Origin of the sequence: Psychrobacter sp. MF31 (genome assembly GCF_012847335.1) — a bacterium.
Classification (GTDB): Bacteria; Pseudomonadota; Gammaproteobacteria; order Pseudomonadales; family Moraxellaceae; genus Psychrobacter.
Genome location: NZ_JABBDX010000004.1, coordinates 1 through 57,671, shown reverse-complemented (window position 1 = coordinate 57,671; position 57,671 = coordinate 1). Strand labels below are relative to the sequence as shown.

Genomic DNA, 57,671 nt, shown 5'->3' with positions numbered 1-57,671 from the left:
GGCAGGTTCGCGGACGCCAAGCAGTTTGGCAACTGATTTTGCGCCCAAGCCTTGAATCATGACCGTGCCGATAATCACCATAAATACCAACGGCACAAGCAGATCAACGCCTGCGATATCATACTCTTGCAAGCGAATGGCAAACAAGGATGAAATCGCAGCCGCCACAATCCCGCGCGGTCCAATCCAACTGATCATCAGTTTTTCGCTGGTTTTTAAGGTGGAGCCGATCGAGGACACCCAAACCGACAGTGGGCGGGCAACAAACATAATAATGGCAAGTAACACCAAGCCTTTAATCCCAACGCTTAATAAGCTGTTAAGCTCAACACGGGCGGCAAGGACGATAAACAACACGGAAACTAATAGTAAGGTGAGCGATTCGTTAAACTCTAAAATGGTATCGCGTGGGAACTTTGGCCAATTGGCAAGCGCAATCCCAAGAACCGTGACCGTCAACAGCCCTGATTCATGCTCTAAATGGTTGGAAATCGAAAACAATACAAGAACGTAAGCTAAAGTAAAAACGTTGCGCAAAAACTCCGGAACCATATTTCGGCGCATCAAAAACGCCAAAAAATAAGCGCCAAGCAGCCCAAGAATGCTGGCTAAGATAACAATTTTGGCAAATAACAATAGGCTATTGCCTTGACCGCCTGAAATGATATATTCATAAACTAACACCACCGCAATCGCGCCGATGGGATCGATGATGATGCCTTCCCACTTTAAAATGTTGGCAATGGTTTTGTTGGGGCGAACGCTTTTAAGCAGCGGCACAATGACCGTAGGACCCGTGACGCAAACCAGTGAGCCAAACAGCAGCGCAATGATGGGATCAACATCAAATAAAAAATACGTGGCAAGCGCCACCACAGCGATGGTAATGAGCACCCCAACGGAAACGAGCATCCGAACAACGGTGCCATGCTGCTTGATTTCGTCAATCTCAAGGGTCAATGAGCCTTCAAATAAAATGATGGCAACCCCTAAAGAGATGAGCGGAAATAACAGCTCGCCAAGCAGCAAATCGGGGTCAAGATAGCCCAAAACTGGACCAATAAGGATGCCAATGACCAATAAAAATAAAATCGAGGGCTGTTTTAAATACCAAGCCAACCACTGAGCGGCAATGCCAATGCCAACAATGGCGGACAACAATAACGCCGTATCCATCGCTATCCCCTCAACTTGCCAAAGCCGTTGGTAAGGATTGGAACTACGGTCGTAGATAAAAACATAAACATCATCATTCGATAAGTATTGAGCCAATTATCATATCACGATTTTAAGCCCGTGTTTTAAGCGCTTTGTTTAGGTGATCCTCAGCCAAAATCAAGATCGCAGCTTAGCAATTTAGCTGATTAATAGGTGCATTTTGGCTTAAGAAGCCAATAGCCATCTTAAGCGCTTTGTTGCATAATAAGTGCATTGCGCCGTCATCAAAAACGCTGGTGATAGGGTTGAGCTCATTGATAATTCTGGGCAAAAAGGTCAGAAAACTTTGCGCCAATAAATCAATTCAGGTCAGCTTAATTAAAAAATTTGACTGGTGGCGGTATTGATGTTTTTATTTGTGATAAATAAAAGATAAAAGGGAAGTCCGATGCTAAAACAACCCGATAGTCATCCTAATTGCTCATTTTTACTGCAAAAATTGTCAAAAAATCTGCTGACGCAAGCGCTCAGCGTTGCCATTGCGACCGCAAGTGTTGGCGGTATGGTGGCGATCAGTACAGCGACTCAAGCGGCGGTGACGACCGCTGATTTTTCAGGATTGGTTCAGCAGGTAACCCCAGGCGTTGCTCGGGTGAACGTCACCAAAACCGTCAGTGAAGCGGAGCTTGCCAACGCGCAAACGGCGGAGCTTTTGCGGCAGTTTTTTGGTGATCGCGTTCGTATTCCTGAGGCGCAAACCCCAGCGATTGAGCACGCTTATGGCACGGGGTTTTTTGTGACCAGTGATGGTTATATGCTCACCAATCATCACGTGGTGGAGGGCGCCGATAAAATCACAGTCACGTTAAATGACCGCACCGAGCTTGATGCCAAATTAATTGGCAGTGATGAGCGCTCAGATGTGGCGGTTTTAAAGGTGGCGGGAAACAAATTTCCGGCGCTACCGATTGGCGATTCCAACGCGCTTAAAGTCGGTGAGCCCGTATTGGCAATGGGGTCGCCATTTGGCTTTGATTATTCGGCGTCAGCGGGGATTGTAAGCGCCAAATCTCGAAGCTTTTCACGCGAAACGAGCGTGCCTTTTATCCAAACGGACGTTGCGCTCAATCCGGGCAACTCAGGGGGACCGTTATTTAATCAGCGCGGTCAAGTCGTTGGCATCAACTCGCGTATTTTTAGTGGCACTGGCGGCTATATGGGATTGTCGTTTTCCATCCCTATTGATGCGGCAATGGACATTTATGAGCAGCTAAAAACCACCGGTCAAGTGGCGCGGGCGTATCTTGGCATTTATCCGCAAGATATCGATCGCAACCTTGCCGAAGCTTACAAACTCTCCAAGCCCCAAGGCGCGCTACTCACCCGAGTTGCCCCTGATTCACCTGCGCAAAAAGCCGGTCTTAAAGCGGGCGACATTATCCTACAATACAATAACGTTAAAATCATCGAAGCTTCTGACTTATTAAACGCCATCAACCGCGCCCGAACCAATGACGCCTTTAAAATTCAGCTGCTTCGCGATGGTAAGACCATGATGGCAACAGGATCGCTCACCTCAGCGCCAAGTGATGTTCAAGCTGAAGGTCGCGACAACCTTAATAACGATGTCAGATTGGGGCTACGACTTCGCAATTTGACGCCCACTGAAAAAAGTGAAATCGCCAAAGATAACAAAACTGGCGTCTTAATCACCGCCGTTGATCCAACAGGGCTTGCGGCGCGATCAGGATTGATGACCGGCGACGTCATCACCAACATGCACCAAAAGAAAATCACCAACGTGACCGATTTTTCAAGCGCCATCTCCGCCTTACCTAAAAAAGGCGTGGTGACCATTGAAATTATCCGCCAAGGCATTCCGGCGATCATTGGCCTACGGATTGAATAAGGTTGGTATGGATCATAACGATAAGCAACAACAACGATGAATTACAAAATTTATTGGCAATAAAAATGTTCATCAATGAGCACTTATCGACAAATTAAAATATGCTACACTAGCAACGATTTTTTGTTTTTTTATGATGTTTAATTTATAAAACCGCTAACAATTTTAGTAAAGGCAAGGTTATGAGCACAGCATTTGACGATATCAAATCCCGACTTCAAGGCTCGATGGTGGCGCTGGTAACGCCGATGTTTCCTGACGGGAAGATTGATTTTGAGCGTCTGGCAAAGCTTATCGACTGGCAGATTGACCAAGGCACGCATTGCTTGGTTGCGGTTGGTACCACCGGCGAGTCGGCAACCTTGTCTATGCAAGAGCACAGCGAGGTGGTTCGCTATTTTGTCAAGCACGTCAACGGTCGCGTTCCGGTCATTGCTGGAACAGGCGCAAACAACACGGTTGAGGCGATCAAACTGACCCAAGACGCCCGCGATGCTGGTGCAGATTGTGCGCTCCTTGTTGCCCCTTACTACAACAAACCGCCACAAGAAGGCTTGTTTCAGCATTATAAAGCCATTGCTGAAGCCGTCGATTTGCCGCAAATGCTTTATAATGTTCCGGGTCGCACCATCGTGGACATCAGCCAAGAAACGGTTGAGCGCTTAGCTGATATTGACAATATCGTAGCAATTAAAGACGCGACGGGCTCATTGGCGCGCGGGGAACAACTCATTCAAGCGGTTGGCGACCGATTGGTCGTGCTATCGGGTGATGATGCCAGTGCGCTTGAGCTGATGAAATTTGGCGCTAAAGGCAACATTTCAGTGACCGCGAACGTCGCCCCAAATGCCATGAGTCAAACGTTTGCTGCAGCCCTAAATGGCGATTATGCCGCAGCGGCAAGCGCTCATGACGTGGTCAAGCATTTACATCAAGATTTGTTTATTGAATCAAGCCCCATTCCGGTCAAATATGCCCTTTATAAAATGGGATTGATTGATAAAGGCATCCGCTTACCGCTCGTTTGGCTTGCCGATGAGCACCAAGTGACCATTGACAATGCATTAGCTAAAGCCAACTTGCTGTAGTTAAAACTTTTGAGTGACTCCAAAGAGATACGATCATGAACAAACCATTTCTTGCCTTAACTGCTGTCATCATGAGCAGCACCATGCTATTGAGCGGCTGCCAGACGGTCAAAGGCTGGATTGCCAAGCGTGACAACGGTAGTCTTGATTATCAGTCAAGTAAAAAGCTTGCGCCGCTTGAGCTGCCTGCCAATCAAGAAACAGCGGCATTTGTGCCCTTATATCCGACGCCAAACGTTGGCGCAAATACGCTAAACTTGCAAAATGCTGCCAAAAAGCAATACCAATTGCCAAAACCTGAGCGCGCCGTTCGCTTAACTCAGACGCCATAGCGACTTTTGATGCGACATTCAAATCGCAATCTGACCGCGCGCCGTTTTGCTCGCGCGGCGCGTTGACCCAACTGCCAAACAGGACATGAATGATGCAAAGACAACAACTGCTGTATAAAGGAAAAGCAAAATCGGTTTATGACACCGAGGACAACGACTTTTTAATCCTGCATTTTCGTGATGACACCTCAGCGCTTGATGGCAAGCGCATTGAGCAATTGGCGCGAAAAGGCGTGGTCAATAACCGCTTTAACGCCTTTATCATGCAAAAGCTGGATGAAGCAGGGATTGAGACCCACTTTGAAAAGCAGTTATCAAGCGATGAAGTGTTGGTCAAGCGCTTAGAGATGATTCCGGTGGAGTGCGTCGTTCGCAACTTTGCTGCCGGAAGCCTTGTTCGCCGATTGGGACTTGAAGAAGGTCAGCCGCTTACTCCACCGACCTTTGAATTGTTTTATAAAGATGATGCTTTAGGTGATCCGATGGTCAATGAGTCGCTTGCCATCACTTTGGACTGGGCAACTGGGGAGCAGCTTGACACTATGAAAGCCATCAGCTTACAAGTCAATGACGTCCTAAAAGACTTGTTCGATAAAGGCGATCTGATCTTGGTTGACTTTAAGCTTGAGTTTGGCGTGTTTCATAACCGCATCGTATTAGGGGATGAGTTCTCGCCAGATGGCTGCCGAATTTGGGACAAAGCCACCAAGAAAAAGCTAGATAAAGACCGCTTCCGTCAGTCATTAGGTGACGTGATTGAAGGTTATGAAGAAGTTGCTGCCCGAATTGGCGTCCCGTTAGATTAAGCTTGATCGCTTTAATCTCAAAAACTGAGCTTAGTGCTCAGTTTTTTTTGGCTAAAATTTTAGGATCAAGCAAATTGTTAACATAGATTTACCAAGGTTGAGCCAATTTTGATCATTAAAAAAGCAGCGCTATGGTAAGTTAAAGGTTGAGATAAAAATAGACAACTATAAAATCGAGATCGTAAATAATGACCCATAAAAACTTAGTCTTACCGGCAACAGCACCAACTCAAGATAGTGTTTTGTTAAGTGAAAATGCTGCGCAATGCTTACCGCCCGATTGGTTTTTACGACCTACTTGCGTGGTGGCAAGCGACTTAATTGGCAAGATTATTTGCCGAAAAGTTAGTGATGATGCCGGCATCGAGCACGTTTTACGGATGCGAATCAGCGAAACCGAAGCTTATATTGGTGAAGGCGACGCGGCTTGCCATGCCCACGCTGGAACGCGAACGCCCCGAACCGAAATCATGTACCATGAAGGCGGCGTGATTTACGTTTATTTGACTTATGGCATCCACTTTATGCTCAATTTGGTCAGCGGCGCGGCAGAATCGCCAGAAGCGGTCTTAATCCGCGCCGGATTTTTTGTGGATGAGACAGGAAATAGGGATAATGACAATCCGGACTTTGATATCAAAAAGCTTTCAGGTCCCGGCAAATTAACCAAGCAGCTTGCCATTGATAAAAGCCTTTACGGCAAAGTGATCGCGCCTGAATCTGGGCTTTGGGTTGAAGATGACGGCAAAAAGCCGCCCATATCTTTGCGACCGCGAATTGGTATTGATTACGCAGGGGACGCCAAAGACTGGCTGCTGCGCTATATTTGGACGGATCATCCTTCGCTTTCAAAAAAATAACGGGGTTAATTTAAACTCATTTAAAAATTAAGACCACCAACTGATCAATAAGGAAATCACAATGATTAAGCTGACCGTGTTTATCCCTGAGGAAGCCTTAGAAAATGTAAAATCTGCTTTGTTTGCCGCAGGGGCAGGGAAAATTGGCAATTATGACCAGTGCTGCTGGCAAGTTAAAGGGACGGGGCAGTTTATGCCGTTAGCCGGAAGCTCGCCGCATATCGGCACAAAGCATCAGCTTGAAACGGTAACCGAGTGGCGGGTTGAGATGGTGGTTGCAAAAGATAACCTCAGCGCAGTGATTTTAGCATTAAAAGCGGCGCATCCTTATGAAACGCCGGCTTATGATGTGATCGAAATTGTTGATATTTAGTCTTTTTTGATATTGACGACATTATAGCTTGGATAGTCCAAATCGATTTTATAATTTTGACCGCCGCGATTGGCTTTCACGCGAATGGTGCGATCGCCTTTTTTATAGCGAACATCGCGGACTTGATAGCCCATGCTGCTGACGCGGTTGGCAGCGGTTTGTTCAATGGCAGGGCGGTAAATGTCTTTGTCAATTGAGTTGATGGTTTTTTTATGCTTTTTATAAAGCTTGCTGTCTTTATAAATGTCCTCATAAATATCACCGTAAGCATTGTAGCCGCCAGGCGTAGTCATACAGCCGGTGACGCCGCCTAAAGTGATTGCAATCAGTCCTGCAACTATGCTTGATTTTAACAGTGAGGGGTTCATTAATTATTTCTCCTAAAGCCATCAATAAAAAAAGGTCAAATAAACCAAGGACTGATTTATTCGACCAGCGGCGTCAAGTGAGCGACGCCAAAGGGTGAGGGCAACATTACACTGCCCGAAGGTGTTGCGCTAAGCGATCACAACTAGCCAAAAGTCAAGCGCTTAGCTTTGAATGCTACTTAAAACCATCGACTAATCTTTTTCGATTTTAATCACGTTTAAATTGGGATAGCCCAAGATAATATCATAATCCTGACCGCCTTTTTTGGCCTCAATCTCAAACACACCGCGATTGTTTTTTTCATCAATATCGATGTCTTTAACCTGATAGCCCATGGACGTCACCTTACGGATGGCGCTCTTTTTGATGGCAGGGTAACGTGCTTCTTTTTTGATATTGTCTTCAATATCATTGCCATAGTAATTTTGCTTATGATTAACGTTTTGATAATTCCCGCTATGATACTTTTTTTTGTCCTGCCAAACGGTTGACCACTGTTTTTGGCTGGAGCTGATCAGTTTAAGACCAGGGTAGGTGTATTTAAGCTCATACGGCAGATTGTTCTTTTTCGCAAAAACAACGACAGCCGGAGTGCCGCGCTGATTGATCGCTTGAATGTCCATCACTTGATAGCCGCTGCGGTTTAAATCTTTGCGTAGCTTTTGGGCAAGCGTATGAAAGTTGCCATCGCGATAAATGGCTTGGTTGCTGTTGTAATTGGTCGCCATCGCTGAGCTGCTAAGCGTTGCCCCAACTGCACTGACCATCATGATCGAGAGCGCGGCTGCTTTGCAATATTGCGATAAAATCGCCATTTTTTCCTCCTTTTTAGGTTGATCTTAGTTCGTATCAATAAATCATCTTGAAATAATTTCTTACAATCCTATGGTAATCACCAAAGCTTTAGGTTAAGTGTCGATTTGGTTAAAAAGATGTAACCAAAAAAGGCGCTTAGGTAATTTTGGAAATGATTTAAAAACTAAGTTTGGAGGAAAATTTGATATGAGAATTGAATTATATGTTTTTAGACAAGCTATAGATCAGATTTGAAAATTATAAGAAATAAACAATACTTCTTTATTTACGAAATTGCTTTATTTTTTAATCAAAGTTAAAAAAATGAATATTAGAACAATTGTAAATTATGGTTTATATCAAATTATCAAAATTATTATTCATAATTTTATTGATTAAATATTTGTTTATACTAAATTTTTATATAAAAATATAAATGAATAAATAACGATAAAAAATATTTCTATATAAACAACCTAATTTTATAGCAAACAATTATTTGCAAAAAATAATTTTGAAAGTTACAATATGTAATTATAGCTTTCTATTAGGATAATCGTATGAAACGATTGTTGATTCTAGGTGTGATGTCATGTTCAGTATTGATGCTCTCAGGCTGCGGCGATACCGGCGAGCGAATGGTAAAAGCTGCCGCAAAAGCTATTGTCGAAGAAGATAATAAAAAAGATGAAGCAGCCGCTAACAATTCTAATGCCGCGCCGCCTCAGCAAGAATTGGTTTACAACACAGCGCCAAGCGCTCAGCCGCAAGAAGAGTATGTGACTTACGAGCCGCCAAGCGCTCCAAGTCAGGATAATTCAGGTTACGCCAATCCTGAGGCGCTGCCACCAAAGCCGGCACCTGCACCCCAAGCAAGATCAGGGCTGACCGAAACGGTCGTTCGCTATCGCGCCAGCGTTTTGACGCAATATGGCGGCAAAGTGTTGGTGCGGCAATCGCCATCTAAGAACGCTAAAAAGCTTGGGTTTTTATATGATCAAGAAGAAGTTTGGGTCATTGGCGAGACCAATAAATGTGAAGTGATCAATAGAATCGATGGCTGCTGGGTCAAGGTGATGGACTCGCAAAGCTTGGTTGGTTATAGCTTCGGTGGTTATTTGCAGTATTGATAAAGCGAGACACCGATGAGAGGTTCTAATGATCGCCGCGGCAGGTTTGCCAGCTTTTTTGTGGGCATTGGCTTTTGCTTGATTGGCATTTTTATGCTGATTTATATCAGTAAAGATATGATTGTTGAGGCAATTAAAGAGTCGGCTGATAGTGACCACAATCAAACGTCTGAGCAGACGTTGCCCATTGAGTCTAATGATGGCGCTGTGGTGCAAAACTCAAATGAGCCTGCCTTACAAGACTTAGATCCGCCAACTAATGGCGCAATGCCGCCATCCACGGGTCAAGATCAAGACCGTAGCATTGCGCTACCGCCACGAGGTCAGCTTGCCGAAGTTCACGGTCAAGGCGGTCGTGCTCATTTAAGATCGATCCCAAATCAATATACCAATAAAGATGAGCTTGTCCATCAAAACGCTTATCCTGCCTTAATGACGCTGATCAGCGCCGCCAAACAAGACGGCATTGAGTTATCGATCGTTTCTGCCTACCGATCGTATGACCATCAGCGCCGAATTTGGGAAAATAAATGGGGCGATGTCTCCGATACCGATACGCAAAAAGCGCGCAATATATTACGTTATTCGTCCTTTCCAGGAACCAGTCGCCACCACTGGGGCTCTGATATCGACTTTAATAGTGTTGCGCTTGATTATTGGCGCAGCGCAACCGGTCGCAACATTCACCGCTGGCTGACAACCAACGCCCCTAAATTTGGGTTTTGCCAAGTTTATGCGTCAGGGCGTAATAAAGGCTATTCCGATGAACCGTGGCATTGGTCACATATGCCAACAGCAAGTTATTATTATAGCCAAATCTCATCGCCACAAGTCTTACAAACCGCGCTATCACAGCCGTTAAAAGGCGCCTCAGCCGTTCGGCAAATTCCTGATCATATGATGGGCTATATCACAGGCGTGAGCGGCTGCCGCGTCAGTGCTCAACCTGCGATCCCAAATCGAGTCGTCACCGCAGCAGCACCACAAAAACATAACCGCAAGCCGCAGCAACCGTTAAATAATGATGCTTTTAACGAGGTGCATTTAGAAGCTGTCAATAACGTTCAAGGTTCTCATAATAAGCAAAATAATATCCCAAAGCCTGATTTACCCCCTGATACAGTCGTCGAAAGTCCTCCCAGTGTGCCGCAATCATCACTAGGCGAAACAACGAATGGCAAAAGTATTCAAATACGTACAGATAAAGGTGGGGTTGCTATGATTACAAATGCGCCTACACCTAATCCTGAGTAAATAAATTAAATCGTGTAAGCAAAAGCTTACAAGTAATGTCGTTCACGCGACTTAACAAGGGGGCAACAATTTGCGATTATAGCTTCACGGCATGAGGGATTGTGACCCAAGGATTGGGATTTTCCGTATTAAGGATAAACATTTAAAAGCTGGCATCAGGATGATTAACGCTTTTAAAGTATGGACACAACCTTCAAGTGATAAGCAATAGAGCAAGTCACTTTATGCAAATCGGGCAGGATGCCTGATATCAACACAAAATAAGCTGCAAGGATGCCGCTAAATTGTGAAGATAATATCACGGATGATAGACGACAAAACCGCAAAGTCAGCAATGAGTTTGCGGTTTTGTCGTTTTTTAAGGCGCTAAATTTTTTCTTAATTACTGATTTGCCTTACTTGCCGATTGATTTTAATAAATCAGCCCATAATAAAAAACTGCACCAAAATGATGCAGTTTTTGACTTTTGATGAATAACAATAAAGTGTTATTTCTCAAAAATTGATGGATTAATAGTCGTTTTCGCGGCGCCAATCATCAACTTCACGCTCGGCTTCATCTTTTGCACGACCATAGCGTTCTTGAACACGACCGACCAATTTGTCGCGGCTGCCTTCGATATGGGTTAAATCATCATCAGTTAGGTCAGCCCATTTTTGTTTTACAGTACCTTTTAACTGGTTCCACTCACCTTTTAGGGTATGTTCGTTCATTATCATTATCCTTATTATAGTTATGGCGCGCCTTATTGGCTAAATCGCACATTTTTTAAGGCGGCTTTTGGTTATTTATTAAGTCATCATTGATTGATCACCACAGAAAGCGCGCTGCTTGCTGCTGATAACCACTATAGTCAGAATCGATTTTGTTGTCTGTATAACCAATGTTTAGAGTGTTATTCAATCATAATTTTTCTAATGACTTTGTTAAATAAGCCTTTGTTATGTGAACAAAACGCGCAGTTTGTAATAAGGTTAAGTAACTTTCTTTAAATTAAACTGCTATCATTTTTGGCGAGCAACGTCGGCTTGTAAATTTTCAGGCAAGTTTAAAACGCTCAACTCACTACTTTTTAACTGCTCAGGACGGGCAACAACCAAGGCTTTAAAGCCGCTATCTTCGGCAATCGCATTCACAATTTGCACATGATCGAGCTTATCACCGGCATTTGGCAGCTCACCATTACCTGAAACCAAATGCAAAAAGGCTTTGGGCGCTGATTTAAAATAAATTCGCGCGATGACCTCTTGCCCCAAATAGCAGCCTTTGTCGTAGTCCATGCCGCCGCGTTGATGCAGCCTGAGCTCTTGTGGTTGAAACTCGCCTTGGGTAGCTTTAACGATCCAATAGTTGCCGCTGTCAATGCTGGCGCTCATCCACGACTGGCGCTCGCTGTCGCTATTATGGTCAGGGTTTTGGCTAAAGGTCGGTGTGCCATCTAACACGCAAGGGTAAACGTCAATGGGAGATTGGGCGGTAAATTTAGAAAACGCGCCAAATTTTTTGAGATGCACTTGCAAACTTGCCGCGCAATCTTGGGAAATTACCATGTCAAACTCGCGCTCGCCGCGGCGCTTCACCCAAATGCCAAAGTCGATGCGACCTTTTAAGTTACAAATGGCGGCAGCTTGGTAGTCAAGCCCCAGTTTGGTAACGTCGCAGGTGAGCTGACCTTGCAAAAATTTTTCGGCATCAACGCCTTCAAGACTGATTTGCACAAATTGCGGCAGTGATTGGGGGTGATTTATGGTGTCGGTGGTCATTTCAGGGTCCTTTTGCGTCATTTTTATTCTGGTTTTGGGTTGAGGTTTTAAACGTTGACCTTATTTTAAAACAGTAGCATAAAAAACGCGACACTGCTTTTGTCGGCGTAAATTGGTGAAAAAGGCGCAGTTGGGCTACAATAGGGTATAAATATTTAACCAAACAACAAGCGCGATGCTGCTTAATGAGGATATGATGAGCCTACCGAATTGTCCAAGCTGTGATGCCGATTATACTTACGAAGATGGGGCGCTTCTTGTTTGCCCGATGTGCGCTCATGAATGGACGCAAGCGGAGTCGGAGGCGGCCGCCACAGATGGTGACGCGGTGATCCGTGATGCCGTGGGTAACGAATTGCAAGATGGTGATGCGGTGACCGTGATTAAAGATTTAAAGGTCAAAGGCTCATCAACATCCATTAAAGTTGGTACTAAAGTTAAAAGTATCCGCTTGCTTCCGGATGCGACCGACGGTCACGATATCGACTGCAAAATCGATGGCTTTGGCGCGATGAAGCTTAAATCATCAGTGGTAAAAAAAGCCTAAATTTATAGCCATAATATATTTAAAGCCACAATATAAGAGACAAGCGATGAGTACAAAAAACGAGCAGCTGTTTGCCCAAGCCCGAAAACATATCCCAGGTGGCGTGAACTCGCCGGTTCGCGCGTTTGCAGGCGTTGGCGGAACGCCAGTGTTTATCCATAAAGCGTCAGGCAGCAAGATGTTTGACACCGAGGACAATGCCTATATCGATTATGTGGGCTCTTGGGGACCAATGATTTTGGGACATTCGCACCCAAAAGTAATTGAGGCGGTCAAAAAAGCCGCGGAAGATGGGCTAAGCTTTGGCGCGCCAACGCCGTTTGAAACTACCGTTGCTGATAAGATTTGCGAGATTGTGCCAAGCGTTGAGATGGTTCGCATGACAAGCTCCGGCACTGAGTCGACCATGAGCGCAATTCGCTTGGCGCGCGGCTTCACTGGTCGTGATAAAATCGTTAAATTTGAAGGCTGCTATCACGGTCATTCAGACAGCTTGCTTGTCAAAGCAGGCTCAGGAATGCTTGATATTGGTGAGCCAACCTCAAAAGGCGTTCCGGCGGATTTTGCCAAACATACCATTACCTTACCTTATAATGACCCAAAAGCGCTCAAAGACTGCTTTGAAAAATGGGGTGATGAGCTTGCTTGCGTGATTGTTGAGCCGATCGCGGGCAATATGAACATGATTATGCCGACGCAAGAATTCCACGACATGCTGCGCAAGCTTTGCACGGATAACGGCGCGGTCTTGATTTTTGATGAAGTCATGACCGGATTTCGCGTCGGTCTTGGTGGCGCTCAGGCGCATTTTGGCATTGACCCTGATTTGACTTGCTTTGGTAAAATCATTGGCGCAGGGCTTCCGGTTGGCGCGTTTGGTGGCAAAAAAGACATCATGTCGTGCATCGCGCCTTTAGGCGGTGTTTACCAAGCAGGAACGTTATCGGGCAATCCTTTAGCCATGCGCGCAGGGATTGCGATGTTTGAAGATTTAACCGTCGATGGCTTTTATGATGAGTTAAGTCAAAAAACGAAAAAACTTATGGACGGCTTACAAGCAGCGGCTAAACATCATGGCATCCAATTGCGAACCAACCATTTGGGCGGGATGTTTGGGATGTTTTTTATGAAAGACGCCGACACGCCGACGCCTAAAAACTTTGATGACGTAACCCACTGCGATATCGAAGCGTTCACTACCTTTTTCCATGGCATGCTTGATCGCGGCATTTATCTTGCGCCGTCGGCTTATGAAGCAGGATTTATGTCGATTAAGCATTCCGATGACGATATTGACGCAACGATTCAAGCGGCGGATGCGGTCTTTGCAAAAATGGCAGCGGACAAAGCAAACGCTTAATAGTTAGTTGCTATTTAATAAAAACCAACGACTTAGCGTTGGTTTTTTTATGGCTGATTTGTTTTAAAAGAGCTATTTTTATGAGGGTGTTTTGGTTTTTTTATCCAGCTTTTTGTCTTTTAGGCTGATATTTCCGGTAAGAACGTCGTAAAACATGCGTAAATCGCTTTGAAAGCTTTGTAGCGGATATTTAAAAGTGGCAGGTTTGTTTTTTTCAAAGAAAAAATGCCCCGCCCAAGCGCAAGCGTAACCTGCGGTAATACCTTTAATTAACGGCTTAACCGAGCGCTTTTGCAAGGAGCGCGCTGCCCCCAAAACGCCAAAGCTGCTTCCTAAAAAATGCAGCCGCCGGCAAGCCATGTTTTGATGCTCGCCCAAATAAAACTCATAAAATTGAGATTGATTTGTTGGGGTGTTAACTGGTTTTGTAAATGTTTTTTCGTTTTGGTTTGCATTTTTTTTAAGTTCTACTTTATCGGTATTGTTTAAGGTCGTCATGGCACGCTCCTTGGCTTTGACGTCGGTTAAAAGCGGATCATCTTGGCGAGTTATTCACGCTAACAAATTGCTAGCACCGCTGCAATCCATCAAGGCTGACCCCAGCGTTTTTGATGCTAAAAGCGTTGATAAAAAAACTCGACAATTTCAGCACGGTTTTATATTGAATCGGGGTAATATTAATGCTTTAATGGCGACATTTTTGCGCTAGGCGACCGGTGACAGCTGGTGTATAGTGCTGATAACTCTTTTGTGTGGTCATCTTATGCTCAATCATTACCTTATGAATCCGCCGCTTGCTGAAGATGAGCTGATGGCGGCAATCGATTTAGGTTCAAACAGCTTTCATTTAGCAATCGCGCGCCTTGATCATGGCGAGGTTCGCAAAATTGTCTCCATGTCCGAAAAGGTGCAACTGGCGGCTGGTCTTGATGAAAATAATGTGCTCAGTGAAGTGGCGCAAAAGCGCGGTCTTGATTGCTTAAGTCGTTTTGTGGCAAGGCTTGATGCCATTCCGGCAAACCGAATACGCATCGTGGCAACCAACGCTTTGCGACAAGCCACCAACTCGAATGATTTTATTCAGCAAGCCAATGCCATTTTGCCAAAGCCGATTGAAATCATCGCAGGTCGTGAGGAAGCGCGGCTGATTTATTTGGGCGTCTCCCACACCAACGCCAGTAGCGATAAGCGTTTGGTCATTGATATTGGCGGCGGCTCAACCGAGTTTATTATCGGTCAAGGTTTTGAGCCGATGCTCACCGAAAGCTTGCAAATGGGCTGCGTGGCGTTTACTCAGCGCTTTTTTGCGGACGGGGTGATGACCAAGTCGATTTTTAACAGTGCCAAGGCGGCAGCTCGAAAAAAGATTTTGGCGATCAATCAGCGCTATAAAAAAGCCGGTTGGAGCAGTGTCGTTGGCTCAAGTGGCACGATCAAAGCGGTTCAGCAGGTGCTGGTCAGCGAAGGCTGGGCGGATGATCAAGAGCGAATCACCTATGACGGCATCAAAAAGCTTGAAAAGCGCCTCATTGAAATCGGTCATGTGGACAACATTGAGCTTGAAGGCGTCAAAGAGCACCGAAAAGCAGTCTTTGCCGGTGGTGTTGCCATTTTAATGGCGGCAATGAAAGCGTTTGGTGTTGACACGTTAAGCTTCTCAGACGGCGCGCTTCGTGAAGGTGTGATGTACGATATGCTGGGTCGCTTTGCCAGTGAAGATGTCCGCGATAGGAGCGTTCAGGCGCTTATCAAACGCTATTCAGTCGATAAAAAACAAGCCAAACAAGTGGTCAAAACCGCTCAGCAATTATTTGATCAAGTTAAAAATGCGTTAACCCTCACCGATGAAGACGGCGATTTATTAAGACGCGCTGCCTTTTTACATGAGATTGGGCTTGCGATCGCCCATAGCGGCTACCATCGCCACAGCGCTTATTTGCTTGAATTTTCCGACATTCCGGGATTTTCGCAAGTCGATCAAAAACGCATGGCGCAGTTGGTGCTCAATCACCGCCATAAGCTCAAAGCCGATTTGCGCGAGCAAGTGATGTTGGTTGGCGGAGAAGCGTTGGTTTATCTTTGCTTAATTTTGCGCTTAGCCGTTTTAATTCAGCATAGCCGCAGTGAGCATACGCCGCCTAAAATTCAGCTGAGCATTTTGAATAACCATCCAAATCAATGGCAAATCAAAGTGATGGCAGCAAGCGATCATTATTCTTCTTTACTTGGCGATCTAAACGCTCAAATTGAGCAAGTTGCCAAATGGGGAATAACCTTGAGCATTGTTACGGCTTAAATAGCTTGTCGAAAAAGGCTTAGCGATCAAGTCACTAGCCATTATTACGCTCAAGGGATGCAAGCGTAACGTTTCGTTGTGCGACGATAACGGTTAATGAGTTTACAACTGTACTGCGATAAGGCAAAATAAGAGCAATTTTAATTAACGCCTCTTATCAATTGATAGCGCGACAAAAAGGATAGGTCTATGAGCACCGTTTGGGACAGCGTTCAGCTGGCACGCCATGCTAAGCGTCCATTATTTATGGACTATGTGAATCAGCTTTTTACTGAGTTTGACGAGTTGCATGGTGATCGCGCGTTTGCCGATGACAAAGCCATTTTAGGCGGTCTTGCGCGCATTGATGGCAAACCTGTTATGGTCGTCGGTCAGCACCGTGGTCGCAGCACCCGTGAGCGCATTGAGCACAACTTTGGCATGGCAAACCCTGAAGGCTACCGCAAAATCATCCGTCTTGCCAAAATGGCGGAGCGCTTTAACATTCCGGTCATGACCTTTGTCGATACCCAAGGCGCGTACCCTGGCGTTGGTGCTGAAGAGCGCGGTCAAGCGCAAGCGATTGCTGAAAGCATTGCGGTATTTTCAAGCCTTCGCGTGCCAATTATCGTGACCATCATCGGTGAGGGTGGTTCAGGCGGCGCGCTTGCCATTGGCGTTGGTGACAAGGTCAACATGCTAGAGAACAGCATTTATTCGGTGATCTCTCCTGAAGGCTGCGCGTCAATCCTTTGGAAAACTGCCGAAAAAGCGCAAGATGCCAGTGAAGCGCTCAAACTAAATGCCATTAATTTATACCAAATGGGACTGATTGACGCGGTCATCAATGAAGGCGAGGGCGCTCACGTTCATCCGCAGCCAGTGATGAACTCGTTAAAGGCATTGCTACTTGAGCAATTAGACGCTCTTGAAGACATGGACGCCGACGCGCGCTGTGAAAAACGCTATGAAAAGCTTAAAGCCTTTGACTCTGATGTGATGCTGCCTTGCTAATGGGTAAATAAATCTTGAGATGCTAAAAAACGTGCCACTGCGGCGCGTTTTTTTATGCCGCTTAAAACGTATAATGAGAGTGTAGTTCAACTTATTCACCATAAAAAGCTTTATCAGGAGCTATTTTGAGCGCTAGTGACAGCATTTGCCCTTATCCAATTCGTTCTGTTATTAATCAAGGCAGTGATGACATGCTTGCCGCCGCCCTTTTGCAGAGCGTTGAGCAACATTTTGATCAATTAAAAGGAAAAAAAGTCTGGCTGGCTTGCAGCGGCGGTCGTGACTCCTTAGTATTAGCGGCGATTTGCGCTCAGTTGTACCACCAAGGTCGATTGCCGTTTTTACCGCATTTATTGCACGTAAATCATCACTTGCAATCGGCAAGCGATGCTTGGGCAACTCACGTTCAAGATTGGGCGGCGGCTCAAAACTTATCTTGCCAAATATTAAGCGTTACCGTTAATGGCAATGATGAGCAAGCGGCAAGGCAGGCGCGGTATTCGGCAATGAGTACGGCAATTTGCCAAGATGACGTAATTATGCTTGCCCATCATAGCGACGACCAAGCAGAAACGCTGCTATTGCGATTGATCAATGGTGCAGGAGTAGCAGGGCTGTCAGCGATGCAGCCGTGGGGTAAGGTGAATAATCGCGGCGACTGCTATCATCTTTTTCGACCTTGGCTTGCCGTTCGCCGTGACACGATCAGCCATTTTGCTAAAGCCTTAAAGCTGCCTTATATCGATGACCCGACCAATTTATTAGGGGATAACGCTCGAAGTCATTTGCGCCAAAAGATTTTGCCAGAGCTTGCCGTTTTAAATCCCAAAGCCATCGCCAATATTGCCAAAAGCGCTACCTTACTTGGTGATGCCAAAGTCAGTCTTGAGTCGCAAATTGCGCAAAACTATCAGCATTGTCAACTTCCAGCGCTTGATTTTGCACCCATTCAACGCGCGCTTGATATTAACGCGATCCAATCATTGCCAAACGCTCAGCGCGGTCAATTGCTGCATTTTTGGTTGGGTCTTGATGAGCCGTTGCCGCCGCCAAAGCGCTTGGTCGATGACGTGTTAGCGCTTGCGTTACGGACGGACAATAACCACGAATCCAAAATTGAATGGCAAGCAAGCGAGCAAAGTTATTATATTTTTCGTTATCGCAACCACTTATTTCGGCTAAATCAAAATTTTTTCGCCAAGCTTCAACAGCCTATTGATCTAAAATTTTTTTACCCTAAATCATCAAATCAAGAAATGATGAGCTTTTTTGAAATAGCCAATTATCACTGGCAATTAGAACTATCAAAAGAAGGTCAGGATTATTTGCAAAATCAAGGCTTTGGTTTGGATGTTCGAGCGCTAGACCGTGATCAAAAACTAACCCTTGCGCCAAATGCCACCCCAAAATCGGGTAAAAAGCTGTTTCAAGCGCTTGGTATTCCGGTTTGGCTACGAAACACGCTTATTGTGGTCAGTTTAATTGACGTGAATCAGGTACTTATCCCTGTGATGCTTTGCTCGCTTTATCAACGTTGGTCGCTTTATGAGCTTGAAAAAGCGGAAAAAATAGCCTTTAGCACGATGCTTTCGGTGCGCTTTTCTCAGTACCAAGCGGATAATTAGTCAGCCAGACGTAGGTCAGTGTGCTAAACTTAATAGCATTTTACGCGCAGCTACGGATTTTTTAGTTTGCGCTGTCGTTAATTTAAAGGAATCCTTATGACCGCCATCGACCCTCAAGCCATCAAAAGCACCTTAGCTGATAAAACCATCAGCTTTATCGGCGGCGGAAATATGGCTCAGGCACTGATTTTTGGGCTGCTGGCATGTCAAATTGCGCCAAGCCAAATGACCGTTTCGGCACCCAGTGAGCAAACGCGCGCTTATTTTGCGAAAAAAGGACTAAAAACGTTCGATGCTAACACTAACCCAAAAGACGCGGTAACTGGCGCGGATGTGGTCGTATTAGCGGTCAAGCCACAAAAAATGGCAGGTGTGGTCAAAGACTTTGCCGAGGCGCTAACGGATCAGTTGGTTATCTCAGTAGCCGCAGGGATTTCGGTGGCATCGTTATCAAATATGCTTGGCGGCTACCAAAACATCATTCGGGTCATGCCAAATACGCCGTCTGCTATCCAAATGGGCGCCTCAGCCTTATTTGCTGCCGATAGCGTAAGCGCTGAGCAAAAGGCGCTTGCTGAAGCCGTAGTTGCCGCCTCGGGATTCACGCTTTGGGTAGATAGTGAGGTCAAAATGCACGCGGTCACGGCGGTTTCAGGATCAGCGCCGGCTTATGTGTTTTACGTCATTGAAGCCATGATTTCAGGCGGCGAGCAATTGGGGCTCAGCCATGACGAGGCGACCGCACTTGCCATGCAAACGGTTCTTGGCGCAGCAACGATGGCGTCTCAAAGTGATGAGTCGCCAAAGGAGCTTCGCCGCCGCGTCACCTCGCCAAATGGTACGACCCAAGCGGCGATTGAAACGATGCAATCGCGCCACGTTGGCGAGCATATCATCGAAGCCATGAAAGCTTGCAGCGCTCGCAGTCAAGCCTTAAGCCGCGAAAACGGCTAATAAACCAATAAAAAGAGATAAATAACCTTTAAGGTGAAGCTTTAACCTTGCTATTTTTTGTTGTAGCTTGATAATAAGCGGTTGATTGTAAAAAAGTTATTTTAAAACCTTGAGTAGCCAGCCATGAACGATATGTTATTACAGATTTTTGATTTGGTCACCACCTTTGCCATGCTGCTGGTGTTTATCCGCTTTATGCTGCAATTTGCGGGGATGGACGCGCGCGACCCGATGATCCGCCCTGCTTATCAAGCAACGCAAGTGGTCGATGTGTTTGGGCGCATTTTTCCGACCGTTGGTCATGGTCGCATCAGCATTGCTGCGATTGTACTGATGTTTTTGATTCGCTTGATTGACATTTCAGGAAAAGCCGCGCTGACTCATAAAGGCATCGCACCGATTCCGCTGTTTTTTCAAGGCTCGCTCAGTCTGATTTTGGACTTTTTACGCATGTGCCGCTATTTGGTTATCGGCTCAATTATCGTCAGCTGGATTATCGTCTTTACCCAATCAAGCCATCCGATTATCGGGATTATTATTCGCCTAGCTGAGCCGATTTTAGCGCCATTTCGCCGGATTACCCCAAACCTTGGTATGATTGATTTATCACCGATGATTGCGTTTTTCGCGCTGTATTTGATTGAAATTTTTGTCACTGGCATTGCGGCAAATTTACTGCCTATGCTGGGTTAACATAAATTTTCATTAAAACAAACCGATAAAAAAAGACGCGAAATTTAAGCGTCTTTTTTTATGGCAGTTATTCTAAATGCTAATCCAAACGAACAAATCGGTTGGGAATCAACTGAGCCTCATCATTATCAGGATGCGGTCGGTCAGCCGCTTTTAGCGTTTTGATAATCCAATCATCCGCCGCGCTGACTGCGGTTATCAAATCATCGCCCATCGCTAAGCGCGCGGCAATAAAGCTGGCAAGCGAGCATCCAGAGCCGTGAAATTCGCCTTGAAGCCGCTCTATCGCGCTTTTAAGTACCATTTCACCACCCACATATAAAAACTGCTCAATATCGCCGCTGTCAAAGTCATGTGAGGTTTTGACCAATACCGCGTGAACGCCTTGATCGCAAAGTTTTTTTGCCGCCACGTGCAAATCTTGCTCGCCACTTAATGCCCGCAGTTCATGCGTGTTGGGTGTAATCAGGGTAGCAAAGGGCAGCAGCTCTTGAAATGCCGTAACAAGGGTTTTTTCATCGCCCAAACTGCCGCCGCTATTGGCAACCAACACAGGGTCGAGCACAAACGGCAGCGACTTATCAATTTGACCGCTTTTAAAAAGACGAGCAAGCTTTGCAATATTGTCCGTCGTACCAAGCATTCCCGATTTTATTGCCGCAACGGGCAAATCCTCCAACACGGCAACGGCTTGCTGCTCAACCAAATCGGCGCTACAAGGCTCAAATCCCAGCACTTGCTGCGAGCTTTGAACCGTAATTGCCGTACAAGCAATGGCGGCGTGAGCGCCGGCTTGACCAATCGCTTCAATATCTGCTTGCAGCCCTGCGCCGCCTGACGGGTCAAGCCCTGAAAAACACAATACCACGGGTCGCATGAGGTCTCCTTTCTCAATCATTTTTTGTTCTTTAATTTGCTTGCTACTATAGCGTTGATTGCCAAAAATAGCCAGTCGATCGCTGAAGTGCTAAATATTCTTTTTGAATAAAATCAAGCACATTGATGCTAATTTTATTAAAAGCTTATCTTAGGGCTTGCAAACGAGGTCAGCTTTGCTATAATACTCGCCCACGGCATAAGACGTATCATTAGCATCGATACTTTGGTGAAAACTGTCTTAAATCGTTTCGGTGAAGTGGGTGAGTGGCTGAAACCAGTTCCCTGCTAAGGAACCATACGTAATTACGCGTATCGAGGGTTCGAATCCCTCCTTCACCGCCATTTGTTGGTTTGATTGAGTTAATATTGTTTTTAAGTTGATGCCAAATAAAAAACTTAAAAATTTTTAAAAAAAGTATTGACAATCTCAAAATTATCTATATAATAGCCAACCTAATTTACTACAAAAGCTTTTGATTACGTAGTAAAGTTTTGCAAAATGCGCCTGTAGCTCAGCTGGATAGAGCACTTGGCTACGAACTAAGGGGTCGGGAGTTCGAATCTCTCCAGGCGCACCATTTTGCTTAAGTTAGATCACAATAAATCGCCTGTCACATGACAATTTGGCGGTTTTTTTGTGCCTTTTAGTTTTGTAGCAGTGATTTTTCTTATAATGATTTTATTATGATCATGGAATAATCTTGCCAAACAATCTGCGCCGCAGAACGGCTATTTTGCGGTACAATATGCCATCTTTTATGATGGTTCAAAGTCATGCCAAAATCTGTCCGAAAGCCTAACCAAGCCAATCCGATCATCGATGAGCCTGCTATCGCTAAGCCCTTAGCGCGGGTGATTGCTATTATTTATGATGGTATGCTGATTTTAGCGCTGTTGTTTTTGGTGGGGACGATTTTGACGGTGATCGGAACGCTTTTGACCATGCAGTCGGGAACAAGCGCCAATGAGGCGCAATCTTTGCCGTCATGGTATCAAAACTTTATTATGACTCCTGCCTTTATATTAACGCTCATTGGCTTTTACGGGCTATTTTGGCGCCGTGGTGGTCAAACGCTTGGGATGCAAACTTGGCGGCTCAAAACGGTCAACCAAGACGGCAAATTGCTTACTTGGGGACAATCGGTCAAGCGTATTTTGGCGGCGTGTTTGGTTCCTGCAATTTGCGCAGTTTTGGGCTATTTGATTGGCGGATCGCGGCAAATTTTATTGACCAGTGCCTTTTTGGGGCTGATATTTAACTACGTGTTTTGTTTGTTTAATCGGCGCGGTCTTGCCGTTCAGGATTTGATTTCAAACACTATCACCCTAAAAATGCCCAAAGTTGCTCATGTTGGCATTTTAGAGGGCTTTAAAAATCGCAAAAAACAGCCTTAGTTAACTTATTCAACAGTAAATTTAGTCAAATAATTAATGACACAAAAAAAGCTGACGTTGAATGTCAGCTTTTTTGTTTGATCAAGCCATTATGCCACTTGAACCGGAATGATATTGGCGGTGTCTTTGACCGTATTGTCTTCGTTGCAATAAACGAGCTTTGGCAAATACTCGTCCGCTTCAGCTTCATCCAAATACGCATAAGCGCAAATAATGACGATATCGCCGATATCTGCCATGTGAGCTGCCGCGCCGTTTAAAGAAATGATGCCTGATCCTGCCTCTGCGCGGATAGCATAGGTGCGAAAGCGCTTGCCGTTGGTGACGTTATAAATATCAATGGATTCATTTTCGCGCAGCCCTGCCAAATCAAGCAGGTCGCTATCAATCCCGCAAGAGCCTTCATAGTGAAGCTCAGCGTGGGTGACACGGGCGCGGTGCAATTTGCATTTAAGCATATTAAGTAGCATGAAAGGCTTTTCCTTTGGATCGAGATTAGGAGCGTTAATGGGGGAGGCTGGCAAAAATAAAAGAGCAATGCCGCATCACCTGACCCATTTTTAAGCAAAATATCCGTTGCCTAAAAATAACAGAAAGTTAGGAAAATTAAAAAAGGTAATAAAAAGCGCTTAATCCGTTGGCAAGCGTTTTAAAATCAATATGATACCGCGTTAATTGGGTAATTTAAACCCATTTATTTGTGACCGCGCCCGTTCAATATCGCCGGCAAGTAATAAAGGCAGCGCATCAAATGCTGCACTCAAAGCGCTATCAATCATCGCTTGATCATCGTTTGAGGCTTTTGAGAGCACATGACCGCTGACTTTGGATTTGTGACCGGGGTGACCGATGCCAATTCGCAAGCGGTGAAAGTCGTTGCCGATATGCGGGGTGATGTCGCGAAGACCATTATGACCGCCATGACCGCCGCCAGTTTTGAGCTTAATGACGCCGGGGCTTAAATCAAGCTCATCATGGGCGATTAACAGCTCATCGTTATCAATGCCGTAATATTTCACCATCGGTACGACCGATTGACCCGATTTATTCATAAAGGTGAGCGGCAGTAATAATCGCACATCATGACCTAAAATTTGACCGCGACCGGTGACACCGTGAAATTTTTTGTCAGGGGACAGGGCAATATTAAACTGCTGCGCCAAATGCTGAACAAACCAAAACCCGGCATTGTGGCGGGTCAGTAAATATTCAGCGCCCGGATTGCCAAGACCCACGATAAGCTTTATCGACATAACCCCTCTTTTAATCAGCAAAATTGGCACCAAAGGCGGCGCGTACAAAAACAGCAGAAGAGGGCATCTTCTGCTGTCAATAACACTAAAGGACTAAACGAAGCTGCTTATTCGCTGTCGCTAGCGTCCGTATCTGACTGCTCAGTTGCAGGAACGTCGCTTGCATCTACGCTATCAGCAGTTTCTTCAGCTTCTTCAACTACAGGCGCGAGCATAGTAACGATAGTGCGGTCATGACCTTCTTCGTTTTCAAGCTCATTGATCACCACACCTTCAGGCAAGTTCACGTCTGACAAGCGGATCACATCACCGATTTCAAGTCCTGATACGTCAACAGTCAACGCTTCAGGAAGCTTTGATGGCAAGCAAGAGATTTCAATATCAGTCACAAGCGTTGACAATACGCCAGCCGCTTTAGTGCCTGGAGCGTCTTCAGCGCCTTCGTAATGAACAGGAACGTTCAAGGTGATTTTTTGACCTTTAACAATGCGCTGGAAATCAGCATGCATTGGGAAGCCTTTTGATGGATGACGCTGTAAGGCTTTGATCACGGCTTGGTGCTCAGTGCCATCAACGGTGATGGTCAAAATCTGTGAGAAAAACGCTTCAGATTCGATAGATTTTACCAATTCGTTAACTTTAAGCGAGATGGCAGTTGGCTCTTCGTTGCCGCCATAAATGATGGCAGGAACAAGGTTTTGCTTACGAAGGCGGCGGCTCGCACCTTTACCTTGCTGATCAGCAGAACGGTCAACTGCGCTTAGGGCAAATGGATTGTTGCTCATGGAAATTATCCTATAAAAAAATAAGAGAAGTAAAAAACATAACTTTGCGACCAAGCTATCGCTTTTTACTTAATTTGCCTCAATTTGCAGTTGCGGCAAATTAAGGCGTGGAGGCGCATTATACGAGGTTTTCTTATAATAATAAAGGCTTTAGCGAGCGCCTTTATGATTCATAATCAACGGATGGCTTAATCGCTATTCAAACATGGCGCTGATGGATTCTTCGTTATTGATCCGGCGCAAGCTTTCAGCCAAGGTAGGCGCAATGCTCACTTGACGAATCTTACCACAAGCTTTTGCTGCTTCTGATAGCGGAATGGTGTCAGTTACCACGATCTCATCAAGGGCAGAGTCGCTGATATTTTTTAAAGCATTTCCAGATAAGACAGGGTGGGTAATATAGCCTAAAACGCGGCGAGCACCGTTGTCTTTAAGCGCTTGGGCAGCTTTACAAAGCGTTCCTGCGGTATCCACGATATCATCAACAATCACGCAATCGCGATCACGAACATCACCGATGATGTGCATCACTTGCGACTCGTTAGCACGGGCGCGGCGCTTATCAATGATCGCCAAATCTGCATCGCCAAGCTGTTTTGCCATGGCGCGCGCACGAACCACACCGCCAACGTCAGGAGAGACAACCATTAAATTATCATAATGCTGCTTAACTAAGTCATTTAATAACACCGGCGTGCCATAAATGTTGTCAACTGGAATATCAAAAAAGCCTTGGATCTGATCTGAGTGCAAATCAACAGTCATCACGCGATCAATGCTCACGATGTTGAGCATATCGGCAATCACTTTAGCAGAAATAGGAACGCGGGCGGAGCGTGGTCTGCGATCTTGACGGGCATAACCAAAATATGGCATCACAGCTGTGATTCGTCCTGCGCTTGAACGGCGCAAGGCATCTGCCATCATCATGATTTCCATGATGTTATTGTTGGTAGGGGCGCAGGTTGGCTGCAAAATAAAGACGTCTTTCCCGCGGACGTTTTCTTTGATTTCAACGGCAATTTCGCCGTCAGAAAAACGGTTGACATCAGCTTTGCCAAGCGGGATATGAAGGTGGTTGGCTACGGTTTTTGCTAATTCCGGGTGGGCAGTTCCCGTGAAAATCGCCAAATAAGGCATGACTGATGTCCTATTGGTTGACTCAAGCAGCGACCGCTAAGCAGTAACAAACTGCTCAAAGTAGAAAAGTTAGGATTGGAAAATGGCAGGGGTAGCTGGACTCGAACCAACGGATGTCAGGATCAAAACCTGATGCCTTACCAACTTGGCTATACCCCTAAAAAGTTTTGACGCTATATCAAAAAAGCTTGCGATTATTTGTAAATAAACACCAAGCTCATTCAATATAAATTAAGATCGTAACAGCTACGATCTTAATTAAAATATGGCAGGGGTAGCTGGACTCGAACCAACGGATGTCAGGATCAAAACCTGATGCCTTACCAACTTGGCTATACCCCTATATGGGCGACCTATTATAAATAAAAAATTTTAATTTGCAAGTGTTCTGCGTATTTTTTATTCATTAAAACAAGTCAGGCGCTATTCTAGCAAACTCTGACCGCAAATCCTACCTATTTTGAAAAACTTATTTTTTAGCTTCGTAAACTAAGCTTTTATAACGTTCTTTTTTCTTATAAATTATGAACTAAAATGGCAGGGCACGGCGCGCTGTCAATCCATGATTGAATAAGGTCTTCATCAAAGGCAACCTCATCAGGAAGTGGCAAAAATACGGCACTTCCAGTTCCGCTCATTCGAGCGCTGCTGACGGACGTTGGCAGTAACCCCTGCAAATAATCCAGCGCTTCTGCTACAGCGGCGGACATATCAAGAACAATGGGCGTAAAGACATTGCTAAAAGGTGGCTTTAAGATTTGACTAAACTCTGCGGCACTGTCATTGATCGCCTTGATCGTAAGCTTAGGCATCGTTCGGCAAAGCTTAGGATTGGCAAACACCGCTTTGGTGCTGATATGATCGTTTGGGGTCAGCAATAAATAATGCTGATCGCTAAGCAAAATGGGCGTTAGCTCATCACCAATACCGCCGCCAATCGCGTCTTGATTAAAAATAAAAATGGGAACATCTGCGCCAAGTTTTGCCCCAATTTGACAAAGGATCGTTAAGCTTAAATCAAGCTGCCATAAGCGATTGAGCGTAGTGAGCGTGGTTGCAGCATTAGAGGAGCCGCCGCCAAGCCCTGCGCCCATTGGGATATGTTTATCAACTGTTAGGGTAATTTTACTTAAGACGGCGGGTAAACCGTCCTGATCGATAGCGTAACGAAGCAGGGCGCTGGCAGCTTTGACAATGAGATTGTCCGCCAAGTTTTGGGTGATTTCGGCAGCGCCATTTAGTTTTATGAGTTTTTGGCAAAGTATCTCAGCTTGTTTATCGCTTGTCATAGCTGAAGCATCAGTGTTAATCATCGGAGCCGTTGCCACATTTCCTGACGGCAAAAAATGCAAATAATCGCCCCAATCAAGCAGTCGAAATACCGTTTGCAGCTCATGATAGCCGTCTTGGCGTTTTGCTGTGATGTGCAAAAACAAATTAATTTTGGCAGGAGATAAGCGCGTGATGGCGGTGTGAGCGCCAAAATAATCAACGTTGACGTCGGTCATAAGCGAAATCTCCTTAAGTCTTAGCCTGTAAATTTATTGATGATTGATCGTCATCACGACCTTTTGACCGTTTGGCTGAGCGGCGCTGATTTTATTGGGCAGTTTGTCATTGCCTTTATAGCCAAAACTTGCTGACCACAAGCCATTTTGCGAGCTGATTAAGCGGTTTTGGTTGTCAAATTTAGGACTTTTGTCCGAGGGCGCCGCACGACCTGAAATCCAATAGGGCATCTGCGAAATTGGTGCTTGCCAACCGGTTGCTTTTTGCAGCAGCTCCTCTGGCGTTTTGGCAGTAAGCGTTCCAGTTTTTTCGCTGACCAATGTTGCGCTTTGACCATCGTAGCTGATATTGGTTTTGCCGATACCAAGCGCGCCAATCAATTCAATCGCAAAGCGCTCATTTTCTTGACCCCAAGCATAAAACGCACTGCCGCCTTGGTTGCCATCGACCGCTTGCGGGTTGGTCACCCCAATTTTGCCATTAATATTAAAACTTGCAAGCTTTTGTGGTTGAGAAATGGGGGTTGTGCTGCTTGGATTGCTGGTTGGCAGTGACTGGCAACCGCTCATAATGATCATAGGAAGGCTAATGGCTGCCAAAATCATTGGTTTTTTAATAAAAAATGCGGTCATGATGCTCCTTAATCGTGGTTTTAATGGCGCAAATAATTAAATAAAATAAAAGTTCAGCCTAACAAAAAATTGTTTCAGGGATCAGAAACTCTCGTTATAAAAGTTTAATTAGGCACTAGGGCGTGTCCTCAATTCAAACAACGGCTGTCTAAATAGGCTAAAAATGGCTAAATTTTGCCAAACCGCGTCAAATAGCTTGCTAATATCCCGATATTATCGGCGCTATTTTTCTTGTTTGGCGGCAATTTATCTCATTTTTATCGCTATTTTTAAAATGAGGACAAGCCCTAATAAAGCTGAACGCGGTCGGTAACGTTTTGCTGACCAAACGAGAAGCGCTTTTGCAAATCGGCAAGAAGGGCGGCAACTTTATCATCGTCATTAAGCCCTTGATAAGCGCGCAATAGCAGAACGCCTGATTGTAAGGTTGGTAGGACATCATAAGGCGTTTGCAAATATTCAATCACTTGGTCAAATTGCTGGTTGGCAAGGGCATTTGCCGCCAACACATTGAGCGCTTGCAAGTGCAACTCATTGTCATAGCTTGGATCATCAAAGCGAATTTGAATGACGCGATTGGCAATAGCTAGCCCCTGAACCGAATTTTTTTCATGAGTTAATAATAATTGAGCAAAACTTAGCTGATACGCCAAGTTATTAGGGTCAAGTGCTTGCAAATGATTGAGCAAAGTGCGCTTGACCACATAATCTTTAACATCATCAAGCAATTGGGCGCGCGCAAATAAAATCATTTCGCTGTCCGGATATTTGCGAGCCGCTTTGGTCAAAATCCGGCGAGCCTCATCATCCTCGCCGCGTTGCCATAAAATATCTGCTTGCATCACGTAAGCATCGGGGGCAAACACTTCAAATTGACTGCGAAGTTTGGTTAAAACGGCAAGCGCGCCCTCCACATTGTCATCAATCAGCTCAAGCGCCACCACTTTTTCACGAGCAGCAAGCACCAAGTCCTCTTGCATCACGCCATTTAAATAATATTTGGCTTGCTCAAATCGCTGCTGCCGCTCGGCGCTAATGCCTAAATAATAATAAGCTTGGTTTAAATATTTTGGGCTTTTTGCCAAGATATTCAGCAGTTTGTCCGCCGATTTATAATCTTCAATATCAAGGCTGACCAGCGCAGCAAGAAGCGTGATTTCAGGATCGTTATCAAAACGGTTTTGCGCCTCAAGCAGCAGATTTTGTGCCTCTAAATTGCGCTTTAAATCAAGCAAATAGCGAATTTCGTATAAATATAAACTCTTACTCCCCGGAATTCGCAGCCTTGCTTGGCTAATGAATTTGGCAACGGCGTCTTCTGACTCAATTTTACGTAAAATGTCAGCTTTTAAGGTGATAAACGGCACATAATCCGGCTCTTGTGATAAAGCGCGGTTGATATGAACCAACGCCTCTTGAGGCTCATTAAATTGATATAAAAGCCCCGCTTTTAATACCGAAAGCGATGCATTTTGGGTGCTGTCAATGGGCGCTAAAGCGGCAAGCAACTCGCGTTGGTCATTAATGTCATTGGGATAAATGCCAATTAAAATCTCGCTTAAGTCGGCGCGCGGATCGTAGCGTAAAATTCGGTTTAAGGTTGATCCTGCCAAACGGTAATCATGAGCTTTAAGCGCCAAATGAGCAACATAAAACCAAGCTGGAACGTGGTCAGGATTATCAGATTGCCAGCGCTTGGCAAAGCTGAGCGATCGGTTTGGACTTTCAGCAGCAATGGATAAGCCAAGGGCGCGCTCAAAAACGGCAGTGGCGTCTTTTTTAAAGGCTTCATGTTTGTAAATGCTCAGCGCTCGCGGCATATCGCCCCGATCCGCGGCAAATTCGGCATCAAGAAGCGCATAAAGGCTTGGGCTTTCCATAGTTAAAGGAAGGCTTGAGGCTAAAGGCGCTGAATTTAAATTTTTTGTACTGCCTTTTGAGGTACTGCTTGACAAATCAGAACTAACCACATTGTCATTTTGCGGCGTCACCGCTGTGATCGGCGCGGCTGCAATCGCTTGAGCGCTACAAACTGCGGCAAGTAAGATCAGCTGCTGCCCTCGCCAAATATAAGCAAACAAAGCCTGACATAAAGATGACCGCTTTGATTTGGAAGCTTGGCAAAATAAGAGGGGAGACAGATCAAAAAAGATCATAAGGCGAGGTCATCACTTATCAATAGATTTGAAGCGTTAAACAGTCAGCTTAAAACAAATTAAAATTAACAACGAAATAGTTTCGCCCTATTATAAAAGGCAAAGATTTGCTGAAACAAGGGTACTCATGTTACATCGCGCGCTGTTTTGTAGAGATTGTTTTGACGATTGGCTTTAGGGATTTTTATTTGTCAATTGGGCGCGGCTCAAAAATAAGTGTTACCAAAAAAGCTTTGTACTGAACCACTTAACTTGACTTACTTGATTGCAGTATTAACCAATCAGGCGAACAATGCTATAATATCGGGCTTGATAATTAGCCATCCAAGGGAGTCTTGGTAAAAATTCTGCAAGGATGGTTCGATATTCAATCTAAAACGCCGCAGTTGCTTGAGCTTGCTGTCACATCTATCGCAATCAAGCTTAATACTGCTTTTTGAGCCAAGTTTGGACTTGGTGTTGTCGCTATGGTTTGTCAATCATGAGATTAGTGGTCATCGGGGTTAATCACAAAACCGCACCAGTCGCTTTGCGTGAGCGCTTGGCGTTTGTGGGTGATGATCTGACGGCAGCGTTAAGGCAGCTTAAAGTATTAAGCGATGGCTGTGTGATTGTGTCAACCTGCAACCGAACCGAGATTTATGCGCTGCTCCCACAAAATGACGCGTTGCCATCAGGTGGTATTGATGCCATTAAAATTTGGCTTGCTGATTTTAAAAATATTGCGCTCAGTGAGATTGCGCCGTACCTTTATGTCCATCAAAACTCGCACGCCCTGACCCACTGGCTGCGAGTGGCATCAGGGCTTGATTCCATGATTTTGGGTGAGCCGCAAATTTTAGGTCAAATTAAGCAATCGGTGCAATTGGCGCAGTCACAGCAGTCGCTTAGCAGTCAGCTGTCTTGGGTCGTTGATCAAGTTTTTGCGGCGGCAAAGCGCGTCCGCAGCGAAACCCAAGTGGGCGCTCAGGCGGTATCGCTTGGCTTTGCTGCTGCCAAATTGGTCACCCAAATTTTTGATGACATTGCCAAGCGAACGCTGTTGGTGGTGGCGGCAGGCGAGATGAACCGCTTGGTGGCGACCCACATTGCAGGGCTTGGGGTTGGTCGAGTGATCATCTGTAACCGCAGCCCCGAGCGCGCCCATGCTTTAGCAAGCGAGCTTCGATCGCCCAATCGCGTTGTTGAGGTTTATCCGCTCACCGAGCTTGATACTATTCTTAGTCAAGCCGATATTGTCAGCAGCTGTAGCGGCAGTATGAATATGTTAGTCAATAAAACCATGACAGTTGCTGCGCTAAAACGTCGCCGCTATCAGCCCATGCTCATGATCGATTTGGCAGTGCCGCGCGATATCGATCCCGATATCGGGCGAATGGATGACATTTATTTATATTCCGTTGATGACTTGCAGCATGTGATCGCGGGTAATTTAGAACAGCGGCGACAAGCTGCCGTTGATGCTGAGCTATTAGTGAGCCAGCTGGTCGTTGAAATGGAGCGGCGATTTCAAGTTCGCCAAGTGGGGCGAGATATCCAAGCGTATCGCTCACGAACGCAAAACCAAGTGGCTGTGCTGCTTTCAGACGCCTTATCAAAGCTTGAATCAGAAGAGGCAAGCGCAGAGGACGTCATCACTGAGCTGTCGCGGCGCTTAACCCAAACGCTTGGGCATGCGCCATCAAAGCTCATGCGAAAAGCGGCTCGTGAAGGTGACAGTGAATTGCTTGATTTTGTGGTGTCAGGGCTACAAGACGCTTATCGAAAGCCCAAATAAGCCAACAATATGCCATTTTGAGGTCAACAAACCATTGTCAAGCCTAATAATCGGTGGTAGTATTAAGCCTCATGATACACATCAGTAGCCCGAGCGCTCCTTAATATCCGCTGAGCGCCTAAGCAGCATCAATCGAATCGCTTGCCCAAGCTTGACTTCTTGACCAAGAACTTACAAAGCCTGCTGATCATCATAGCGTCATACCTTTTATAACGACAATAGCGCAGGATAAAAGCGCCATATCGTTAACCTCTATTTTAATTGCAATTTATCCATTCGCGGCAACGCTTTGCGCTTTTTTAGGAATAAATTGACTTTTGACCATCCCATATAGCCAAAATTTCGGTTATATCTTTTTTTGTAATTAACTCAAACAACAAACAAGGAGTGTCTCATGCCTGCATTACGTCAAGACATTGACCCAGAAGGCTTACTAGAGTATTCAGTGGTTTATACCGACCGTGCGTTAAACCACATGTCCAAAGTGTTTCAAAAAGTTATGAACGACTTATCTCGCGATCTAAAAGCCGTTTATAACGCTGACGCCGTGGCTATCCTTCCAGGATCAGGAACTTATGGCATGGAAGCGGTTGCCCGTCAATTGGCACAAAACGAAGATTGCCTGATCATCCGTAACGGCTGGTTTAGCTACCGCTGGACGCAAATCTTAGAGCAAGGCAAATTTGCTAAATCGTCAATCGTTTTGGCAGCTGATCGCGAAGACGACGAAGACCGCCCTGAGCCATTTGCACCCGTTGCGATCGAAAAAGCCGTTGCTAAAATCAAAGAAGCCAAGCCTGCGATCGTATTTGCTCCGCATGTTGAAACCTCAGCCGGCATCATTTTGCCTGAAGACTATATCAAACAGCTTGCAGACGCCGTTCATAGCGTTGGCGGTCTTTTGGTCATCGACTGCATCGCGTCAGGCTGCATCTGGCTTGACATGAAAAAATTGGGCATTGACGTGTTGATCAGCGCCCCACAAAAAGGCTGGAGCAGCACGCCTGGTGCAGGACTTGTGATGCTCAGCGAAAAAGCCGTTGCCAAAGTGGACAGCACCGAATCTAACTGCTTTAGCTTTGACTTAAAACAGTGGCTCAACGTCATGCGCGCTTATGAAAATGGCGGTCATGCGTACCATACCACCATGCCAACGGACAGCTTACGTCAGTTCCGCGACACCATCGATGAGTCAAAAGAGATCGGTCTTGACAAGCTTTGTGATGCTCAGTGGGAGCTTGGTAATAAAGTTCGCGCCGTTCTTGAAAGCCGTGGTATCGAAAGCGTTGCTGCTGAAGGCTTTAAAGCCCCAGGCGTTGTGGTGAGCTACACTGATCGTGACGACATGCACAAAGGCACTGCCTTTGCTGAGCTTGGATTGCAAATCGCCGCTGGCGTGCCACTTAAGTGTGATGAGCCTGCCAGCTTTAAAACTTTCCGTCTAGGACTTTTCGGTCTTGATAAATTGACTGACGTTGATGGCGCGGTTGCTCGCTTTGAAAAAGCGCTTGATCAAGTGCTTGCTAAAGATGCCGCTTCTGCTTAAACCGATAGTGCTTAGCTAAAACGCTACATTAGCATACCAAGCTCAAAACTTTGGGCTTGGTATTTTTTTAGGCTTTTATTATATAAATTAATATATTATAATTTAATTAATTAAAATAGAGGACATGAGAAAATGATTGATTGGCAATCGTTCACGCCAATATCGCTTGTCGGCGGTTTGGTCATTGGCGCCGCGGCAAGTATGTTGCTGCTTGGCATTGGTCGTATTGCTGGAGTCAGCGGCATCACTGCAAGCGTGGTTCGCATTAAAAATGTTGAAGCTTGGCAAGTGCTGTTTTTACTTGGGCTGATTGTCTCGCCGCTGATTTATCAACTCATTGCGCCATTGCCTACTATTGAAGTGACCTCATCTGTTCCGCTATTGATTATTGCAGGGCTTTTGGTTGGGGTGGGAACGCAGCTTGGCTCAGGCTGCACCAGCGGTCATGGTATTTGCGGTTTGGCACGATTTTCTAAGCGTTCGCTTATAGCCGTCATCACTTTTATGGCGACTGGAATCATTACGGTAACCCTTTTCCAGCAAGTTTTTAGGCTGATTTAATCCTTGTTAAAATAATAGCTGGCAAAATAATAACGAGGGCAACTTTATGTCAAAAAATGGTTTGTTAAAAAATAATATTTCAAAAAGCAATTTTCTAAAAAATAGCATTGGGCTGATTTCAGGATTGCTTTTTGGCGTTGGCTTAATCCTCTCGCAAATGGTCAATCCGGAAAAAGTCTTGGGATTTTTAAACGTGTTTGGCGCTTGGGATATCTCGCTTGCGCTTGTGATGGGCGGGGCGCTGATGGTGTCCGTCGTCGGCGTTTATATTGCTAAGCATAATCCAAAAAACCTAATTGGCGAGCCGATCGTTTTGCCCAACAAAACGGTGATTGATAAACCGCTGATCTTTGGCGCAGCATTATTTGGTATCGGTTGGGGAATCGCCGGAATTTGTCCTGCGCCTGCTCTCGTGCTTCTTGGTACAGGACAATGGCAAGCGCTGGTCTTTGTAGTGGCGATGGTAGTTGGTATTATCGCTTATCAGCAGATTATTAAACCTAAACTTAGCTAAGCTTTTATTTCAAATTCCTTTTCATTTAACTTTTGGCGTTTCATGAGCCAATGATTTTGCTGCTTGGCGCAGTTCAAACTTTTGCACTTTTCCGGTACTGGTTTTCGGGATTTGGGTAAAAATGATGTGTTTTGGCACTTTAAACCCGGCTAAATGCGCTCGGCAATGGCTGATAACCTCGTCACGAGTCAAGGTGCTGCCGTCATAAATCTCAATAAAGGCAATCGGAATCTCGCCCCATTTGTCATCAGGAGCGGCAACGACGGCGCAGCTTTCAATGGCGGGCAGTTTATATAAAACATTTTCAACCTCTATGCTTGAGATGTTCTCGCCACCTGAAATGATAATGTCCTTTAAGCGGTCGCTGATTTTGATGTAGCCGTCGGGGAATTTTACGCCCAAATCGCCCGTTCGAAACCAGCCGCCTTTTAATGCGTCTTCGGTGGCTTTGCGACTTTTTAAATAGCCTTTCATCACCATATTGCCTTGTAGCACCAGCTCGCCAATCTCGGCGCCATCGGCGGCAACGGGTTCATTCGTCCCTTGTTTAAATACGTCAAATCCGGTCATCAAATGCGAGGGCATCCCTTGGCGTGATTTTTTTTGAGCGCGCTCAGCAATGTCGAGATTTGCCCAATCGTCTTGTTCGGCGCAAATGGTGACGGGACCGTAAACTTCGGTCAAGCCATAAACGTGGGTGATGTCAAAGCCCATCGCTTCCATTTTTTCAAGCATCGTTGTTGAAGGCGGCGCTCCGGCAACCCAACCTTTGACGGTGTGGCTGATGGCAGATTTGAGCGCATCTTTACCGTTGGCAATCAAATTGTGAACCACGGGAGCCGCGCAATAATGAGTCACGCCATGCTTGGCAATCAAGGTCAAAATCAAATCGGCATCGATACTGCGAAGGCAAACGTTGACGCCTGCGCGCTCGGCAACCGTCCAAGGAAAGCTCCAACCGTTACAATGAAACAGTGGCAATGTCCAAAGGTAGCTTGCGTGCTTGGGTATGTCCCAATCTAAAATGTTGGACACCGCATTGAGCGCCGCGCCGCGATGGTGATAAACGACACCTTTTGGCGTTCCCGTCGTACCAGAAGTGTAATTAAGCGAAATGGCGTCCCATTCGTCCTCGGGGCGCTCCCAATTGTCCAAATTATCTGAGCTTGCCAGCAATTCCTCATAGCTCATCACGCCAAAACTTGGCACCTCAATCGCGCTGTCGGTGGCGTGAATCAAGATTAAATCCGGAAAAGTCTCGATAATAATTTCGGCTAACTCGGCAAATTCACTGTCCAAAATCAGCACTTTAGCTTCTGAATGCTGCAAGCAAAAACACAGCGCGTTGATATCAAGTCGCGTGTTCAGCGTACAAAGCACGCCGCCTGACATCGGAATGCCAAACGCGCTCTCGACCATCGCCGGAACGTTTGGCATCATCACCGCAACCGTGTCGTTTTTATCGATGCCAAGCTTTCGAAGTCCATCGCTTAATTGCCGACAGCGGGTAAAGGTGTCTTGCCAAGATTGGGTTAACTTATTGTGGGTCAAATCATCGTAAATAATGGCGGTCTTATCAGGGTAAACCTGAGCGCTGCGGATTAAAAAATCAATCGGGGTGAGCGGTTGAAAATTAGCCGGCGTCTTGCCAAGTCCGGTATGAAAATCGGTCATTTGATCGTCCTTTATCATGATTAAAATTGTCCTTATCGCTCAATCATGCCCGAAAGTTGTCAAAATTATTATAAGAGTTCCGTAAAAATGCGCTTAAATTAATAAGTAAATTCTCATTTTAAAAAATTCAGTAAAAATTAATTGAAGTGTTATCTTATTAAAAATTGCGACCACTCATCAGTCGCAAAGCCTCATGGCTTGCGCAAAAGTTGGTATGCTACGATAGCTATCATATATATAGCTATCGCCTATAATAATTAACCGCTTGATGGATAAGGATAAGATAATGACAGCCAGCACTAGCCAAACGATTAACGAGTCTAAGCTATTTTTTCAAGGATCGCCAGACGTATCGCCTTATCCGCATTTGTTCACGCCGCTTGATTTGGGATTTACTACCTTAAAAAATCGCGTGGTCATGGGGTCGATGCACACCGGTCTTGAGGACAGATTTTACAATTATGGTAAGCTTGCCGCTTACTTTGCCGAGCGCGCAAAGGGCGGCGTGGCGATGATGATCACCGGCGGCATCTCACCCAATCGCGAAGGTTGGTTGCTACCGGCAGGCGGAACGATGAACTCTAAGCTTGACGTCATCAACCATCAGCGCCTCACCCGAGCGGTGCATAAGTTTGATAGCAAAATCATTATGCAAATTTTGCACAGTGGTCGCTACGGCTATCATCCGTTTGTGGTGTCGGCAAGCGCGATTAAATCGCCAATATCGCCGTTTAAACCACGCAAAATGAGCATCAAAAACATCGAGCAAACCATTGACGATTACGCTCGCGCGGCAAAACTTGCCAAACAAGCCGGCTACGATGGCGTTGAAATCATGGGGTCGGAAGGCTATTTGCTTAATCAGTTTTTATCGCGCCATGTCAATAAACGCGATGACGAGTTCGGCGGCGACATTTTTGGTCGCATGAAATTTGCCGTTGAGGTGGTTAAAGCCGTTCGTGCGGCGGTCGGAAGCGATTTTATTATTTTATTTCGCTTATCGATGATCGACTTGGTGGGTGATGGCAACACCATGGCGGAGGTCATCACGACCGCCAAAGCGTTGGAAGCGGCAGGGGTCACCATTTTAAATACCGGCATCGGCTGGCATGAAGCTCGCGTTCCGACCATTGTCACCAGCGTTCCGCGAGCGGCGTTTACCGACTTTACCGCGGCGGTGAAAAACGCGGTCAATATTCCGGTGATGGCTGCCAACCGAATCAATATGCCGGATACCGCCGAGCAAATTTTGGCAAATCATCAAGCCGATTTAATCCAAATGGCAAGACCGTTTTTAGCAGATCCCAACTGGGTCAATAAAGCGCAAACAGGCGAGGCGAACCGAATTAACACCTGCATCGCTTGCAATCAAGCTTGCCTTGACCATACCTTTGAGCATAAGCGCTCAACGTGCTTGGTCAATCCGCAAGCCTGCTATGAAACCGAACTGGTTTATAAACCCACCAAACGCCCTAAAAAAGTCGCGGTCGTTGGCGGTGGCGTGGCTGGAATGTCAGCGGCTCACGTGGCAGCGCTTCGCGGTCACAACGTGACTTTATTTGAAGCTCGCGACAGCTTGGGTGGTCAGTTTAACTACGCCAAAGTCATCCCCGGAAAAGAAGAGTTTTTTGAAACGATTCGCTACTTTATCAATGAATTAGCAAGCTTAAACGTCGATATTCATTTCAATACAAAAGTTGATAAAGCCATGTTAGAAAATGGCGGCTTTGACCATGTGATTGTCGCTACTGGCGTTGTGCCAAGAAGTTTAAAAGGGTCGCTTGAGGGCGCAGAGTTGCCGCAAGTGATAAGCTATGCCGAGCTTTTATCCGGTCAAAAAGCGGTTGGTAATACCGTCGCGGTCATCGGCGCAGGCGGAATTGGCTTTGATGTCAGCGAATATTTGACCACGCGTCACGCCAAGCCCTTAAACGAAATCGGCGCAAAACAGCTCAACGACCCAAGCTATCGCCCCCAAGCGCAATCGGTTGCCAGTTGGCGTAAGGAGTGGGGCGTAACCTGCGATCCTGACTATCAAAGCGCAGGCGGTCTTGTCACGCCGGATGCCATCACTCCTGCGCGGCAAGTTTACCTCATTCAGCGCAGCAAAGGTCGGCTTGGCAGTGGTCTGAACAAAACCTCCGGCTGGGTGCATCGCGCTCACATCAAATCGCACGGCGTGATTCAGGTAGCAGGCGTTCAGTACGAAAAAATCACCAATGAGGGGCTTTGGATCACCAACGCTCAAGGTCAAAGCCAGCTGCTTCGCGTCGATAGCGTGGTAGTCTGTGCCGGTCAAGAGTCGGTTGCGAGCCTTATGCCTAATGTCGGCGACGCGCCAAGCGCTCAATATCATCTCATCGGCGGGGCAAAACTTGCGGCGGAGCTTGATGCCAAACGCGCGATCAGGGATGGGGCGGAGGTCGCGGCGGGGATTTAGGGGCTTTGAAAGGTAGTTGTAGGATGGGTTACGCTATCGCTAACCCACTCTACGCTTACTCAATCTAAAACCTTAACTTATTAAAATCAATATCACTTAAATCAAATTCATAATCTACTGAACCTGAAAGTATACTGTGTACCCTAGTATAAACAGATTTAGATGTTTTTATATCTTTAACAAAATCTTGTACTTGCGAGCTTTGGAGGGAGTAAGAATTATCTGTGTCAGAACGAAATTTGTAGCGTTTTGGTTTGTTATCACCAAACCTAAAAGTAATTTCACAGTAGTCAAAGCAAGGATCTAATGTAAAAACATACTTATTTTCACTTGTTGGTAGTATGTTTATGCCATCTATTAAATATTTACCATTTGAACTATTGAATAAGCCTAAAATTAAATATTGTTTTTTATATGCGTAGCCTACATCCTCATGATTCATAGAAGATATAATAACCCACTTATTAGTTGAATCTGTTAGCCTATCGTATTGTGTATCGTAAACAGCACCATCTAAAAGAGGCTCATAAGCAGCCGATGCTAAACTAGCATTCAATAGAAGAAGTGAAACAAGTAATTTTATACTTTTCATAATATACTTTTCTTTAAGATAGAGAGAAAAATCGGTTAAGAGATTGGGATAGCAAACGTAGGATGGGTTAGCGATAGCGTAACCCACCTTATTCAAAAGCCTAACCTATACTTGTTTTTTTAGCTTCATATTTGCCTTTTAGCGAAATTATTTTAATACCAAAGGTTAATTTGTTCTTAAAAATAAGATTATCTATCGATATTACCAACTTTCTTGAACATTGTAGCCAAATTTTCGAGCACCTTTATCGATTGCGCCATTATAGTTATGACAAGCTGCTAAATAAAGTTCTGTGTTAGATACATAAACTCCTGCAACGCCTGTAGGATTAATAGGTAAAACAGTAATATCATCATTCCCTTCTATTTGGGTAGTAGGTCTGGTCAAAGAGCAGTTGATATAAACGTTATGAAAATCATGGTTCCAAACTATCTTCTTTGAGTTATAGTTGCGTGAAGCACCGACCAGTTTTAGCTTAATAAGGGTTGACGTTGGTGTCTTTTTTATTACGTTAAACTGCATTACTTTTGCACCGCTACAAGGTTCGCGGTAACATGATTCTGTGTAAGCGCCTTTTTGTATGCCGCTATGATTAAATTTTGGGGCAGCCGCGTTTGCGCAGGCGGCAAATAAAAAAATAGAAGTCGCCAAAGCAAGATTGAATACTTTCATAAAATACTCTATAAACTCAAGATTACTAAGGATACTATTTTATATTAATAGCAATATATTTCCAAACAAAAATTTGATTCTATATTGATATATTACCTTATCCGGAGAAAAACCTTGAACCTTGCATTATTTGATTTTGATGGCACGATTAGCACTTGCGACACCTTTACGCCTTTTATAAAAAAGGTCGTTCCTCGTGCCAAACTGCGATTGGGCTACTTATTATTGCTGCCGTCTATTTTAGCGTACCGTGCAGGCGTGTTGTCAGGGTCAGCAATCCGCCAGCAGGTGGTCTTTTTTGGGTTAAAAGGCGTTTCAAAATCCCATCTTGATAAGCTTGGAAAAGCTCATGCGGCGGAGTTTTTAACCACCGTGATTAGAACCTAAGCATTAGCGCGTATACGTTGGCATCTTAATTCAGGCGATAGGGTCATTGTGGTGTCAGCATCACTGGACAGTTATTTAAAGCCGTGGTGTGAGCGGTTGGGGGTTGAGCTGATTTGTAGTGAACTTGCTACAAAAGGTGATACGTTAACCGGAAAATATGACGGCGGCGACTGCTCAGGAAGCGAAAAAGCGCGCCGCGTTCAGGCACTGGTCAACCTTGAAGATTACCAAACCATTTACGCTTATGGCGACACGGTGGAAGACAATGAACTGCTGGCAATCGCGGATGAAAAATATTTTCAATGGCAAAAGATAGCGGCTTAAGGTATATGGGGTGGGTTACGCTATGGTTAACCTATGCTTGCTAGATAATACTTGTCTGAATTAAACTATATGTAGCTTGGTCAATTTTTCTATAGTAGAATTTTGTTTTATAATACATCCTTGAAGCTTAATAAATTTGACTATTAGGAAAATGATGAAAAATCGTCTTTGTACTAAATTCTTAGGTTTAGCACTATGTTCAGTTGTAATGCAAGTCCAAGCTAGCTCAACAATCAAAGATTTTATAAGTTCTGGTAGTAGAGATATAGCTTACTTCAACTGTGCTTACAAAGGTAAGAAAGCCAGTAAAAAATGCTTAGTTTCGCATAGTTTTATCAAATCAAATACTCATCCCGAACTTAAAAAATTCTATGGACCTAACGAAACTTTAACGGCTATAAATATTAAATGGCCAGATGGTGATATAAGCCGTTATGCATACGTAGATAGTATGGATATGTTTAATTTAAATAGTAAAAATGGTTGGGGTTATAGAATTAGAGATAAGGATGATATGGACGGTTGGGATATTGATTTCTCACGTGGGTTCATTATCGATGGAAGCCCTCACGGTGAAAACCTTATCCGTTTGTGGTGACAACACGACCTACTTTTTAAGTATATAAATCAATCGTAAATATACCTAACCTTCACCATGTCAAAGCAGCAAACGTAGTGTGGGTTAGCAAAGCGCAACCTGCTTCATATATCATTTAATCATTAACCGTTCACAAACGCTAACCTACAGCTAAGTTAATCCCATCTCCCCCAAAACCCAACCCTCAACATCCGCCACCTGCGCCGCCATTTCCGGTTGCGCATCTTTAAGCGCCTCAAGCGCCAAGCGGATAGCATCTTTGCTATATTTAACTCCGGTCAAAGCGTCTTTAAGCGCATCAATCAAGCCGACATTAAGCGCGTCCGAAAATATGACAACTTCGGTAATCGTTGCCTGATTGACATCCAAATGCAAATCGATGATGCCCCAATCAAACCTTGTCTCGATATGGTGGTTAAAGTTAGGCGTCTTACCAAAGCGCCAGTCCCAATCCGCCATCTGTTCATAGTAGCTATTGAGCATTGGCTCTCGTAGCAGGCTGGCTTCATAAAGCGCTTCAGGCGTCACCGTTTGACCATGATAGTTGCAAAACGCGTCGATAATGGCGCTTGATAACTTATCGTGATTAATGGTTGGGTTAAACTCTGTCAGGTTTGCCACGCGCGCCCGAACCGATTTGATGCCTTTGGCTTTAAGCTTGAGCGGGTGCGGATTGAGGTAATCGCCAAGCTTTTGCATGTTGGCATCGACTAAGAGTGTGCCGTGATGAAAGCTGCGATCGGCGGTGTGTTTAAAGGCGCTTCCGGATATTTTACGGTCGCCAAATTGCATATCATTGCGACCTGACAATGTGGCTTCAATGCCTAAACTTTTTAGCGCGTTAATAATAATGGCAAAATTAGCGTCTTGATTGTAGCCCGTTTTTGGGGATAAAAAGGTAAAGTTGGTGTTGCCCAAATCGTGAAATACCGCGCCGCCACCGCTTTGCCGCCTTGCCAAAAACACGTTATCTTCTGCCATGTTATCAAGCTTACACTCAACCCACGGATTTTGCGATCGCCCAATCACCACGGTTTCACTATTTCGCCACAAAAACAGCGTATGCGTGTTGGGGTCTTTATCAGTCGCGCCAAGCGTATTAAAAATCCAATCTTCGGTGGCAAGGTTAAACCACGGGTTGGTGATGGCGGAGGTTAAAATTCGCAGTTTCATAGGTTGCCTATTAATCTATTCAAAAAACCATAAATTCTATCGCAGATGACCTAATCGTGTTTCACTTTTGCTTTAAATGGCTCCGAAAATTGCAAAATTAAAAACCCAACGACCGATAAAATAATGGCAATCTCATAGCGACCATAAGCCACGGTAATTCCGATAGCGCCCGTGTTCCAAAGGCTGGCAGCCGTTGCTGTACCTTGCGAGCCTTCCTCATTTTTAAATATCGCGCCACCACCGATAAAGCCCATTCCCGTAATCACCGCATACATAATTCGCGCCTCCGCCGCCGGATCGTAAATATCGCGACCAACGAGCATAAACGCGCAGCAGGCAATCGTCACCAAAGGAAAAGTGCGAAGACCCGCGCCGCGATCTTTCATTTCACGGTTGAGCGCAATGGGCAGCGACAGCAAAAACGCGATTCCCAGCTGCAAAAAGTGATATATCATGAGCTGAAAGTTGAGATCAAAATCAAGCATGATGACGACTCCTTGTCTTACTTTTCTTACTTTGCCATGCCAAATTGCTGAAAAATATCCAACCCCTTGGTGTCATAAATGGCTCGACCTGCCAACTGATTAACGACGCAGCCTGCCCGATATGCCCCAAGTCCCAAATCCCCTGAGCCAACGCCATGCGAGTGCGTTTCTTGATTTTGCACAAAAATATGCCCTGATCCGACCGCCGTTTTGGGGTCATTGAGCACATTTAAAGTATAGTTGCGATTGACCACCGGCTGACCTAAATCGTCGCACTCAATATCAAATAGCAGCGGCGACAGGCAATCAGGAAGCCCTTCTTGATAGCCCGTTCCGGCGATCACGCAATCATAATCACAATGGATCGTTTGGTTTTGCTCTTGCTGATGCAAGGTGACATTGATCGTGGTTGGCTGATCTTCATTGAGCTTGACGGCTTTGAGCGCGCAATTTGCCATAAGGGTAGCAAAGGTCGGCTGATTGCCCACACTGCGCTCATAAAGCTTTTGATAAATGTCAGAGATGGTGACCACACTCATGCCTTTATGCAGCAAATCTTGGCGAGCGATCAATTGCGATTTGGTCGACGTGGGCAAACTGTGAAAATAATCGGTATAAGCAGGGCTGAAATGCTCAAGCCCCAATTTTGAGTATTCCATCGGAAAAAATCCGCTCGATCGCGTCCGCCAATCAATGGCAAATTTTGGCTTGCCCGCCTCATCAAGCTGCTGCTCAAACAGCGCCCGAAATACTTCTGCCGCCGACTGCCCCGAGCCGATGATAAGCACTTTGGCAAGCCGATCGTTGCGCGCAATCGTGTCCACATCAAAATGGGTCGCATAATTTGCCGTATGCATACAGCGCTTTGGCGCTTTGGTTGCGATATCTTGCAAAAATGGCGGCAAAACAGGCGTTGATCCGGTCGCAATGACCAAATTTTTAGCTGTAAAGGTTTGCATTTTTTGATTTTGGCAAACCGTCACTTGATAACCGCCGTCAATGGCTTTGGTTTCGGTTACCATTGCCGAAAAGTTCAGCCCTGATAATTGACCAACTACCCACTGGCAATAGTGATTGTACTCTTGGCGAAAAATTTCAAAATCTTCTAAAAAATAAAACTTTAATAAACGCTGATGGCAATGCAAATAATTTAAAAAACTAAACGGGCTTGTGGGATCAATTAAGCTGACCAAATCTGCTAAAAACGGCACTTGTAAGGTCGTATGCGGCAATATCATATTTTTATGCCAATTAAAGCACGGTTTTTGCTCAAAAAACTGGCTTGAAATCGCAGGCGTTTTGGTCAGTAGCGCTGCCAGACTTAAGTTAAATGGTCCAAGACCAATGCCAATCACATCTATCATCGCCGCCCCTATTTTTTTTGTTTTGGTGGTTTATTCTGGCTTTTAATATTGGTTTTTGTAATGACAGTTTTAGTGGTTATTTGGGCTATTAGGTTGATGGCAAGTTAAGCGGTTTTATCCCAATCATCACAAGCCATCTGCTTATCATGTCGCGACTGAAAAAAATAATCGAGGTGAATTGCGTAAAAAAATTCCCCTTTTCAAGTAGCAATGGTGACGGCGGTGTTCACGATTTTAATAAGAAAAATCTTGAAGCCCGCCAATATGGCATCATAACGATCGAGGTGCAGAGTTGACGTGATTGTTATCGTTTAAAAGCAATTACGGCAAGTCAAAGGCGCTTTCATAAATAACGTCCAATGATACGGGCGTTTAATATCAACAATAACAAACAAGAATAAGGCAATTATGGCACACGATATATTATTTGAAACGGTCAAAATGGGCGATCAAACGCTAAAAAATCGCATTGTAATGGCGCCCTTAACACGACTTCGCGCCGTTGAGCCGGGTGATGTCCCGACAGCGATGGCAGGCGAGTATTATTCGCAGCGCTCAGGGGCAGGATTGATTATTGCTGAGGCAACGCAAGTATCGTTTCAGGCAAAAGGCTACGCAGGCGCGCCGGGGATTCACACCGATGATCAAATGACGGCTTGGAAAGCGATTGTGGACAATGTCCATGCTAAAGGCGGCAAAATCGTGTTGCAACTTTGGCATACAGGACTGGTCGCTCACAAAAGCGTTCAGCCGGAGGGCCGCGCACCGATTTCGGCGTCAGATGTTGATGTGGGCATCCGTACTTCGCTTCGTGATAGTGACAATCTTGCCATTCGCGTTGATGCTACCAAGCCGCGAGCTGCAAGTGTTGATGAGATTGAGCAAGTCATTAAGGATTTTGCCCATGCCACCAAAAATGCCAAAGCGGCAGGGTTTGATGGTGTTGAAATTCACGGCGCTCACGGTTATTTATTGCACCAGTTTTGGGTAGAGCACACCAACAAACGCGATGATGACTTTGGCGGCAGCCGAGAAAATCGCGCGCGATTAATGCTTGCGGTCATCGATGCTTGCGTTAGTGCTTGGGACAAAGATCACGTTGGCATTCGGATTTCGCCTTTGGGAACGTTTAACAATGTTGAGGCGGGCTATAACGAAGCGGATAACCTTTGGCTCATTGAGCAAATCAATCAGCGCGGCTTGATGTATTTGCATTTGTCTGAGCCGGATTGGGCAGGCGGTAAGCCTTATAGCGAGGAATTTCGTAAACATATTCGCGCCGCATTTGACAATTTAATTATTGCTGCTGGAGGCTACACGCCGGAGAAAGCCGAAACGCTCATTGAGCAAGGCTTGATTGATGCGGTTGCTTTTGGTCGCGATTATATTGCCAATCCGGATTTGGCAGAGCGCATCCAGATTGGTGCGCCCTTGAACCCCCAACATCCAGAAACCTTTTATGGCGGCGGCAGTGCCGGCTATACTGACTATCCGTTTTTAGACGATCGCCAAAACAAGAACTAATCCCACCAGATATTTAAAGAGCATCGTTTGAATTGAGGTCACGCCCTAGCCAAAATGACCGCGCCGATAGTCATCAAACGCTTGTTTGAGCTCATCGGCCGTGCTCATCACAAAAGGTCCATGAGCGGCAATCGGCTCGCCAATTGGCTCACCGCTGAGCAGCAAAATCCGAGCGCCGGAATCTTGTAACTTAATATCAATACGCCCGAACGTTTTGGGCAAATTGTCAGCCGCCGTTGCCGCTTCAAACTCAATCAATTGCCCCGCGCTCACTTCTTGGTCTTGAATGAGCGCTTGACCTTCTTGAATGAGCATCAATAAGGTATGGTCGCTGGGGATTTCTAGCGCTACTGTGCCTTTATCGCTCAGTTCAATATCCCAAATATTAATCGGTGTAAAGGTTGTTGCCGCGCCAACGTTTTTTTGAAACTGACCTGCGATCACACAAAGCTTACCAACCTGCCGACCGGTATCCAAATCTAGCAGCGCACTTGATGGAATCATCGCGCGCTTGATCTCTTGATAGCTTGGGGCGACCTCTTTTTTATCTTGCGGCAAATTGACCCAAAGCTGAGCCATACTAAACATGCCACCCGTTTTGCCAAATTCGGGCGCATGAAACTCTTCATGAACGATGCCGCGACCTGCCGTCATCCACTGAACATCGCCCGCACCAATCGTCCCTGAGCCGCCTGAAGAGTCCTTGTGACTGACCGCCCCATGATACGCCACCGTCACCGTTTCAAAGCCTTTGTGCGGATGCTTGCCAATGCCATGCGGCGCACTATCAAAGTTAGGATTGGGCGCAAAAACGGTCGGCTCGCCAAAATCTAACAGCAAAAACGGGTCGGTATGTTGGTAATTAAACTCAGGATTTTCTTGCAGATGGTTGATGACCGTTCGAACCAAAAAACCATCGCCAACCCAGTGTTTGGGACTGTCACCGTGGATCTTTTTGATGGCGCGCATCTAAAACCTCGCTTAAACAATCAACTTTTATATTATTTATATTATTAAATTAAGCTAATCAATAAAAATAAACTGTTAATTAAAAATTAAATTTTATTATAAGTGGCTTAAGACCGTTCAGCAAGACTTGAGCACAATCTTATAAGAATAATGTTAGTTTAAATTATTGATAACTAAACTATTTACATAATTTTCCTTATAACGATTGACCACAAACAAAGCCACTTGCCCAAGCCCATTGAAAATTATAGCCGCCCAAATGACCCGTCACATCAAGCGCTTCACCAATAAAATAAAGCTTGGGCTGCAATCGGCTTTCCATCGTTTTTGAGGAGACCTCATTGGTATTGACGCCGCCGCGCGTGACCTCTGCGGTTCGGTAGCCTTCCGTTCCTGAGGGTTTAAGTTGCCAGTGATTAATCAGCGCCCCGATTTGCTCAAGCTGATCGTCTTTAATATTAGCAATTTCGGTATCTTTGATATCTTGCCAAAAAAAGTCTTGAAACGCCAAAACCAGCTTTTTGGGCAATTTATGGTCGCCTAAATCCTCAAGCAAAATGGTACGGATGCGCAGCTTAGGGTGAGAAAGCTTTTTTGCCAAAAGCAAACTGGAGATGTCTGTGCTTGGCAACAAATTAATGGTGATGCTCTCGCCAAGTTGCCAATAGTTGGACAGTTGCAGCATCGAAGGTCCTGACAGACCGCGATGGGTAAATAACAGCGGCAAGTTAAACGCGATTTTGCTATTGCTGGCAATCACCGGAAGGCTGATTCCGGACAAACTGCTGATCAGCTCGCCGGTTTTGTCGGTAAAGGTAAATGGCACCAGCCCTGCTGACGTTGGCAAAATCGTATGCCCAAACTGCTCGGCAACCTCAAAGCCAAATCCTGTGGCGCCTAGCGTTGGGATGGACAGCCCGCCGGTGGCAATCACTAAAGATTGACCATAATAATTTTGAGGTGCGTTTTGAGCGTCACTATTTTTTTTAGTCACTTTTTGGGTGCTAAGCTCAAAAATATGATCACTATTTTGTAAGGTTTTAATTTGTTGAATTTGGGTATTGAGTTGAATAGTGACGCCTGAGTTTTGGCACTCGGTTAATAGCATCGCTAAGATGTCTTTTGCAGAATCATCACAAAATAGCTGACCGTGATCGCGCTCATGATAGGCGATGCCATGAGCCTCAACCAATCCAATAAACTCCCAACTGGGATAGCGACCTAGCGCCGATTTGCAAAAATGCGGATTGGCGCTGATAAAATGGGTCGGATCAACAAAATAATTGGTAAAGTTGCAGCGACCACCGCCGGACATGAGGATTTTTTTGCCCGCTTTATTGGCGTGATCCAAAACCAAAACGCGCTTGCCTCGGCGGGCAGCAGTAAAGGCGCAATATAAGCCGGAGGCGCCCGCGCCAATAATGATAACGTCAAAATCCAAGGGGGATGACATAGAAAGTCCCAAAATTACAAATAAGCTCAACATTATAAAAGATCGCGGATCAAAGCGGGAGGCTAAAAGTTTAGTGTGACAAGCGAAGTTAGAACCGATTAACCAAGATATTTGATGTTTATTTTTTATTTACAATGGTTTAGTTATATTGTGGTCATTGATCAATTGTGTCTTGCATCACCGCGCCTTATTTGTCAAACTGATTCATGCCTTAAATAAATAATCAGTAAAAAAACATCAATAATAGTTTTTAATAATAATTAAGGATGATGACCATGACTCAAAAGATTTTTCCCATTGCCGATGACTTTTTGCAAGCGGCGAACACCAGCGCTGAGCAATATGCCAAAGATTACGCGCGATCGATTGCATCAAATGAGGATCGCGATGCGTTTTGGCAAGAGCGCTCAAAATTGATCGACTGGATTAAAGCGCCTAGCATTATTAGTAACGTGAATTATGATTTGGACGACTTTCGCATCAAGTGGTTTGAAGATGGCAAGCTGAACATTTCGGTCAATTGCCTTGATCGACATTTAAAAACCAATCCGTATAAACCGGCGCTGATTTGGGAGGGCGATCACCCCTCACTGCACAAAATTATCTCATTTAAAGAATTGCATAGCGACGTTTGCCGATTGGGAAATGCCATGCGCAAGCTTGGGGTCAAAAAAGGCGATCGGGTCACGCTTTATATGCCAATGGTTCCTGAAGCCATGGTGGCGATGCTGGCTTGTGCGCGGATCGGCGCGGTTCATTCGGTAGTTTTTGGTGGCTTTTCTGCTGAAAGCTTGGGAAATCGCATCATTGATAGCCAGTCCAAGCTTGTGATCACCGCCGATGAAGGCATTCGCGGCGGCAAACGAACGCCCCTTAAAGTCAACGTAGATCGCGCCCTTGATATGGATGGCACCGATAGCGTTGAAAAAGTGATCGTCGTTCATCGAACCGGAAGCTCGATTCCGATGAGCGGTCGCCGCGATGTTTGGTATCATGCCTTGGTTGAAAGTGAAAGCGAGTGGTGCGAGCCTGAGGTGATGGACGCTGAAGACCCGCTGTTTTTACTTTATACCTCAGGATCAACTGGCAAACCTAAAGGCGTGTTGCATACCACCGGCGGCTATATTACTTATGCGCTATCAACGTTTCGCGATGTGTTCGATATTAAAGACGACGATATTTATTGGTGTACGGCGGATGTGGGCTGGGTTACGGGGCATACTTATGTCACCTACGCGCCGCTAGCCAATGGCACCACAACCGTGATGTTTGAAGGCGTTCCTGAATACCCAACGTGGGCGCGCGTGGGGCATATCATTGATAAGCATTGTATCAGCGTACTTTATACCGCGCCCACTGCCATCCGCGCCATGATGAAAGAGGGCGATACCTTTGTTCGCGAGTCTAACCGCTCAAGCTTGCGCTTACTAGGAACGGTTGGTGAGCCGATCAATCCTGAAGCTTGGGATTGGTACTATCATGTGGTCGGCGGCGGTCGCTGTCCGATTGTTGATACGTGGTGGCAGACCGAAACCGGCGGGATTTTACTGGCACCGATTCCGGGAGCAACAGGGCTTAAACCCGGCGCCGCTATGAACCCGCTATACGGCATCAAACCTGAAATTATAGATACCGATGGCGTAGCGCTTGAAGGTCCTGCTTCTGGCAACCTTGCTATTGCGGGCGGCTGGCCAGGACAAATGCGAACCATTTATAACAATCATCAGCGCTTTATTGAGACTTATTTTAGCGCCTATCCGGGTTATTATTTCACCGGCGACGGCGCTCAGCGCGATGAAGATGGTCACTACTGGATCACCGGCCGCGTTGATGATGTGCTTAACGTTTCAGGTCACAGACTTGGCACCGCTGAGATTGAAAGCGCGATCGTCGCTCATCCTGCAACGGCGGAAGCGGCGGTCGTTGGCATGCCGCATGACATTCGCGGCGAGGGCATTTGCGCGTTTGTTATCTTAAAGGCAGGGGAATCTCCATCTGAGCACCTAAAAGCGGCGCTTAATCGTCACGTCAGATCAGAAATCGGTCCCATTGCCAATCTTGATGCCGTTTATATCGTCGATGCGCTCCCAAAAACGCGCTCCGGCAAAATCATGCGCCGGATTTTACGCAATCTTGCTGCCGGTCAATTCGTCGGCTTAGGCGATTTGTCCACGCTTGCTGACAGCACCGTGATTAACAAGTTAATTGAAGCAGTAAAGGCGGAACGTAAAGCTTGCCGTTAACTTTCATAAAATAAAAGCAAGCACTGCTGAAAAGGTGGTGCTTGTTTTTTTAATTATAAGAAAAGTATTCAATTGGCAGTCAAAACCAAAGCTTATTATAAGAGCATAAAAAAAGCCCACAGAGGAGGAGCTGTGGGCTGAGGAAAAACGAATGGCGTTATTGTTATTAGTATTTATTATGTTATCAGTCGTCTTAAGTTATCAATGCCGTCTTTAGCTTGGTTTTCAATCTCCTCTAACATACGCTTACAATTATCAGTGTACAACTGTTCTTGATTTAAGAATAGCTAAATTTTGGGGCAATTACTAGCGTATTTACAACTACTTACGATTAAGTTCTCATTACCCTTTTCATTCTCAATTTAGGTTTTTGACCCCTTAACTTGCGCGTAATCTTACCAAGGTTGGCATGACGTTATGCCATAAAAGTGCTAAGCTACTAAGCTTCCGTCATTCTTAAAACTGGGTTTGCCATGACCGAAAGCTCACGCTTGTCTGAGGATGCTCAGCAAGACTCAAGTATTTTTAATTTGCCGAACAATCTGACCATCGCGCGGATTGTGATGATTCCACTGTTTGTCGCGATCGCCTATTGGCCGCCAGCGCTTGGGATTAACGTTCCTGCTATTTCGGACAATGTCATTGCTCGAGTTGGTATGAGCGAATTTAGCGACAGTTTGCTGCGCCATTTGTTATTGACCGCCGTATTCATTTTGGCGGCAATCACTGATTGGCTCGATGGTTATTTTGCCCGAAAGCTGAACGTCAGCTCCGCATTTGGGCGCTTTTTAGACCCTGTTGCGGACAAATTGATGGTGGCAGCGGCGCTGATTATTTTGGTTCAATGGCACTCGAACATTATTATGGCAATTGCCGCCATTGTGATTATCTCGCGTGAAATTGCCGTGTCGGCGCTTCGTGAATGGATGGCGGAACTTGGCGCTCGTACTAGCGTTGCGGTATCGTATGTTGGCAAGCTTAAAACAACCTTTCAAATGATTGCGATTACCGTGCTGCTGCTCAATTGGGAATCGCTTGAGCTGATTGGTTATGGTTTGATGGTGGCGGCGGTGGTGCTCACGCTTTGGTCAATGTTTATTTATTTGAAAGCGGCTTGGCCCTATTTAAAGCAAAGTGGTTAGTAAAAGCTATCAATTAAAAAATGCCAGTAACGTAAATTACTGGCATTTTTTTTGGCGATTGGACATCATTATTATTTTTTATTGTTATGAGTTATTATTTTTATTTTTTACAACGTCATTATTTTTTTATAAAGTTATTATTATTTTTATAGTTTAATATTATCAAATTATAGTTATTTTCAAAATTTCTTATCGTTATTATGATGTTCCAAAAAATTATTAATTATTATAGTTATCCAATCGCCAGATTGTGTTTTTTGCAGTTCAACCTTTATAGTGAGATTTTAAAGGTTTCGCCGATATCTTCTGCAGTTTTGCCATCTTGGACAGCGGCGGCAGTCATTTTAAACATATTGATTACTGAATTGCCGCTCATCCAACATTCAGCGCCGTGGGGGATAACTTTAATGAGCTGAACTTTTTCGTCGTCTTTGCCGTGCTCAAAAAAGGCGCTGTCCATTGGTGACCAAAGCTCATCAAGTTTTAATTTGTCATCGACCAGTTCAGCGCGAGCGCTTAGGGATACGTAATCTTTTTCATCTTTTGAGGCGTAGGTCAATCCGACATGAGAGTTTTCGGCTAAGTCTTGGACGACAGGTGAGGTTTTATCACCAATGAACCAAATCTCTTTGTTATTGATGTCAGTTTCGGTGGTGGTCATTGGCCAAGCATGAATGTCACCTTTTTTATTAACGGTGCTCATCATGGCGAATTTGACATCTTTAATAATGGTATTGATTTGCTCAAGCTGTTTTTGTTGGTCGCCTTGGTTTTTCTTATCGTCTTGACTCATTACAGAACTCCTTGATGAAGCATTGTTGTTATGATGGAAAAGTTAATCAAGCTTAACGATTGCCAATATAATCACTAAATACATTAAAAATTTGGCAATCAAAGGTAGCCTTGCAGCTGAAACTAGAATACTTGGTTTTGGATAATTTTTTATATAGGTTGCCGGTAATGGGGTGTGAGCGTTTGTAAGGTTTAGCAGAGTTGCGTAACTTACCGATTTGGAAAAAAGCGGGCTAAATTGACCTTTACTCCTGATAATTGCAAGGCTTCTTGGTATAATGCGCAAACTATTTACTTTGCATGGCACTGATGCCTTTGTTACGGATTACGCTTTATGATGATCATCGCCGGAAAGCCGTTTTTAACCGATTTTCAGACGCAGCAACTCCTTTCTCAGTTTGAGCAAAAAACCAACCTTACGATCACCTCCATCAAATCGCAACAAGTTTTTGTATTATCGCAATCCTTAAATGAGGACGCTTATCAAAAGGCGCTGGATTTGCTCGGCGTCACCGCTGACATCGCGCTTGAAAAAGCCGAAGCCACTGAGCGGCAAGTGGTGGTGTCGCCACGATTTGGGACGATTTCCCCTTGGGCAAGTAAAGCCACCGACATTTTTAACAATTGTGACATCAATATCGAGCGCATTGAGCGGGTGATTGTGTTCACGCTTGGCTTTGACGGTGATGCTTTAGCCAAGTTACCAAAAGCGGCAGAAGAACTTTTATTCGATAAAATGACGCAAAGCTTGGTTTATGAGTTGGAGTCGGTCGGTCAGTTGTTTGATGATGAAAGTCCTGCAAGTCTTAACCATATCGATGTGATGGGTCAAGGTCGCGCGGCGCTTGAGGCGGCAAATAAAGAGTTTGGCTTTGCGTTATCCAATGATGATATCGATTATCTTGTCAATGCTTATGTGAATGAGCTTGGTCGCAATCCAACCGACGTTGAATTGATGATGTTTGCCCAAGCCAACTCAGAGCATTGCCGCCATAAGATTTTTAATGCCCAGTGGACGATTGACGGTGAAGTTCAGCCAAAATCGTTGTTCCAAATGATTAAAAACACCCATCAAAAAAATCCTGAAGGGATTTTATCCGCCTATAAAGACAACGCAGCGGTGATGGCAGGGTCTGAGGGTTTGCGTTTTTATCCGGTGCCAAATGACGCGATGGACGTAAACTCTGAACATACTTACGGCTTTCATCAAGAAAATATCGATATTTTGATGAAGGTGGAAACGCACAACCACCCAACGGCAATCGCACCGTACGCCGGAGCAGCAACGGGAGCCGGCGGCGAGATCCGTGATGAAGGCGCAACTGGTCGCGGTGGTAAGCCAAAAGCAGGATTGACCGGCTTTCATGTGTCGCATTTGCACATTCCAGAATTGCCTGAAAAATGGGAACAATCTGGCAACGTATCTACCCAAGATTACGGCACGCCGGAGCGCATGGCAACCAGTCTTGAAATCATGCTGGATGCCCCATTAGGTTCAGCAAATTTTTCTAATGAATTTGGTCGCCCGAATCTTTGCGGTTATTTCCGCAGCTTTCAACTGGATACCTCAGAAAATCAAGACGGCAGTCAAATGCGCGGCTATCATAAGCCCATCATGCTTGCCGGTGGTTATGGCAACATCAAGCGCAATTTGATTGAAAAAAATGGCATTTCTGAGGGCGATTTGCTGATCGTTCTTGGCGGTCCTGCGATGCAAATCGGCTTAGGCGGCGGCGCTGCAAGTTCGGTCGATAGCGGCGACTTGGACGAAGGTCTTGATTTTGCCTCGGTTCAGCGCGATAACGCCGAGATGGAGCGCCGCTGTCAAGAGGTGATTGACCGCTGTTGGGCGCTTGCCGGAAATGATACTGAGGCAAGTAATAACAGTAAAGACGGCAACCCTATCGTGTCCATCCACGATGTGGGCGCAGGTGGTTTATCAAACGCGATGCCAGAGCTGGTCAACGACCACGAAATGGGCGCGCATTTAAACTTACGCCGAGTGCCTTCGCTTGAAGCTGGCATGTCACCAATGGCAATTTGGTCAAATGAAGCTCAAGAGCGCTACGTTCTTGCCATTCGCCCTGAAAGCCAAGCGCAGTTTGACGCGATTTGTGCTCGTGAGCGCTGCCCGTATGCGATTTTGGGTGTGGCTACGAGCATTCGCCAATTAAAAGTTGATGATGACTTATTAAGCGAGCAGCCCGTTGATATGCCGATGCAAGTCTTGCTTGGGGGTACGCCAAAAATGCAGCGCAGCTTTGAGCGCGTGGAAACAACGCTTCCGGCGCTTGATTTGGCAAGCGTTGATATCCGCGAGTCGGTATTTGACGTGCTGCGTCACCCAACCGTCGCTAGCAAGTCGTTTTTAATCAGCATTGGCGACCGCTCAATCACCGGAATGATCGTCCGTGACCAGTATGTGGGTCGTTACCAAGTTCCGGTTGCCGATTGCGCGGTGACCGCGTCAGGATTGATTGCCCTTGATGGTAAGCCCATGAGCGGCGAGGCGATGAGCATTGGCGAGCGCACCCCTGTCGCGCTGATTAATCCAAAAGCCTCAGCGCGACTTGCCGTTGGCGAAGCGATTACCAACATGGCTGGCGCAAGCATTAACAAATTGTCCGACATCACCATGTCCGCTAATTGGATGGCAGCTTGCGGCGAAGACGTCCAGGATGCTGCGCTTTTTGATGCTGTTCACGCAGTTGGTGAGGAGCTTTGCCCCGCGCTTGGTATTGCCATTCCGGTGGGTAAAGACTCGCTGTCAATGCGCGCCAACTGGACGGACGATGCTGGTCAAGACAAATCGGTTGTCTCCCCCATGAGCCTTGTCATTACTGCCTTTGCACCGGTAACCAATGTTGAAAAAACATTGACCCCTGAGCTTGTAAAAACCGACAGCGCCTTTTATCGCCTTGACTTGTCCAAAGGTCAATTCCGCCTTGGTGGCTCAATTTTGGCGCAAACGCAAAGCCAACTTGGCAATGATTGCCCAGATTTGGACGACAGCGCTGATTTAATCCACTTCTTTAACTTTATCCAAGCCGCCAATCAGCAAGGCATCATCAGCGCCTATCACGATATTGGCGATGGCGGGATGCTGGCAAGCGTTAGCGAGATGCAATTTACCAGCCGTCTGGGCATCAAGCTTGCGCTCACTGATGACAATTTACTCGGTCAACTGTTCAGCGAAGAGCTTGGCGCGGTCATTCAAGTGTTGCCTGAAAACGTCAATGATTTGATGGCGTTGGCAGAAAAACACAATGTTAGCGATATGCTGAGCCTAATTGGTCAAAGCTGTGACGAAGATGCGCTAATTATCCAATCGCCAAGCTTATCCGGCGACAACACCTTGCGCTTTGAGCGCCGCGCTATCCAAGAAGCTTGGAGCCAAGTCAGCTACCAAATCGCCCGCCGCCGCGACAATCCAAATTGCGCTCAAGACGAGTTTGATTTAATCAGTAACGATAAGCATCAAGGCTTAATTGCGCATGCTAATTATGAATTAAACCAAGCCATTGAAGCGCCGTACTTAAATAGCCGAAACAGCAAGCCAAAAGTCGCCATTTTGCGTGAGCAAGGCGTTAACGGTCAGCTTGAGATGGGCGCAGGATTCACCCGAGCAGGGTTTGAGGCGCTTGATGTTCACATGAGCGACCTGTTAAGCCGCCGAATTGACTTGCGCGACTTTGACGGTTTGGTCACCTGTGGCGGCTTTAGCTACGGCGACGTGCTAGGCGCGGGGTCAGGCTGGGCGCATTCGGTATTGTTCCACGATGAGCTACGCATGCAGTTTGTGCGCTTTTTTGCCCGTCCTGAGACGTTTACCCTTGGCGTTTGTAACGGCTGTCAGATGATGGCGCAATTAAAAGACCTCATTCCGGGGGCGGACAACTTCCCGCGCTTTATCGCCAACAAATCGGGTCGCTTTGAAGCGCGAACCGTCAACGTTAAGATTGAGCGCACCAAATCGGTCTTGTTTAAAGGTATGCAAGACAGCATCTTGCCGATTGCCGTTGCCCACGGTGAAGGTTTTGCCACGCTAAATGCCGTTGACGTCGACGGCATGGCGCGTCACGGTCAGCTTGCCATGCGCTATGTTGATAGCCAAGGCGCGCCTACCGAAACCTATCCGCTCAACCCCAACGGCTCGGTGGGCGGCGTGACCGGCATCTGTAGCACTGATGGTCGCGTGACCATCATGATGCCGCACCCTGAGCGCAACCTTCGCGCTTATAACCACAGTTGGAAACCCACTGAGTGGGACGGCGACGGCGCTTGGATGCGGATGTTCCGCAATGCCAGAGCGTGGTTGCGATAAAGTTTAATCGTTAAAAGATTTAGCAATAAAAAAAGGCGAGCGCGGGCTTGCCTTTTTTGTTTGAGGTTTAGGTTATAGATTAATTTGGAGGATTTTTAGGAATATTAAGAAAACATTTATAATTTTCTGAATAGTATTTGATTAATCCTTTTATTAAATCCTCATTATTTAAAGGGTTTTTAATACACCTTGTTCCGTCAGGAAAAAACATTGATTTATCTTTTATATTACCTAAATAACTACTTAGTAGTCCAAAGTTTTGGTTCTTAGAGCTTTTGCTCAACCTTCCTAAAGTTCGCGCCATTAAAATTAAAGGTAAATCATCGAAGTATACTTCTTTTAAATTATTGATAGTATCATTTTTTCCAACAGTGCCTTGTAATATTTTTCTCCATTGGTGAGTTGGACTTAGATCAGAGACAATAAAATGCGCAACCGCTACATAAGGAAAACCTATATTCCAAAGCCCTTCAGCTTGGGAAAAACCAAACTGATTAGGAGATTTATTTTGGTTTGTATAAGCGGATCTTAATACTTTAGCTTCAATTGCCATGGTTTCTGAGAACACTAAACTATCTTTAGTGTAAGGTATAATTAGAACGTCAACGTCCCCAGGGCGTTTTAATTCTGGATGGACTTTGTAAGAATCAACTAGCATACTGACAACAACGCCCTTGTAAAAATTATTTTCAAAAAATAAGGGGTTTAATTTTCTATAGCATGAGCCGAAATAACGTTTATCTATTAGTAATCTTGCAATAATACCTCGCTCATCATTATTTTCGAACCACTCTTTAGGTAAATGTATCTTAGTTCCGTCTGGTAGAGGTGCTATTAAAGGTAAAGGTTTGAAAAATTTCATAAATTAAACATCTTAGCTTTTAGGTCGTGTCTTCAATTGGATAAGCCATAAATAATAGCTACAATACTGCATCTATGGATATGATGCGAGAAATACGAGTCATGGCGAGAACAGCCCTAACAGATACGCTTTGGGAACAATTGCAATCAACAATGACACAGCATGGCTGCTATCAAACTCAAAACAGTCGAGAGGTCATG

50 protein-coding genes, 4 tRNA genes and 1 pseudogene (1 of these 55 running past the window's edge) are annotated in these 57,671 nt (G+C 45.4%); 29 read left to right on the top strand and 26 right to left on the bottom strand.

Features of this window, described 5'->3' with window-relative positions:
* Window positions 1-1,176: the 5' portion of a sodium:proton antiporter gene (locus tag HF322_RS06565; RefSeq protein ID WP_169392617.1), read on the bottom strand. Its footprint begins 726 nt before the window's first position; the window shows 1,176 of its 1,902 coding nt (coding positions 1-1,176); it begins with the start codon at window positions 1,174-1,176; the stop codon falls past the left edge of the window.
* 430 nt (window positions 1,177-1,606) lie between these two features.
* Between HF322_RS06565 and HF322_RS06560 the strand changes: the two genes are divergently transcribed.
* The 6 genes from HF322_RS06560 (at window position 1,607) to HF322_RS06535 (ending at window position 6,526) form a co-directional block, all read left to right on the top strand.
* A complete protein-coding gene (locus HF322_RS06560; protein WP_169392616.1) occupies window positions 1,607-3,067 on the top strand; it encodes a Do family serine endopeptidase in 1,461 nt (486 codons plus the stop codon).
* Window positions 3,068-3,249: 182 nt separating this feature from the next.
* Window positions 3,250-4,155 carry a 4-hydroxy-tetrahydrodipicolinate synthase gene (gene dapA, locus HF322_RS06555; protein ID WP_169392615.1) on the top strand — a complete coding sequence of 302 codons (906 nt, stop codon included), beginning with the start codon at window positions 3,250-3,252 and terminating at the stop codon, window positions 4,153-4,155.
* A gap of 35 nt (window positions 4,156-4,190) precedes the next feature.
* Window positions 4,191-4,487 (top strand): hypothetical protein, encoded by a 297-nt coding sequence (locus tag HF322_RS06550; RefSeq protein ID WP_169392614.1) that lies wholly within the window; start codon window positions 4,191-4,193, stop codon window positions 4,485-4,487.
* Window positions 4,488-4,579: 92 nt separating this feature from the next.
* The gene (gene purC, locus HF322_RS06545) at window positions 4,580-5,293 is read left to right on the top strand and encodes a phosphoribosylaminoimidazolesuccinocarboxamide synthase (RefSeq protein ID WP_169392613.1); all 714 of its coding nucleotides are present in this window, start codon (window positions 4,580-4,582) and stop codon (window positions 5,291-5,293) included.
* Between the two features lie 188 nt (window positions 5,294-5,481).
* Window positions 5,482-6,153 carry a DNA-3-methyladenine glycosylase gene (locus HF322_RS06540; RefSeq protein WP_169392612.1) on the top strand — a complete coding sequence of 224 codons (672 nt, stop codon included), beginning with the start codon at window positions 5,482-5,484 and terminating at the stop codon, window positions 6,151-6,153.
* Window positions 6,154-6,214: 61 nt separating this feature from the next.
* The gene (locus HF322_RS06535; protein WP_169392611.1) at window positions 6,215-6,526 is read left to right on the top strand and encodes a YqfO family protein; all 312 of its coding nucleotides are present in this window, start codon (window positions 6,215-6,217) and stop codon (window positions 6,524-6,526) included.
* Here the strand turns inward: HF322_RS06535 and HF322_RS06530 are convergent.
* Window positions 6,523-6,894, bottom strand: coding sequence for a hypothetical protein (locus HF322_RS06530; protein WP_169392610.1), 372 nt, complete (start codon window positions 6,892-6,894; stop codon window positions 6,523-6,525). The two genes, HF322_RS06535 and HF322_RS06530, sit on opposite strands and share 4 nt — an antisense overlap.
* 192 nt (window positions 6,895-7,086) lie before the next feature.
* Window positions 7,087-7,710: a hypothetical protein gene (locus HF322_RS06525; RefSeq protein WP_169392609.1), complete on the bottom strand. Its 624-nt coding sequence runs from the start codon at window positions 7,708-7,710 to the stop codon at window positions 7,087-7,089.
* A gap of 540 nt (window positions 7,711-8,250) precedes the next feature.
* Between HF322_RS06525 and HF322_RS06520 the strand changes: the two genes are divergently transcribed.
* A complete protein-coding gene (locus tag HF322_RS06520; protein WP_169392608.1) occupies window positions 8,251-8,820 on the top strand; it encodes an SH3 domain-containing protein in 570 nt (189 codons plus the stop codon).
* Window positions 8,821-8,835: 15 nt separating this feature from the next.
* Window positions 8,836-10,074 carry a M15 family metallopeptidase gene (locus HF322_RS06515; RefSeq protein WP_169392607.1) on the top strand — a complete coding sequence of 413 codons (1,239 nt, stop codon included), beginning with the start codon at window positions 8,836-8,838 and terminating at the stop codon, window positions 10,072-10,074.
* A gap of 510 nt (window positions 10,075-10,584) precedes the next feature.
* Here HF322_RS06515 and HF322_RS06510 read toward each other — a convergent pair.
* Together HF322_RS06510 and HF322_RS06505 are read right to left on the bottom strand one after the other, a co-directional pair.
* On the bottom strand, window positions 10,585-10,788 hold the full coding sequence (locus HF322_RS06510; protein ID WP_169392606.1) for a CsbD family protein: 204 nt from the start codon (window positions 10,786-10,788) through the stop codon (window positions 10,585-10,587).
* A 291-nt stretch (window positions 10,789-11,079) separates the two neighbouring features.
* Window positions 11,080-11,838, bottom strand: a complete 759-nt coding sequence (locus tag HF322_RS06505) for a folate-binding protein YgfZ (RefSeq protein WP_169392605.1) — start codon at window positions 11,836-11,838, stop codon at window positions 11,080-11,082.
* Between the two features lie 196 nt (window positions 11,839-12,034).
* On the opposite strand from HF322_RS06505, the gene HF322_RS06500 reads away from it, so the two are divergent.
* Entirely contained in the window at window positions 12,035-12,385 is a 351-nt protein-coding gene (locus HF322_RS06500) for a zinc ribbon domain-containing protein YjdM (protein ID WP_169392604.1), read from the top strand.
* A 46-nt stretch (window positions 12,386-12,431) separates the two neighbouring features.
* Window positions 12,432-13,745 (top strand): glutamate-1-semialdehyde 2,1-aminomutase, encoded by a 1,314-nt coding sequence (hemL, locus tag HF322_RS06495; protein ID WP_169392603.1) that lies wholly within the window; start codon window positions 12,432-12,434, stop codon window positions 13,743-13,745.
* Between the two features lie 78 nt (window positions 13,746-13,823).
* On the opposite strand, the gene HF322_RS06490 is transcribed toward hemL, so the two are convergent.
* Window positions 13,824-14,243: a DUF962 domain-containing protein gene (locus HF322_RS06490; RefSeq protein WP_169392602.1), complete on the bottom strand. Its 420-nt coding sequence runs from the start codon at window positions 14,241-14,243 to the stop codon at window positions 13,824-13,826.
* A gap of 283 nt (window positions 14,244-14,526) precedes the next feature.
* Between HF322_RS06490 and ppx the strand changes: the two genes are divergently transcribed.
* From ppx to HF322_RS06465, 5 genes are all read left to right on the top strand, one after another.
* Complete coding sequence (gene ppx, locus HF322_RS06485) at window positions 14,527-16,041, top strand: exopolyphosphatase (protein ID WP_169392799.1); 1,515 nt, start codon at window positions 14,527-14,529, stop codon at window positions 16,039-16,041.
* A gap of 189 nt (window positions 16,042-16,230) precedes the next feature.
* On the top strand, window positions 16,231-17,034 hold the full coding sequence (locus HF322_RS06480) for an acetyl-CoA carboxylase carboxyltransferase subunit alpha (RefSeq protein ID WP_169392601.1): 804 nt from the start codon (window positions 16,231-16,233) through the stop codon (window positions 17,032-17,034).
* A gap of 125 nt (window positions 17,035-17,159) precedes the next feature.
* Window positions 17,160-18,659: a tRNA lysidine(34) synthetase TilS gene (gene tilS, locus HF322_RS06475; protein ID WP_169392600.1), complete on the top strand. Its 1,500-nt coding sequence runs from the start codon at window positions 17,160-17,162 to the stop codon at window positions 18,657-18,659.
* 96 nt (window positions 18,660-18,755) lie between these two features.
* Window positions 18,756-19,613: a pyrroline-5-carboxylate reductase gene (proC, locus tag HF322_RS06470; RefSeq protein WP_169392599.1), complete on the top strand. Its 858-nt coding sequence runs from the start codon at window positions 18,756-18,758 to the stop codon at window positions 19,611-19,613.
* A 123-nt stretch (window positions 19,614-19,736) separates the two neighbouring features.
* Complete coding sequence (locus HF322_RS06465; RefSeq protein WP_169392598.1) at window positions 19,737-20,306, top strand: YggT family protein; 570 nt, start codon at window positions 19,737-19,739, stop codon at window positions 20,304-20,306.
* A gap of 79 nt (window positions 20,307-20,385) precedes the next feature.
* Here the strand turns inward: HF322_RS06465 and HF322_RS06460 are convergent, their stop codons facing one another.
* The gene (locus HF322_RS06460) at window positions 20,386-21,183 is read right to left on the bottom strand and encodes a hydroxymethylpyrimidine/phosphomethylpyrimidine kinase (protein ID WP_169392597.1); all 798 of its coding nucleotides are present in this window, start codon (window positions 21,181-21,183) and stop codon (window positions 20,386-20,388) included.
* A 252-nt stretch (window positions 21,184-21,435) separates the two neighbouring features.
* Here HF322_RS06460 and HF322_RS06455 point away from each other — a divergent pair.
* From HF322_RS06455 to HF322_RS06445, 3 genes are all read left to right on the top strand, one after another.
* Window positions 21,436-21,527 (top strand) — tRNA-Ser (locus HF322_RS06455).
* A 159-nt stretch (window positions 21,528-21,686) separates the two neighbouring features.
* Window positions 21,687-21,763 (top strand) — tRNA-Arg (locus HF322_RS06450).
* Window positions 21,764-21,959: 196 nt separating this feature from the next.
* On the top strand, window positions 21,960-22,580 hold the full coding sequence (locus HF322_RS06445) for an RDD family protein (protein WP_169392596.1): 621 nt from the start codon (window positions 21,960-21,962) through the stop codon (window positions 22,578-22,580).
* An 89-nt stretch (window positions 22,581-22,669) separates the two neighbouring features.
* Here the strand turns inward: HF322_RS06445 and panD are convergent, their stop codons facing one another.
* The 9 genes from panD to HF322_RS06400 all read right to left on the bottom strand — a co-directional run bounded on the left by panD (window position 22,670) and on the right by HF322_RS06400 (window position 29,980).
* A complete protein-coding gene (panD, locus tag HF322_RS06440) occupies window positions 22,670-23,050 on the bottom strand; it encodes an aspartate 1-decarboxylase (protein WP_169392595.1) in 381 nt (126 codons plus the stop codon).
* Between the two features lie 201 nt (window positions 23,051-23,251).
* Entirely contained in the window at window positions 23,252-23,833 is a 582-nt protein-coding gene (gene pth / locus HF322_RS06435; RefSeq protein ID WP_169392594.1) for an aminoacyl-tRNA hydrolase, read from the bottom strand.
* A gap of 107 nt (window positions 23,834-23,940) precedes the next feature.
* The gene (locus HF322_RS06430) at window positions 23,941-24,618 is read right to left on the bottom strand and encodes a 50S ribosomal protein L25/general stress protein Ctc (RefSeq protein WP_169392593.1); all 678 of its coding nucleotides are present in this window, start codon (window positions 24,616-24,618) and stop codon (window positions 23,941-23,943) included.
* Window positions 24,619-24,813: 195 nt separating this feature from the next.
* Window positions 24,814-25,758: a ribose-phosphate pyrophosphokinase gene (locus tag HF322_RS06425; protein WP_169392592.1), complete on the bottom strand. Its 945-nt coding sequence runs from the start codon at window positions 25,756-25,758 to the stop codon at window positions 24,814-24,816.
* Window positions 25,759-25,841: 83 nt separating this feature from the next.
* Window positions 25,842-25,917 (bottom strand) — tRNA-Gln (locus HF322_RS06420).
* A 107-nt stretch (window positions 25,918-26,024) separates the two neighbouring features.
* Window positions 26,025-26,100 (bottom strand) — tRNA-Gln (locus HF322_RS06415).
* A gap of 173 nt (window positions 26,101-26,273) precedes the next feature.
* On the bottom strand, window positions 26,274-27,266 hold the full coding sequence (gene ispE / locus HF322_RS06410; RefSeq protein WP_169392591.1) for a 4-(cytidine 5'-diphospho)-2-C-methyl-D-erythritol kinase: 993 nt from the start codon (window positions 27,264-27,266) through the stop codon (window positions 26,274-26,276).
* Between the two features lie 33 nt (window positions 27,267-27,299).
* A complete protein-coding gene (gene lolB, locus HF322_RS06405; RefSeq protein ID WP_169392590.1) occupies window positions 27,300-27,899 on the bottom strand; it encodes a lipoprotein insertase outer membrane protein LolB in 600 nt (199 codons plus the stop codon).
* A 287-nt stretch (window positions 27,900-28,186) separates the two neighbouring features.
* Complete coding sequence (locus tag HF322_RS06400; RefSeq protein ID WP_223193205.1) at window positions 28,187-29,980, bottom strand: tetratricopeptide repeat protein; 1,794 nt, start codon at window positions 29,978-29,980, stop codon at window positions 28,187-28,189.
* A 556-nt stretch (window positions 29,981-30,536) separates the two neighbouring features.
* Between HF322_RS06400 and hemA the strand changes: the two genes are divergently transcribed.
* From hemA to HF322_RS06380, 4 genes are all read left to right on the top strand, one after another.
* The gene (gene hemA, locus HF322_RS06395; protein WP_169392588.1) at window positions 30,537-31,832 is read left to right on the top strand and encodes a glutamyl-tRNA reductase; all 1,296 of its coding nucleotides are present in this window, start codon (window positions 30,537-30,539) and stop codon (window positions 31,830-31,832) included.
* 394 nt (window positions 31,833-32,226) lie between these two features.
* A complete protein-coding gene (locus HF322_RS06390; protein ID WP_169392587.1) occupies window positions 32,227-33,378 on the top strand; it encodes an aminotransferase class V-fold PLP-dependent enzyme in 1,152 nt (383 codons plus the stop codon).
* 132 nt (window positions 33,379-33,510) lie between these two features.
* Window positions 33,511-33,939: a YeeE/YedE family protein gene (locus HF322_RS06385; RefSeq protein WP_169392586.1), complete on the top strand. Its 429-nt coding sequence runs from the start codon at window positions 33,511-33,513 to the stop codon at window positions 33,937-33,939.
* A 46-nt stretch (window positions 33,940-33,985) separates the two neighbouring features.
* A complete protein-coding gene (locus HF322_RS06380) occupies window positions 33,986-34,453 on the top strand; it encodes a YeeE/YedE family protein (RefSeq protein ID WP_169392585.1) in 468 nt (155 codons plus the stop codon).
* A gap of 21 nt (window positions 34,454-34,474) precedes the next feature.
* Here HF322_RS06380 and HF322_RS06375 read toward each other — a convergent pair whose 3' ends face one another.
* A complete protein-coding gene (locus HF322_RS06375; RefSeq protein ID WP_169392584.1) occupies window positions 34,475-36,127 on the bottom strand; it encodes an AMP-binding protein in 1,653 nt (550 codons plus the stop codon).
* Between the two features lie 286 nt (window positions 36,128-36,413).
* Between HF322_RS06375 and HF322_RS06370 the strand changes: the two genes are divergently transcribed.
* Complete coding sequence (locus HF322_RS06370; protein ID WP_169392583.1) at window positions 36,414-38,567, top strand: NADPH-dependent 2,4-dienoyl-CoA reductase; 2,154 nt, start codon at window positions 36,414-36,416, stop codon at window positions 38,565-38,567.
* A 64-nt stretch (window positions 38,568-38,631) separates the two neighbouring features.
* Here HF322_RS06370 and HF322_RS06365 read toward each other — a convergent pair whose 3' ends face one another.
* Together HF322_RS06365 and HF322_RS06360 are read right to left on the bottom strand one after the other, a co-directional pair.
* Window positions 38,632-39,255, bottom strand: coding sequence for a hypothetical protein (locus HF322_RS06365; protein ID WP_169392582.1), 624 nt, complete (start codon window positions 39,253-39,255; stop codon window positions 38,632-38,634).
* A 105-nt stretch (window positions 39,256-39,360) separates the two neighbouring features.
* Window positions 39,361-39,831 carry a hypothetical protein gene (locus HF322_RS06360; RefSeq protein WP_169392581.1) on the bottom strand — a complete coding sequence of 157 codons (471 nt, stop codon included), beginning with the start codon at window positions 39,829-39,831 and terminating at the stop codon, window positions 39,361-39,363.
* Window positions 39,832-39,915: 84 nt separating this feature from the next.
* Here HF322_RS06360 and HF322_RS11785 point away from each other — a divergent pair.
* Together HF322_RS11785 and HF322_RS06345 are read left to right on the top strand one after the other, a co-directional pair.
* Window positions 39,916-40,542, top strand: a pseudogene (locus HF322_RS11785) (HAD family hydrolase).
* A gap of 154 nt (window positions 40,543-40,696) precedes the next feature.
* A complete protein-coding gene (locus HF322_RS06345; protein ID WP_169392579.1) occupies window positions 40,697-41,140 on the top strand; it encodes a hypothetical protein in 444 nt (147 codons plus the stop codon).
* A 150-nt stretch (window positions 41,141-41,290) separates the two neighbouring features.
* Here HF322_RS06345 and HF322_RS06340 read toward each other — a convergent pair whose 3' ends face one another.
* Genes HF322_RS06340 through HF322_RS06330 form a run of 3 tightly spaced genes read right to left on the bottom strand, consistent with a single transcriptional unit; the run spans window position 41,291 to window position 44,162 of the window.
* On the bottom strand, window positions 41,291-42,313 hold the full coding sequence (locus tag HF322_RS06340) for a lipoate--protein ligase (RefSeq protein WP_169392578.1): 1,023 nt from the start codon (window positions 42,311-42,313) through the stop codon (window positions 41,291-41,293).
* A 50-nt stretch (window positions 42,314-42,363) separates the two neighbouring features.
* Entirely contained in the window at window positions 42,364-42,798 is a 435-nt protein-coding gene (locus HF322_RS06335) for an MgtC/SapB family protein (protein ID WP_169392577.1), read from the bottom strand.
* Between the two features lie 26 nt (window positions 42,799-42,824).
* The gene (locus HF322_RS06330; protein WP_169392576.1) at window positions 42,825-44,162 is read right to left on the bottom strand and encodes a lysine N(6)-hydroxylase/L-ornithine N(5)-oxygenase family protein; all 1,338 of its coding nucleotides are present in this window, start codon (window positions 44,160-44,162) and stop codon (window positions 42,825-42,827) included.
* A 408-nt stretch (window positions 44,163-44,570) separates the two neighbouring features.
* On the opposite strand from HF322_RS06330, the gene HF322_RS06325 reads away from it, so the two are divergent.
* The gene (locus tag HF322_RS06325; protein WP_169392575.1) at window positions 44,571-45,686 is read left to right on the top strand and encodes an alkene reductase; all 1,116 of its coding nucleotides are present in this window, start codon (window positions 44,571-44,573) and stop codon (window positions 45,684-45,686) included.
* Window positions 45,687-45,731: 45 nt separating this feature from the next.
* On the opposite strand, the gene HF322_RS06320 is transcribed toward HF322_RS06325, so the two are convergent.
* Window positions 45,732-46,655, bottom strand: coding sequence for a pirin family protein (locus HF322_RS06320; RefSeq protein ID WP_169392574.1), 924 nt, complete (start codon window positions 46,653-46,655; stop codon window positions 45,732-45,734).
* 196 nt (window positions 46,656-46,851) lie between these two features.
* Complete coding sequence (locus tag HF322_RS06315) at window positions 46,852-48,108, bottom strand: NAD(P)/FAD-dependent oxidoreductase (RefSeq protein WP_169392573.1); 1,257 nt, start codon at window positions 48,106-48,108, stop codon at window positions 46,852-46,854.
* Between the two features lie 275 nt (window positions 48,109-48,383).
* Between HF322_RS06315 and acs the strand changes: the two genes are divergently transcribed.
* Window positions 48,384-50,351, top strand: a complete 1,968-nt coding sequence (acs, locus tag HF322_RS06310) for an acetate--CoA ligase (protein WP_169392572.1) — start codon at window positions 48,384-48,386, stop codon at window positions 50,349-50,351.
* Window positions 50,352-50,824: 473 nt separating this feature from the next.
* Complete coding sequence (gene pgsA / locus HF322_RS06305; protein WP_169392571.1) at window positions 50,825-51,493, top strand: CDP-diacylglycerol--glycerol-3-phosphate 3-phosphatidyltransferase; 669 nt, start codon at window positions 50,825-50,827, stop codon at window positions 51,491-51,493.
* Window positions 51,494-51,764: 271 nt separating this feature from the next.
* On the opposite strand, the gene HF322_RS06300 is transcribed toward pgsA, so the two are convergent.
* Window positions 51,765-52,286 carry a pyridoxamine 5'-phosphate oxidase family protein gene (locus tag HF322_RS06300; RefSeq protein WP_169392570.1) on the bottom strand — a complete coding sequence of 174 codons (522 nt, stop codon included), beginning with the start codon at window positions 52,284-52,286 and terminating at the stop codon, window positions 51,765-51,767.
* 333 nt (window positions 52,287-52,619) lie between these two features.
* Here HF322_RS06300 and purL point away from each other — a divergent pair, with 333 nt between their 5' ends.
* A complete protein-coding gene (gene purL, locus HF322_RS06295; RefSeq protein WP_169392569.1) occupies window positions 52,620-56,609 on the top strand; it encodes a phosphoribosylformylglycinamidine synthase in 3,990 nt (1,329 codons plus the stop codon).
* A 79-nt stretch (window positions 56,610-56,688) separates the two neighbouring features.
* Here the strand turns inward: purL and HF322_RS06290 are convergent, their stop codons facing one another.
* On the bottom strand, window positions 56,689-57,471 hold the full coding sequence (locus tag HF322_RS06290; protein WP_169392568.1) for a hypothetical protein: 783 nt from the start codon (window positions 57,469-57,471) through the stop codon (window positions 56,689-56,691).
* Window positions 57,472-57,671 lie beyond the last annotated feature (200 nt).

Bases quoted from the DNA above. Each gene is read 5' to 3' on its own strand.
- HF322_RS06560 (WP_169392616.1), top strand. From the start codon at position 1,607: ATGCTAAAACAACCCGATAGTCATCCTAATTGCTCATTTTTACTGCAA.
- dapA (WP_169392615.1), top strand. From the start codon at position 3,250: ATGAGCACAGCATTTGACGATATCAAATCCCGACTTCAAGGCTCGATG.
- HF322_RS06550 (WP_169392614.1), top strand. From the start codon at position 4,191: ATGAACAAACCATTTCTTGCCTTAACTGCTGTCATCATGAGCAGCACC.
- purC (WP_169392613.1), top strand. From the start codon at position 4,580: ATGCAAAGACAACAACTGCTGTATAAAGGAAAAGCAAAATCGGTTTAT.
- HF322_RS06540 (WP_169392612.1), top strand. From the start codon at position 5,482: ATGACCCATAAAAACTTAGTCTTACCGGCAACAGCACCAACTCAAGAT.
- HF322_RS06535 (WP_169392611.1), top strand. From the start codon at position 6,215: ATGATTAAGCTGACCGTGTTTATCCCTGAGGAAGCCTTAGAAAATGTA.
- HF322_RS06530 (WP_169392610.1), bottom strand. From the start codon at position 6,894: ATGAACCCCTCACTGTTAAAATCAAGCATAGTTGCAGGACTGATTGCA.
- HF322_RS06525 (WP_169392609.1), bottom strand. From the start codon at position 7,710: ATGGCGATTTTATCGCAATATTGCAAAGCAGCCGCGCTCTCGATCATG.
- HF322_RS06520 (WP_169392608.1), top strand. From the start codon at position 8,251: ATGAAACGATTGTTGATTCTAGGTGTGATGTCATGTTCAGTATTGATG.
- HF322_RS06515 (WP_169392607.1), top strand. From the start codon at position 8,836: ATGAGAGGTTCTAATGATCGCCGCGGCAGGTTTGCCAGCTTTTTTGTG.
- HF322_RS06510 (WP_169392606.1), bottom strand. From the start codon at position 10,788: ATGAACGAACATACCCTAAAAGGTGAGTGGAACCAGTTAAAAGGTACT.
- HF322_RS06505 (WP_169392605.1), bottom strand. From the start codon at position 11,838: ATGACCACCGACACCATAAATCACCCCCAATCACTGCCGCAATTTGTG.
- HF322_RS06500 (WP_169392604.1), top strand. From the start codon at position 12,035: ATGAGCCTACCGAATTGTCCAAGCTGTGATGCCGATTATACTTACGAA.
- hemL (WP_169392603.1), top strand. From the start codon at position 12,432: ATGAGTACAAAAAACGAGCAGCTGTTTGCCCAAGCCCGAAAACATATC.
- HF322_RS06490 (WP_169392602.1), bottom strand. From the start codon at position 14,243: ATGACGACCTTAAACAATACCGATAAAGTAGAACTTAAAAAAAATGCA.
- ppx (WP_169392799.1), top strand. From the start codon at position 14,527: ATGAATCCGCCGCTTGCTGAAGATGAGCTGATGGCGGCAATCGATTTA.
- HF322_RS06480 (WP_169392601.1), top strand. From the start codon at position 16,231: ATGAGCACCGTTTGGGACAGCGTTCAGCTGGCACGCCATGCTAAGCGT.
- proC (WP_169392599.1), top strand. From the start codon at position 18,756: ATGACCGCCATCGACCCTCAAGCCATCAAAAGCACCTTAGCTGATAAA.
- HF322_RS06465 (WP_169392598.1), top strand. From the start codon at position 19,737: ATGAACGATATGTTATTACAGATTTTTGATTTGGTCACCACCTTTGCC.
- HF322_RS06460 (WP_169392597.1), bottom strand. From the start codon at position 21,183: ATGCGACCCGTGGTATTGTGTTTTTCAGGGCTTGACCCGTCAGGCGGC.
- HF322_RS06445 (WP_169392596.1), top strand. From the start codon at position 21,960: ATGCCAAAATCTGTCCGAAAGCCTAACCAAGCCAATCCGATCATCGAT.
- panD (WP_169392595.1), bottom strand. From the start codon at position 23,050: ATGCTACTTAATATGCTTAAATGCAAATTGCACCGCGCCCGTGTCACC.
- pth (WP_169392594.1), bottom strand. From the start codon at position 23,833: ATGTCGATAAAGCTTATCGTGGGTCTTGGCAATCCGGGCGCTGAATAT.
- HF322_RS06430 (WP_169392593.1), bottom strand. From the start codon at position 24,618: ATGAGCAACAATCCATTTGCCCTAAGCGCAGTTGACCGTTCTGCTGAT.
- HF322_RS06425 (WP_169392592.1), bottom strand. From the start codon at position 25,758: ATGCCTTATTTGGCGATTTTCACGGGAACTGCCCACCCGGAATTAGCA.
- ispE (WP_169392591.1), bottom strand. From the start codon at position 27,266: ATGACCGACGTCAACGTTGATTATTTTGGCGCTCACACCGCCATCACG.
- lolB (WP_169392590.1), bottom strand. From the start codon at position 27,899: ATGACCGCATTTTTTATTAAAAAACCAATGATTTTGGCAGCCATTAGC.
- hemA (WP_169392588.1), top strand. From the start codon at position 30,537: ATGAGATTAGTGGTCATCGGGGTTAATCACAAAACCGCACCAGTCGCT.
- HF322_RS06390 (WP_169392587.1), top strand. From the start codon at position 32,227: ATGCCTGCATTACGTCAAGACATTGACCCAGAAGGCTTACTAGAGTAT.
- HF322_RS06385 (WP_169392586.1), top strand. From the start codon at position 33,511: ATGATTGATTGGCAATCGTTCACGCCAATATCGCTTGTCGGCGGTTTG.
- HF322_RS06380 (WP_169392585.1), top strand. From the start codon at position 33,986: ATGTCAAAAAATGGTTTGTTAAAAAATAATATTTCAAAAAGCAATTTT.
- HF322_RS06375 (WP_169392584.1), bottom strand. From the start codon at position 36,127: ATGACCGATTTTCATACCGGACTTGGCAAGACGCCGGCTAATTTTCAA.
- HF322_RS06370 (WP_169392583.1), top strand. From the start codon at position 36,414: ATGACAGCCAGCACTAGCCAAACGATTAACGAGTCTAAGCTATTTTTT.
- HF322_RS06360 (WP_169392581.1), bottom strand. From the start codon at position 39,831: ATGAAAGTATTCAATCTTGCTTTGGCGACTTCTATTTTTTTATTTGCC.
- HF322_RS06345 (WP_169392579.1), top strand. From the start codon at position 40,697: ATGAAAAATCGTCTTTGTACTAAATTCTTAGGTTTAGCACTATGTTCA.
- HF322_RS06340 (WP_169392578.1), bottom strand. From the start codon at position 42,313: ATGAAACTGCGAATTTTAACCTCCGCCATCACCAACCCGTGGTTTAAC.
- HF322_RS06335 (WP_169392577.1), bottom strand. From the start codon at position 42,798: ATGCTTGATTTTGATCTCAACTTTCAGCTCATGATATATCACTTTTTG.
- HF322_RS06330 (WP_169392576.1), bottom strand. From the start codon at position 44,162: ATGATAGATGTGATTGGCATTGGTCTTGGACCATTTAACTTAAGTCTG.
- HF322_RS06325 (WP_169392575.1), top strand. From the start codon at position 44,571: ATGGCACACGATATATTATTTGAAACGGTCAAAATGGGCGATCAAACG.
- HF322_RS06320 (WP_169392574.1), bottom strand. From the start codon at position 46,655: ATGCGCGCCATCAAAAAGATCCACGGTGACAGTCCCAAACACTGGGTT.
- HF322_RS06315 (WP_169392573.1), bottom strand. From the start codon at position 48,108: ATGTCATCCCCCTTGGATTTTGACGTTATCATTATTGGCGCGGGCGCC.
- acs (WP_169392572.1), top strand. From the start codon at position 48,384: ATGACTCAAAAGATTTTTCCCATTGCCGATGACTTTTTGCAAGCGGCG.
- pgsA (WP_169392571.1), top strand. From the start codon at position 50,825: ATGACCGAAAGCTCACGCTTGTCTGAGGATGCTCAGCAAGACTCAAGT.
- HF322_RS06300 (WP_169392570.1), bottom strand. From the start codon at position 52,286: ATGAGTCAAGACGATAAGAAAAACCAAGGCGACCAACAAAAACAGCTT.
- purL (WP_169392569.1), top strand. From the start codon at position 52,620: ATGATGATCATCGCCGGAAAGCCGTTTTTAACCGATTTTCAGACGCAG.
- HF322_RS06290 (WP_169392568.1), bottom strand. From the start codon at position 57,471: ATGAAATTTTTCAAACCTTTACCTTTAATAGCACCTCTACCAGACGGA.